At 43.8% G+C, this 49,073-nt stretch carries 40 protein-coding genes, 8 tRNA genes and 1 rRNA gene (1 of these 49 only partly in view); 10 read left to right on the plus strand and 39 right to left on the minus strand.

The window, feature by feature from the left end; genetic code table 11:
- On the plus strand, window positions 1-93 hold the final stretch of the coding sequence (locus AC0YOD_RS26540) for a site-specific integrase (protein ID WP_475802360.1). 948 nt of this gene lie to the left of the window's left edge; 93 of the gene's 1,041 nt are visible here — the last part of the coding sequence; its start codon lies beyond the left edge, outside the window; the stop codon is at window positions 91-93.
- A gap of 66 nt (window positions 94-159) precedes the next feature.
- Here the strand turns inward: AC0YOD_RS26540 and sufB are convergent, their stop codons facing one another.
- The 6 genes from sufB to AC0YOD_RS26570 all read right to left on the minus strand — a co-directional run bounded on the left by sufB (window position 160) and on the right by AC0YOD_RS26570 (window position 6,089).
- Window positions 160-1,557, minus strand: a complete 1,398-nt coding sequence (gene sufB / locus AC0YOD_RS26545; RefSeq protein ID WP_475802361.1) for a Fe-S cluster assembly protein SufB — start codon at window positions 1,555-1,557, stop codon at window positions 160-162.
- 24 nt (window positions 1,558-1,581) lie between these two features.
- Window positions 1,582-2,013 carry a Fe-S cluster assembly sulfur transfer protein SufU gene (sufU, locus tag AC0YOD_RS26550; RefSeq protein ID WP_475802362.1) on the minus strand — a complete coding sequence of 144 codons (432 nt, stop codon included), beginning with the start codon at window positions 2,011-2,013 and terminating at the stop codon, window positions 1,582-1,584.
- Entirely contained in the window at window positions 2,000-3,226 is a 1,227-nt protein-coding gene (locus tag AC0YOD_RS26555; protein WP_475802363.1) for a cysteine desulfurase, read from the minus strand. The genes sufU and AC0YOD_RS26555 overlap by 14 nt, the downstream gene beginning before the upstream one ends.
- Entirely contained in the window at window positions 3,223-4,530 is a 1,308-nt protein-coding gene (sufD, locus tag AC0YOD_RS26560; RefSeq protein ID WP_475802364.1) for a Fe-S cluster assembly protein SufD, read from the minus strand. The genes AC0YOD_RS26555 and sufD overlap by 4 nt, the downstream gene beginning before the upstream one ends.
- A gap of 21 nt (window positions 4,531-4,551) precedes the next feature.
- The gene (gene sufC / locus AC0YOD_RS26565) at window positions 4,552-5,331 is read right to left on the minus strand and encodes a Fe-S cluster assembly ATPase SufC (protein ID WP_475802365.1); all 780 of its coding nucleotides are present in this window, start codon (window positions 5,329-5,331) and stop codon (window positions 4,552-4,554) included.
- Between the two features lie 176 nt (window positions 5,332-5,507).
- Complete coding sequence (locus AC0YOD_RS26570) at window positions 5,508-6,089, minus strand: DUF1802 family protein (protein WP_475802366.1); 582 nt, start codon at window positions 6,087-6,089, stop codon at window positions 5,508-5,510.
- A gap of 151 nt (window positions 6,090-6,240) precedes the next feature.
- On the opposite strand from AC0YOD_RS26570, the gene mtnK reads away from it, so the two are divergent.
- Window positions 6,241-7,452, plus strand: coding sequence for an S-methyl-5-thioribose kinase (gene mtnK, locus AC0YOD_RS26575; RefSeq protein ID WP_475802367.1), 1,212 nt, complete (start codon window positions 6,241-6,243; stop codon window positions 7,450-7,452).
- Window positions 7,453-7,477: 25 nt separating this feature from the next.
- Window positions 7,478-8,536, plus strand: coding sequence for an S-methyl-5-thioribose-1-phosphate isomerase (gene mtnA / locus AC0YOD_RS26580; RefSeq protein ID WP_475802368.1), 1,059 nt, complete (start codon window positions 7,478-7,480; stop codon window positions 8,534-8,536).
- Window positions 8,537-8,676: 140 nt separating this feature from the next.
- Here the strand turns inward: mtnA and AC0YOD_RS26585 are convergent, their stop codons facing one another.
- Window positions 8,677-8,982, minus strand: coding sequence for a YunC family protein (locus AC0YOD_RS26585; protein ID WP_475802369.1), 306 nt, complete (start codon window positions 8,980-8,982; stop codon window positions 8,677-8,679).
- Window positions 8,983-9,144: 162 nt separating this feature from the next.
- Between AC0YOD_RS26585 and AC0YOD_RS26590 the strand changes: the two genes are divergently transcribed.
- Complete coding sequence (locus tag AC0YOD_RS26590; protein ID WP_475802370.1) at window positions 9,145-9,660, plus strand: hypothetical protein; 516 nt, start codon at window positions 9,145-9,147, stop codon at window positions 9,658-9,660.
- A gap of 62 nt (window positions 9,661-9,722) precedes the next feature.
- Here AC0YOD_RS26590 and AC0YOD_RS26595 read toward each other — a convergent pair whose 3' ends face one another.
- Both AC0YOD_RS26595 and AC0YOD_RS26600 read right to left on the minus strand, forming a co-directional pair.
- Complete coding sequence (locus tag AC0YOD_RS26595; protein WP_475802371.1) at window positions 9,723-11,621, minus strand: putative bifunctional diguanylate cyclase/phosphodiesterase; 1,899 nt, start codon at window positions 11,619-11,621, stop codon at window positions 9,723-9,725.
- Window positions 11,622-11,754: 133 nt separating this feature from the next.
- The gene (locus AC0YOD_RS26600; RefSeq protein WP_475802372.1) at window positions 11,755-12,135 is read right to left on the minus strand and encodes a DUF423 domain-containing protein; all 381 of its coding nucleotides are present in this window, start codon (window positions 12,133-12,135) and stop codon (window positions 11,755-11,757) included.
- Window positions 12,136-12,199: 64 nt separating this feature from the next.
- Between AC0YOD_RS26600 and AC0YOD_RS26605 the strand changes: the two genes are divergently transcribed.
- A complete protein-coding gene (locus tag AC0YOD_RS26605; RefSeq protein WP_475802373.1) occupies window positions 12,200-12,757 on the plus strand; it encodes a hypothetical protein in 558 nt (185 codons plus the stop codon).
- Window positions 12,758-12,873: 116 nt separating this feature from the next.
- On the opposite strand, the gene AC0YOD_RS26610 is transcribed toward AC0YOD_RS26605, so the two are convergent.
- Together AC0YOD_RS26610 and AC0YOD_RS26615 are read right to left on the minus strand one after the other, a co-directional pair.
- Window positions 12,874-15,966, minus strand: a complete 3,093-nt coding sequence (locus AC0YOD_RS26610; protein ID WP_475802374.1) for an AAA family ATPase — start codon at window positions 15,964-15,966, stop codon at window positions 12,874-12,876.
- Window positions 15,963-17,129, minus strand: a complete 1,167-nt coding sequence (locus tag AC0YOD_RS26615) for an exonuclease SbcCD subunit D (RefSeq protein ID WP_475802375.1) — start codon at window positions 17,127-17,129, stop codon at window positions 15,963-15,965. Before AC0YOD_RS26615 ends, AC0YOD_RS26610 begins: the two co-directional genes overlap by 4 nt.
- Before the next feature lie 219 nt (window positions 17,130-17,348).
- On the opposite strand from AC0YOD_RS26615, the gene AC0YOD_RS26620 reads away from it, so the two are divergent.
- Window positions 17,349-18,590: an MFS transporter gene (locus AC0YOD_RS26620; RefSeq protein WP_475802376.1), complete on the plus strand. Its 1,242-nt coding sequence runs from the start codon at window positions 17,349-17,351 to the stop codon at window positions 18,588-18,590.
- Between the two features lie 125 nt (window positions 18,591-18,715).
- On the opposite strand, the gene AC0YOD_RS26625 is transcribed toward AC0YOD_RS26620, so the two are convergent.
- From AC0YOD_RS26625 to AC0YOD_RS26650, 6 genes are read right to left on the minus strand one after another with little or no spacing between them, the layout of a single operon-like run.
- A complete protein-coding gene (locus AC0YOD_RS26625) occupies window positions 18,716-18,928 on the minus strand; it encodes a hypothetical protein (RefSeq protein ID WP_475802377.1) in 213 nt (70 codons plus the stop codon).
- Window positions 18,929-18,946: 18 nt separating this feature from the next.
- Window positions 18,947-20,374 (minus strand): dihydropyrimidinase, encoded by a 1,428-nt coding sequence (gene hydA / locus AC0YOD_RS26630; RefSeq protein ID WP_475802378.1) that lies wholly within the window; start codon window positions 20,372-20,374, stop codon window positions 18,947-18,949.
- Between the two features lies 1 nt (window position 20,375).
- A complete protein-coding gene (gene preA / locus AC0YOD_RS26635; protein ID WP_475802379.1) occupies window positions 20,376-21,680 on the minus strand; it encodes an NAD-dependent dihydropyrimidine dehydrogenase subunit PreA in 1,305 nt (434 codons plus the stop codon).
- Window positions 21,673-23,046: an NAD(P)-dependent oxidoreductase gene (locus tag AC0YOD_RS26640; protein ID WP_475802380.1), complete on the minus strand. Its 1,374-nt coding sequence runs from the start codon at window positions 23,044-23,046 to the stop codon at window positions 21,673-21,675. The genes preA and AC0YOD_RS26640 overlap by 8 nt, the downstream gene beginning before the upstream one ends.
- 52 nt (window positions 23,047-23,098) lie before the next feature.
- On the minus strand, window positions 23,099-24,361 hold the full coding sequence (locus AC0YOD_RS26645) for a M20 family metallo-hydrolase (RefSeq protein ID WP_475802381.1): 1,263 nt from the start codon (window positions 24,359-24,361) through the stop codon (window positions 23,099-23,101).
- 19 nt (window positions 24,362-24,380) lie between these two features.
- Window positions 24,381-25,721 carry an aminotransferase gene (locus AC0YOD_RS26650; protein ID WP_475802401.1) on the minus strand — a complete coding sequence of 447 codons (1,341 nt, stop codon included), beginning with the start codon at window positions 25,719-25,721 and terminating at the stop codon, window positions 24,381-24,383.
- 476 nt (window positions 25,722-26,197) lie between these two features.
- On the opposite strand from AC0YOD_RS26650, the gene yhbH reads away from it, so the two are divergent.
- On the plus strand, window positions 26,198-27,355 hold the full coding sequence (gene yhbH / locus AC0YOD_RS26655; protein ID WP_475802382.1) for a sporulation protein YhbH: 1,158 nt from the start codon (window positions 26,198-26,200) through the stop codon (window positions 27,353-27,355).
- Window positions 27,356-27,478: 123 nt separating this feature from the next.
- On the opposite strand, the gene AC0YOD_RS26660 is transcribed toward yhbH, so the two are convergent.
- The 7 genes from AC0YOD_RS26660 to AC0YOD_RS26690 all read right to left on the minus strand — a co-directional run bounded on the left by AC0YOD_RS26660 (window position 27,479) and on the right by AC0YOD_RS26690 (window position 37,330).
- A complete protein-coding gene (locus AC0YOD_RS26660; protein ID WP_475802383.1) occupies window positions 27,479-28,699 on the minus strand; it encodes an MFS transporter in 1,221 nt (406 codons plus the stop codon).
- A 164-nt stretch (window positions 28,700-28,863) separates the two neighbouring features.
- Window positions 28,864-29,730, minus strand: coding sequence for a carbohydrate ABC transporter permease (locus tag AC0YOD_RS26665; protein WP_475802384.1), 867 nt, complete (start codon window positions 29,728-29,730; stop codon window positions 28,864-28,866).
- A 12-nt stretch (window positions 29,731-29,742) separates the two neighbouring features.
- Window positions 29,743-30,660: a carbohydrate ABC transporter permease gene (locus AC0YOD_RS26670; RefSeq protein WP_475802385.1), complete on the minus strand. Its 918-nt coding sequence runs from the start codon at window positions 30,658-30,660 to the stop codon at window positions 29,743-29,745.
- Window positions 30,661-30,738: 78 nt separating this feature from the next.
- Window positions 30,739-32,118, minus strand: coding sequence for an extracellular solute-binding protein (locus AC0YOD_RS26675; protein ID WP_475802386.1), 1,380 nt, complete (start codon window positions 32,116-32,118; stop codon window positions 30,739-30,741).
- Between the two features lie 216 nt (window positions 32,119-32,334).
- A complete protein-coding gene (locus AC0YOD_RS26680; protein WP_475802387.1) occupies window positions 32,335-34,020 on the minus strand; it encodes a response regulator transcription factor in 1,686 nt (561 codons plus the stop codon).
- Window positions 34,021-34,080: 60 nt separating this feature from the next.
- Complete coding sequence (locus AC0YOD_RS26685; protein WP_475802388.1) at window positions 34,081-35,400, minus strand: ABC transporter substrate-binding protein; 1,320 nt, start codon at window positions 35,398-35,400, stop codon at window positions 34,081-34,083.
- A gap of 151 nt (window positions 35,401-35,551) precedes the next feature.
- Complete coding sequence (locus AC0YOD_RS26690) at window positions 35,552-37,330, minus strand: sensor histidine kinase (protein ID WP_475802389.1); 1,779 nt, start codon at window positions 37,328-37,330, stop codon at window positions 35,552-35,554.
- A 233-nt stretch (window positions 37,331-37,563) separates the two neighbouring features.
- On the opposite strand from AC0YOD_RS26690, the gene AC0YOD_RS26695 reads away from it, so the two are divergent.
- Together AC0YOD_RS26695 and AC0YOD_RS26700 are read left to right on the plus strand one after the other, a co-directional pair.
- Window positions 37,564-39,051 carry a DHA2 family efflux MFS transporter permease subunit gene (locus tag AC0YOD_RS26695; protein WP_475802390.1) on the plus strand — a complete coding sequence of 496 codons (1,488 nt, stop codon included), beginning with the start codon at window positions 37,564-37,566 and terminating at the stop codon, window positions 39,049-39,051.
- Between the two features lie 61 nt (window positions 39,052-39,112).
- Window positions 39,113-39,496 (plus strand): MarR family winged helix-turn-helix transcriptional regulator, encoded by a 384-nt coding sequence (locus AC0YOD_RS26700; protein ID WP_475802391.1) that lies wholly within the window; start codon window positions 39,113-39,115, stop codon window positions 39,494-39,496.
- A gap of 92 nt (window positions 39,497-39,588) precedes the next feature.
- Here the strand turns inward: AC0YOD_RS26700 and opp4C are convergent, their stop codons facing one another.
- The 5 genes from opp4C to AC0YOD_RS26725 form a co-directional block, all read right to left on the minus strand.
- Window positions 39,589-40,500, minus strand: a complete 912-nt coding sequence (opp4C, locus tag AC0YOD_RS26705) for an oligopeptide ABC transporter permease (protein ID WP_475802392.1) — start codon at window positions 40,498-40,500, stop codon at window positions 39,589-39,591.
- A gap of 4 nt (window positions 40,501-40,504) precedes the next feature.
- A complete protein-coding gene (locus tag AC0YOD_RS26710; RefSeq protein WP_475802393.1) occupies window positions 40,505-41,470 on the minus strand; it encodes an ABC transporter permease in 966 nt (321 codons plus the stop codon).
- A gap of 84 nt (window positions 41,471-41,554) precedes the next feature.
- Window positions 41,555-43,336, minus strand: a complete 1,782-nt coding sequence (locus AC0YOD_RS26715; RefSeq protein WP_475802394.1) for a peptide-binding protein — start codon at window positions 43,334-43,336, stop codon at window positions 41,555-41,557.
- A gap of 95 nt (window positions 43,337-43,431) precedes the next feature.
- Window positions 43,432-44,418, minus strand: coding sequence for an ABC transporter ATP-binding protein (locus tag AC0YOD_RS26720; protein ID WP_475802395.1), 987 nt, complete (start codon window positions 44,416-44,418; stop codon window positions 43,432-43,434).
- Complete coding sequence (locus AC0YOD_RS26725; RefSeq protein WP_475802396.1) at window positions 44,419-45,447, minus strand: ABC transporter ATP-binding protein; 1,029 nt, start codon at window positions 45,445-45,447, stop codon at window positions 44,419-44,421. It lies immediately after the preceding gene.
- 620 nt (window positions 45,448-46,067) lie between these two features.
- Here AC0YOD_RS26725 and AC0YOD_RS26730 point away from each other — a divergent pair.
- Complete coding sequence (locus tag AC0YOD_RS26730; RefSeq protein ID WP_475802397.1) at window positions 46,068-46,904, plus strand: patatin-like phospholipase family protein; 837 nt, start codon at window positions 46,068-46,070, stop codon at window positions 46,902-46,904.
- Between the two features lie 150 nt (window positions 46,905-47,054).
- Here AC0YOD_RS26730 and pdaA read toward each other — a convergent pair whose 3' ends face one another.
- From pdaA to AC0YOD_RS26780, 10 genes are all read right to left on the minus strand, one after another.
- Window positions 47,055-47,843 (minus strand): delta-lactam-biosynthetic de-N-acetylase, encoded by a 789-nt coding sequence (gene pdaA / locus AC0YOD_RS26735; protein ID WP_475802398.1) that lies wholly within the window; start codon window positions 47,841-47,843, stop codon window positions 47,055-47,057.
- A 196-nt stretch (window positions 47,844-48,039) separates the two neighbouring features.
- A tRNA-Pro gene (locus AC0YOD_RS26740) sits at window positions 48,040-48,116 on the minus strand.
- 8 nt (window positions 48,117-48,124) lie between these two features.
- Window positions 48,125-48,200: transfer RNA gene (locus tag AC0YOD_RS26745), tRNA-Thr, on the minus strand.
- Between the two features lie 73 nt (window positions 48,201-48,273).
- Window positions 48,274-48,349, minus strand: a tRNA-Thr gene (locus AC0YOD_RS26750).
- Window positions 48,350-48,379: 30 nt separating this feature from the next.
- A tRNA-Met gene (locus tag AC0YOD_RS26755) sits at window positions 48,380-48,456 on the minus strand.
- 14 nt (window positions 48,457-48,470) lie between these two features.
- A tRNA-Glu gene (locus AC0YOD_RS26760) sits at window positions 48,471-48,545 on the minus strand.
- Window positions 48,546-48,561: 16 nt separating this feature from the next.
- Window positions 48,562-48,649: transfer RNA gene (locus AC0YOD_RS26765), tRNA-Ser, on the minus strand.
- 6 nt (window positions 48,650-48,655) lie between these two features.
- A tRNA-Asn gene (locus tag AC0YOD_RS26770) sits at window positions 48,656-48,731 on the minus strand.
- A gap of 5 nt (window positions 48,732-48,736) precedes the next feature.
- A tRNA-Ile gene (locus tag AC0YOD_RS26775) sits at window positions 48,737-48,813 on the minus strand.
- 167 nt (window positions 48,814-48,980) lie between these two features.
- Window positions 48,981-49,073: ribosomal RNA gene (locus AC0YOD_RS26780) — 23S ribosomal RNA — on the minus strand; the annotation flags it as partial.

The following is a 49,073-nucleotide window of genomic DNA, read 5'->3' on the forward strand; positions in this document are numbered from 1 at the left end:
CTCTTGCGGCATGATGATATTCAGCAAACTGCCAACACTTATGGTCACTTATATACAGAAAGGAAACACGAAGTAATGAGCGTATTTGACTAAACGGTATCAAAAAGGTATCATACACTATTTTGAAACCGTTTAGCCCTTGCTACGCCTGCGTTTTTATTAACCGATGGAGCCTTCCATTTCGAACTTGATCAAACGGTTCATCTCTACCGCATATTCCATTGGCAGTTCTTTCGTGAACGGTTCGATAAAGCCCATTACGATCATTTGCGTTGCTTCTGCTTCGCTCATGCCGCGACTCATCAGGTAGAACAATTGATCTTCTGAAACCTTCGATACCGTTGCTTCATGCTCAAGCGTAATGTTATCATTCAAAATCTCATTGTAAGGAATCGTATCTGAAGTCGATTCATTATCGAGGATGAGCGTATCACATTTGATGTTCGCTTTTGCGCCATCGGAGTTGCGTCCGAATGAAGCAAGACCGCGGTACGTTACTTTACCGCCATGTTTACTGATTGATTTAGAAATGATTGTGGAGCTTGTATCTGGTGCAAGATGCGTCATTTTTGCGCCTGCATCTTGGTGCTGGCCTTTGCCTGCTACTGCAATAGACAATACCATACCTTTTGCTCCGCGACCGCGCAATACAACTGCTGGGTACTTCATCGTCAGCTTGGAGCCGATGTTTCCGTCAACCCATTCCATTGTTGCGTTCTCATCCGCAACAGCACGTTTCGTAACCAGGTTGTAAATATTCGGTGCCCAGTTTTGAATCGTCGTGTAACGAACACGAGCATTTTTCTTAACCAGTATTTCAACAACTGCGCTGTGAAGCGAGTTTGTGCTGTATACCGGTGCTGTACAGCCCTCAACATAGTGAACGGAGCTGTCTTCATCAGCGATGATAAGCGTACGTTCAAATTGACCCATGTTCTCCGAGTTGATACGGAAGTAAGCTTGTAGAGGAACCTCACATTTCACGCCTTTCGGCACGTAGATGAAGCTTCCTCCTGACCATACTGCACTGTTCAAAGCTGCAAATTTATTATCATTCGGAGGAATAATCGTACCAAAATATTCTTTCATCAGCTCAGGATACTCGCGAAGCGCCGTATCCGTATCCGTGAAGATAACGCCTTGCTTCTCAAGATCCTCTTGCATGCTGTGGTATACAACCTCGGACTCGTATTGAGCCGATACGCCGGCAAGAAACTTTTGCTCAGCCTCAGGAATACCTAGCTTGTCGAAAGTTTCCTTAATTTCAGAAGGAACCTCTTCCCATGTTTTACCTTGCTTCTCAGAAGCACGAACATAGTATTGGATGTCGTCAAAATCGAGTTCATCCATATTGCCGCCCCATTTTGGCATCGGCATTTTGAAAAATTGCTCAAGTGATTTCAAACGGAAATCAAGCATCCATTGCGGCTCGTTTTTAATTTCTGAAATCGTCCGCACAATTTCTTCTGTCAATCCTTTTCCGGATTGAAAAATTGCTTTATGCTCGTCGCGGAAACCATACTTATAATCTTCCATTTCCGGCATTGATTTAGCCATCGTCATTCACGCTCCTCTTTCCTCTTATTGTGGATCTTGTTGCTGCTGGATCCCTTTTCGAAGGGCATTCCAAGCAAGTGTAGCGCACTTGATTCGAGCGGGGAACTTGTTCACGCCTGAAAGTGCGTCCAATTCCTCATATTCATCAAATTCAACGGGTTCGCCCTTCATTAATGCAGAAAATTTCTCTGCCATAGAAAGCGCCTCATCGAATGTTTTCCCTTTGATTGCCTCTGTCATCATCGATGCAGAGCTCATGCTGATCGAGCAGCCTTCGCCGCTAAATTTCGCATCCGCTACCTTGTCTTCAACCATTTGCAGTTGAAGGGATATACGGTCGCCGCAGGTTGGATTATTAAGGTTGATCGTTACCGATTCCTCATCCATCGTTCCACGGTTTCGAGGGTTTTTATAATGATCCATTATGACTCTGCGATATAAATCATCCAATTGCATGACCGAAGAACTCCTTTGTTTGTAGTAAGGCATCGGCTAAGCGGTCAATGTCATCTTCTGTATTATATAGATAAAAGCTTGCTCTAGCCGTAGCCGATACTTCCAACCATCTCATAAGCGGTTGACAGCAGTGATGGCCCGCCCGAATAGCAACACCTTTGGAATCGAGTACAGTCGCGACATCATGCGGATGAACATCATCTAAGTTAAAGGTAATGAGCCCGACACGATTAGTCTTTGGTCCGTACAAAGTAATATCATCCATTGATGAAAGCTTCTCGTACGCATAGGCTGCCAAACGCTTCTCATGTTGATCGATTTCGTCCAGCCCGATTTCTTGCAAGAAATCGATTGCTGCCCCTAGTCCAACCGCACCCGCAATAATAGGAGTGCCTCCTTCAAAACGGTATGGAATTTCTTTCCATGTAGACTCATAAAGATCAACAAAATCAATCATTTCGCCGCCGTACTCAATTGGCTCCATCTTGTTCAATAATGCTTTTTTGCCATACAAAGCACCGATTCCGGTAGGTCCGCACATTTTATGCCCTGAAAAAGCGTAAAAATCAACATCAAGATCCTTCACATCGATTTTCATATGCGGTGTGCTTTGTGCACCATCAACAACCATAACCGCGCCGTTTCGGTGAGCAATCGCTGTAATTTCCTTGATTGGATTAATGAGGCCTAGCACATTGGATACATAGGTGACCGAAACGACCTTTGTATTCGGCGTGATCGTTTTCTCAACATCTTCAAGTGAAATCGTACCGTCTGGTTGCAATGGGATATATTTGAGCGTCGCACCCGTTGCCTTTGCAGCTTGCTGCCAAGGAATAAGATTACTGTGATGTTCCATCGGCGTAATGACGATTTCATCGCCTTCCTTGCAAACAGAGCGAGCATAGCTAGAAGCAACTAAATTCAACGCTGTTGTCGTACCCCGTGTAAAAATAATTTGTTCCGGTTCTCCCGCATTTAGAAAAGCCGCTACCTTCTCACGCGCTCCTTCATAGGCATCAGTCGCCCTGGAACCGAGTGTATGCACGCCGCGGTGAACGTTCGCGTTATCCAACTCATAGTACCGTTTAACCGCATCAATGACGGAGCGCGGCTTCTGTGAAGATGCCGCGCTATCCAGATAAACGAGCGGGTGCCCGTTTATTTCTTGATGCAATATCGGGAACTGTTCCCGAATCGCATTTATATTCATCCCTCAAGCTTCCTTTCGAGCAAACGCTGAAGCTGCCCGCGAACCGCTTCGACCGGAATCTCCGATACGACCGGAGCCAAGAAGCCATAGATAATCAAACGTTCAGCGTCTTGCTTAGATATACCGCGAGACATCAGGTAATAGACCTGTTCTGGGTTAACTTGCCCAACGCTTGCCGCGTGACCGGCTGTTACATCATCTTCATCAATTAGCAAAATCGGATTGGCATCGCCGCGCGCTTTCGGGCTCAGCATGAGCACCTTCTCGGTTTGAACACCGTTCGCTTTCGTCGCACCCTTCTCAATTTTTGTAATACCGTTAATAATCGCGGATGCTGAATCCTTCATAACGGCACGAGTTACCATGTTGCTGTCCGAGCTTTTGCCGAAGTGTACGGCTTGAGTAGTCAAGCTGTTTTGCTGCTTGTTCTTACCAACGCTGATCACTTTTGCATCGGAAGTAGATCCAGTGCCTTTAAGAATCGATTTCGTATCGGATAGTGTGTGACCGTCATTCAGGTCACCAATAATCCATTCCATTTGACCGTCATTTTCAATGACGGAGCGGCGAATCGACATATCCACACCCGATTCAGCCATATGGTGAATAGAGCTGAAACGAACGTGAGCACCTGCTTTTACGAATATTTCTACGATGGATGGATGTACGAAAGGAGCACTGTTCGCGCCCGGCTCTGATACAACACAATCTACGTAAGTTACACGGCTATTATTATCCGCAACGATAAGGATATGCGGAGCGAATGTTGCTTCTGCATTATCATTGTAGAAGATCGCTTGCAAAGGAAGCTCAACTTCAACATTTTTTGGAACATAGACGAAAACGCCGCCATTCCAAATCGCTGCATGAAGCGCTGTAAGCTTATCTTCGTCCTTCGCTACTGCTTTGAACAGATAGTTTTGAACGAGTTCGCCATGCTCTCTGCATGCTGTTTCTAGATCTGTGAAAATAACGCCTTTGCTTGCCATTTCGCTTGAGAACTGGTTCCAAATGGTACCCGAGTTACGTTGTACAAGCAAGCTTTCCGTTCCTTCTGTTACCAATTCGCGAACAACCTCAGGAAGCTCGCTAATAGCTCCAACTGCTATCGGCTGCTCAAAGCTGCCTACTGCATTCAAATTCCAACGTTCGATACGAACCTTCTCAGGCTTTGGCCAACCGAGTGTTCCAGCAAGCTCAGCAGCTTCACCACGTAGTTCAACGAGCCATGTTGGTTCGCCTTTACTACGGGCCAGAGCTTCAGCAGCTTGACGGTTAGTCGGAGTCGATAATTGTGTACTCATCCGTTATGCCCCCTTCTCTGCTTAAGCCTGGCCAACCGTTTCGTCTAGGATGCCAAGTTCTTCTTTAACCCAATCATAACCTTCGTTTTCCAAACGCTCTGCTAGTTCAGGACCGCCAGATTTTACGATGCGGCCTTGCATCATAACATGTACGAAATCTGGAGTAATATAGTTAAGCAAACGCTGATAGTGAGTAATAATAAGGAAACCGCGATCTTCCGAACGCATAGCGTTTACGCCTTGCGATACGATACGAAGCGCATCGATGTCTAGACCGGAATCGATTTCATCAAGAATGACGATTTTCGGATCAAGCAGCATCATTTGCAAAATTTCATTACGTTTTTTCTCGCCGCCTGAGAAACCTTCATTTAAATAACGGTGAGCGAACTCAGGATTCATTTCAAGCTCTTTCATTTTTGCTTCCATTTTGCGAATGAATTTAATTAGCGAAATTTCATTGCCTTCGCCAAGACGTGCATTCAATGCGCTGCGCAGGAAGTCAGAGTTCGTAACGCCTGGAATCTCACTTGGATATTGCATAGCTAGAAACAAGCCGGCAAGTGCACGCTCGTCTACACCAAGCTCAAGCAAATCTGCACCGTCCAATACAGCTGTTCCTTCTGTTACTTCATATTTAGGATGTCCCATCAATGCGGAAGCCAGCGTACTTTTGCCGGTACCGTTAGGACCCATAATTGCGTGAATTTCGCCGCCTTTAATATCTAGGTTGATACCTTTTAGTATTTCTTTTCCGTCGATAGCCGCTTTCAGGCCTTCGATGACAAAATGCGTTGCCATAATATACTGATCCCTCCAAGGTTGTTTTAATTCGCTTAGTCACAACTCTAATAAACATGGGTGTTTACTATGAAGTGATTATCAATGATTCTCAATAATCATTTTAATATAGTTTTAGTTATAAATCAATGTGAGTTGTACCTAGCAAGGTTTCAAAGTCACTTTTTTGTCACATTTTAAGCTAAAGCGTCCCTTATTTTTTGTACCTGCAATTGGAAAGAAACCTCTTCTATTACTGGGTTTATTGTTGAAGCATTATTTTCTATTTCCAATTTTACCCAAGATTTGCATCCGTTATAAGCATCAATCATTGGAATGACTAACGGCTCCTCTAAACGGTATACTCGAAGGATCAAAAGATGAAGCGGTTTAGTCTTCTTCCACCGCAATCTCTCCTCCGCAAATGTATCCGTCCAAATATGAAAATCTCGCAGTGAATCTAGCTTTGCTTGGTCTGTTATCTCTATGTCTTCAACAACCTCGGCATAAGCTTCAAGTTTAATCGTAGTCATTTCGGGAGACCAATCTGCCAGTGTATCGTCCAGCTTATCGGCAAATCCATCCTTTAATAGATGTTTTTTCTGATGCTCATAAGCAGGCATTAAATAAAATGATGGGCTAATCAGTTGAAAATCTCGGGTCTCTTCAACAATTCCGCCCTTGCGCATCACGATAATTTGCTCACCCTCTGCCAAGGCTTGTACGCTTACTGCCCATTCTTTTAAAGCTATACCTTGTCTTTCTTGCAGTGTATTCAAGATAGCTCCCCCATTCTTCTCTTATATTTAAAACATTATATCAAACGGGGTATTCCATGGCGAAAAAATATCTATTATACTGAGTGGAGACAATGTCGAGATGATTACTGGGCTTTCATGCCCGACTAAATAAATCCGGAGGTGGACAGCTTTGTCTTCATATCATCCATTAACTGAGCAAGAAGCTATTCAAATCGCACTTTCTCTCCAAGATTTCTTTCCGGCTGGGGCATCCCTGCAATCTCGTGAAATCGGTGATGGTAACTTAAATCTTGTGTTTCATATTACAGACTCTGCCAGCGGCAAAAGTCTTATCATGAAACAAGCTCTCCCCTATGCTAAAGTAGTAGGTGAGTCTTGGCCTCTTACGCTGGATAGAGCGCGTATTGAGAGCGAAAAACTCATTTTGGAGAGCGAGCTTGCTCCTGGACTCGTACCTCAAGTGTATCAATATGATTCCGAGCTTTATCTGACCGTTATGGAGGATTTGAGCGACCATATCATCATGCGACAAGGGCTGATTGAAGGCATACGCTATCCTAAATTTGCAGAGGACATTTCGACGTTCATGGCTCGCACTTTATTTTTCACATCCGACCTTGGCATGAACCAGCAAGATAAGAAAAATCGAGTTAAAGCATTTATCAATCCGGAGCTATGCAAAATAACAGAGGATCTTATCTTTGACGATCCTTACACAAACTCACCAAATAATAGCTTTGAACCGGCAATCAAGGACGCAGCTGCAGCTCTTTGGGAAGACAATGAACTTCACCTTGAGGTTGCTATTTTGAGAGATAAATTTTTGACAAATGCGCAAGCTCTTCTTCATGGTGATCTTCATACTGGCAGTGTATTTGCAACTCCTGAGTCCACGAAAGTAATAGATCCTGAGTTTGCCTATTATGGGCCTATTGGCTTCGACATCGGTGCTGTAATCGCTAACCTGCTTCTAAACTTTGCAGGACAAGAGCATTGGTCTCCTGAGGCCGATGCGCGTCGTGATTTCCGTCTTTACTTAACAGATACGATTCGCGATGTGTGGCAATTATTCGAGAAAAAATTCCTTGCCTTGTGGGACGAGCATGGCTTAGACCGTATTGCCTCCACTACACCAGGGTATAAGGACTACTACATGAACCGTTTATTGCAGGATGCTGTTGGTTTTGCAGGCTGCAAAATTGTTCGTCGCATTGTTGGCTTATCCCATGTCGCTGATATTGATCGGATTCCAGATGCAGCCGCACGTGAGAGAGCACAGCGTCTTGCGCTTGCCATCGGAACTAGTCTTATTCGCAACAACCGTACTGCACAATCTATCGAAGAAGTTATTGATACTGCTTTTGCCGCAGTAAGCAACTAATGAACAACAAGGAGGAAATGACATCATGACAACGACTTACACTGGATTGCAATCGCTCATTTGGAAGGAAGAGGCGCTGGATCTATTGGATCAACGTCTATTGCCAGAAGAAATTGTATACTTGCCGCTTACTACAGCAGAGGGTGTATGGGAGGCTATTCGTCATTTAAAGGTTCGCGGCGCTCCAGCAATCGGCATTTCGGCAGCTTACGGTGTCGTACTAGGCAGCCGTGATGAAGAGAGCTCCGAAGCATGGCTTGCACAAGTTAATAAACAAGCTGAATATCTCGCTACTTCCAGACCAACAGCTGTTAATTTATTTTGGGCACTGGATCGTATGAAAGCTGCAGCCGCAGCTTACACCGAGAAGGGCTTGTCTCTAGAAGAAAGCAAGGCTGCTTTGCTGGCTGAGGCAATTGCCATTCAAACGGAGGATGAAGAAACGAATCGCCAGATCGGTGAATATGCTCTCTCCTTATTTAAAGATGATATGGGTGTGCTTACACACTGCAACGCTGGGGGACTCGCTACCGCAAAATACGGTACAGCGCTTGCTCCCTTCTATCTTGCTCTGGAACGCGGTATCACGCTGCGCGTATTCGCTGACGAGACGCGTCCTGTACTGCAAGGCGCACGCCTTACTGCATTTGAACTCCAACAAGCAGGCGTCGATGTCACATTGATTTGTGATAATATGGCTGGGATGATTATGGCAAAAGGTTGGGTTGACGCCGTTATTGTCGGTACGGACCGCGTTGCTGCGAACGGAGATGTCGCTAACAAAATCGGAACTTACAGCGTCGCTGTTCTAGCTAAAGCGCATGGTATTCCTTTCTATGTGGCTAGTCCTTTGTCTACCATTGATTTGAATACACCAACTGGCAATGAAATTCCGATTGAAGAGCGTAACGCTGAAGAAATTACTGAGGGCTTCGGCAAACGCACAGCGCCGCAAGGCGTTAAAGTATTTAACCCAGCCTTTGATGTGACACCAAATGAATATGTAACAGCTATTATTACAGAAAAAGGAATCGTACAAGCGCCTTATGATGTCAATTTACGCAAGCTTTTCGAACAAGGCTAACTAGTAGCTCATAAAAACAAGAAGCCCAAATCGTCAAGCGCATTCCATGCAGCATGACGATTTGGGCTTTTTATACACAGAAAACTGCTTTTATCCAACACATAACAACGCCTTTCCTTTTCAACCAATGGTTATGGATATTAAAGCATTAGCCGAAGTGCTTCTGAGCCCTTCATGCCTGCAACAATACCCATTGCCTCTGCTGTAAATGTAACAGACTCAAGAGGTGCTTCCATAAGCTCCTCTAAGGTTTTAACGCCAACGGCACGGCCAGCAATAATTTCTCTGTCCTTAAGCCTTTCATTAAGAAGCGAGACATCCAAAGCGCCGCACATGATATATCCTTTATCAGTCATTATTGCAAGTAAAGTTGTTTTGGGCAGCTTCGCTTCAACGCCTAGAACGGTTTCTCCATTCTCAAGCGTAAAAGGAACCATTCGCATCATATAGGATCCACCCCCTTCGCTCCATTTAATAAGGGAAACTCACTGCAACCTTAGTATATGCAGCTTTCGTTTGTCAGTGTTGGTTAAATGTGCATAGAAAGTACTATTTGATTTAGTCATTTAGTGATATATTAGAACTAACTCATACCCTACGGAGGTCCTATGAATAAACAACCCTCATCCCCATCAACATCTAATGACCAGTCATCCTTTTTATTTAATATTGAGGTGCTTGTTGAAGGTAAGCAAAATGCAGAAGCATTAGAACAGCTCATTCATACGTTGAACCAATCCGGTTTTCTTGATTATCGTATTCTATCCGGCATACAGCTTGGCAATTTGATCGATGAGCGCAAAGCAGCGAGTACTGCTTCAGCTGACATCCCCCTTCAAACGAGCAAACCGATAATAATAGAAAAACAAAAAAAAGAAGAACCAACTACAAAAATGACCGCCGCACCCATTGAAACATTAAGCGGCTTTGATAAAATAAGAGCATTAATGAAAAGCAATGCACTCATTCGATTAATCGTAAACAAAGGACTTGGCATTAAACTAAGCATCCCTTGCCGCATTATAAATATGGACGAGGCTGGAGATCTTATTTCGGTCTATCATGTTGACGAGAAGCAAGTATATACCTTCCGATTGAATGAGATCGAAGATTTTTCTAGCTAGCATATAAATAAAAAATACCCGTCAATGGCTGTAATTTCAACCATTGACGGGTATTTTTTTGATTAGCCTGCCATGAGCATTTGCGTAATATTTTCACTCGTTACTGGCGGGCTCCAGAGGTATCCTTGCATTTCATCACATTTATGTTCTCTTAAAAACAGCATTTGCTCTTCATTTTCAACGCCTTCTGCGATAACCTGAATATTTAAATTATGCGCCATCGCAATGATGGCTGCAACGATTTCCGCATCATTAGGATCCTGTTGAATATCGCGTACGAATGACCGGTCGATCTTCAAGCGGTCAATCGGAAAGCTTTTCAAATAATGAAAGGAGCTATATCCCGTACCAAAGTCATCAATGCTAATATTGACACCTAATTCAGTTAGATCCAGTAAGCATCTTGATACATGCGATACATCCATAGTCATGGACTCCGTTATTTCCAGATCAAGATATTTGGCATCGAGACCCGTTTTCTCTAAAACATCCGAAACTTTTGTAGCAAGATCATGTTGAACAAACTGTCTAATCGATAAATTAACGGATACCGGAATGGGCGGCAAACCCGCTTCCTGCCATTCTTTATTTTGTCGGCAAGCTTCTTCGAGCACCCAATCGCCAATTTGTACGATCATCCCGCTCTCTTCTGCTAACGGAATAAAGCTTGCAGGCGGAATCATTCCTTTTTTCGGGTGGTTCCATCTTACCAGCGCCTCAACACCAACCATGGTTCCAGAGATCAAATCATATTGGGGTTGATAATGTAAAATAAATTCCTGACGCTGTATTGCACGATACATTTCATGCTGAAGCGTTAACCGTTCAAATGAAGAATTGCTCCAGCTGTCGGAGTAAAGCAGGCAATCATTTTTCCCGCTCTCCTTCACCTTTACTAAAGCCATATCCGCTTTCTTGATAAGCGTATAGCTGTCATCTTCCCCGTCACGATTCGTAACTAACCCGATGCTGGCTGTAATATGTAACGGAAACCCTTTGAGCTCATAGGGTTCTTCGATAGATTTCAGAAGCTGCCGAGACACTTGGAGCAGTTGCTTTTCCGATTGCACATTGCAAAATAATAAAGCAAACTCATCGCCTTCCATACGCGCAGCAAAATCATTTTCAGATAGATCTCTGTTTAGTCTCTCCGCAACCTGCATCAACAACATGTCGCCAAATTCACGTCCGAAGGACGCATTAACTAGTTTAAAGCGATCCAGATCCAAGTAACATATACCGACTACCCGCTCCTCCTCTTTGGCCGTGAGAAGGGCTTCACTAAGCTTCATTTGAAAAAAAGTTCGATTCGGCAGGCCAGTCATGTCATCGTAATAGGCCATATAACGAATTCGCTCAACATTACGCTTCCGATCACTTAGATCGTGGATGATCATGACGATACCAATGACCTCTTCCTCTTGAAGCATCGGTGCACAAACAACCTGCAGCTCCAGTGGAAACCCCGAACGGTGCGTTATATTAATATTCGTTTGATTAGCTTCTCCTAGCAGAGCTTTCTCGAACGTCTCTTGCAGCAGTTGCCTGCTGCTATGTTCCACTAAACGAGAAATCGGCTCACCCAGCAGCTCCGCACGCTGATAGCCTAATGTCTGCCCTGAAGCTTCATTCATTTCAACCAAATTACCGCTTCTACTCAATATCGCTAGTGGAACAGCTTCTGATCGAAGCAATGTTTCCACGATTGCTGTATGGTAATGATTTAAGCCTAACCCTTGTAAACGTCTTATATAAATGATGATTCCAGTAACGAGTAAGGTAAATGCAATGGAAAGTCCGATCCATTTGTACATGTAATTGGTTATAACTAGAAAAGATATAATAATCCATACCGACGCAAGAGCTGCCAGCAGCCAACTCACTTTCGAAGATCCATAGAAGGGCTTCATGTACCGCTGCCACTTATGTTTATCAGGCAAACCATCCGTCCGTTTCAGCACGCACCAACGTCCTTCCTCTAATCCGAGTCAAGTGTTCGCTTTATTATAAACGATGGAAGTACCTTCGGTATAGAAATATTTACTAAGGAACTAGTTTTAATTGTCAATTATCCATGAAGAATGTCATTATTGGTTATTTTTTCGCTTTTTTTAGTGCTGCAGTTGTAACATAGACCCAGCCTGCGATAAGGGCTACTCCGCCAAAAGGTGTAATAATACCTAGTTTACTTATTCCGGTTGTAGATAATACATATAGACTTCCGCTGAATATTACAGTTCCTGCCAGGATAAGACGAGCACCAATTAAAGCTAGCTTACTGTCATTCAATTGTTTTGCGAGCAAAGCAACAAGCATAAGGCCAAGAGCGCTATACATATGATAGCGAACTCCCGTTTCGAATACCTGCAGATAATGTTCACTTAGTGATTTCTCTAGTCCATGTGCTCCGAATGCCCCTAATGCGATAGATAAAGCAGCATTGATGGCACCGATAGCAAAGTATTTTGGAAACATATGGTTTTCAATCCCTTCAGGTTTGTGTATAATTTTAGCGTAACTAGCAAAGGAGATGATATGTGTGAATAATGATAACAATAATCCGAATGATCCCCATATTACCGGGCCCATTAGCCTAGGCAAGGATGGTACTAGTGACTCTAATTCTCCCTATCAGCCATTCACTACCCAGCCAGCCTTCTCAAGTCCGCCTTCCGAGCAGCAAGGACCGAAGAAACATTCCAAGCTTGGTGTCACTTCATTCATTCTCGCGCTTGTATCTGTCGTATTATTTATTATGATGATCGTATTTGGATCTGTATTCGTTAAGCAAATTGCAAACAGCGATATCGTTTTGGCAGATCCTGCTGATACAGCAGCATTTGAAGCTTCACTGCAAGCCGCAATCGAAGACCTTGGTCAAGAATTCATTGTTCCTATTATGCTTGCCGTTGTCAGCCTCTTCGCAGCTATCGGTATTTCTTTTGTGGGACTGATACTTGGCGTTATTGGCGCATTTTCCAAAGTTCGTAAAAGAGTTTTCAGCGTCGTCGGCATTATTTTAAATGGAATAATCGTACTTGGTACGATAGGTGTTGGATTATTGGGATTAGTTATGGCTGTAGCTGGCCAAGCGTAATCAACGTTCATTGATCATTTTTTTCTCCACGGAAACAATCCTATACATAAAGCATCATAAAGTCTGCTTTAGCCTCAATTGAGTGCTGGAAGCAGACTTTTTTTATGCTAAGCCCCTTATTTGACCGTAATTGCCGTGCGGCTAAAGCCTTCCTTCGTCTTACTTACCTCTAGACAAGCTGGGAATGCATCCTTCAGCTCTTGTACGTGAGAAATAACGCCAATCATTCTTCCGGCTTTCTGCAAATCAACAAGAGCAGTTATCGCCTTCTGCAATGATTCTTCATCCAGTGAGCCAAAGCCCTCATCAATAAACATCATTTCAATGGTCACTCCGCCCTGATGCGACTGAATAACGTCGGTCATCCCAAGAGCGAGGCAAAGCGATGCATTAAACTTCTCACCGCCGGATAATGTTTTCACATCGCGATTTTGACCTGTATAGGCATCATAGACATCAAGGCCAAGTCCGCTTTGCTTCCCGCGATTTTCAAGGCGATCACTACGCTGCAAGGAAAATTGTCCATTGGATAAATCACGAAGCCGAACATTGGCTGCATAAAGAATCTGCTCTAAGAACTCGATTAAAATATAACGCTCGAACGAGATTTTTAATGCATTATCACCCTTCAGCATGCTGTATACGTCCATTACTTCCTCAAGCTTAGCTTCAAGCAGCTTTGTTTCTTCATGGGCTTGTCCTATAGAAAGAGCTAAGCGTCTCGCTTCTTGTCCGGTTGAAATAGCCGTCTGAGCGGAAGCAATCATTTGCTCCATCGCTTGCTTCAAAACAGCAAGTCCATCCTGAAGCTGCACAATATCTACTTTCGGCTTCCCAACTAGATCGAGCTGAAGCTCAGATAGCTGCTGATTGAGCAAAGCAACCGCTGAACGATAGGCCTCAATTTCTCCTCTTAACGCTTCTCTTGCTTTCTCGGATAATACCGCTTTACCGTATTGCTCCAAATTCGCAAATCCAGCTTTTTGCAGCTCATCAGATCGACGTTGTTCAGCAATCAGTCGGTTATGCTCCGTTTCCTCAAGCTGCTGCTTGGATTGCTCCCCATAAGCTTTCTGTTCCGCCAGCTTAGCTGTTATTTGCTGGAGACCTTCCTGCGCTTTCTGCCAAGCTAAGGTGAGCGCCTTTACAATTTCCTGCTGCTGACTTAGCTTAGCGCCAAGCTTCTCTGGTGTCCGAAGCTCTTCCGGGATGCGATCAAGCTCCTTCTGCAGTGCAGAAAACTGCGACGTTCTTAAAATAATCCGCTGCTGCTGCCCTGCCTGAAGCTGCTCCTTCTCCGTTTGCAGCTTTTCGAGCTTCTGCTCCTGTGCCTCAAGCTGCCCTTTTAACTCAGGAAGCTGCTTGAATTTCAGCAAAAGCTTGTCTGTATCTTCCTTAAGCTCGCGCCAGTGCTGCAGCAGCTGAGTTCTTTGTTCCTCCAGCCTTTCAGCCTTTAGACCGTATTCCTCCAGTTCTCTAGCGCCATCATCACGTGTAGCTTGCGCCGCACTTGCCTGCGCTCTCGCTGCAAACAGCTCTCGTTCCGCTTCACTCAGCTGCAGCTTCGCTGCTTGCAAGGCTTCCCGGGAAGGAACCTCATCTGCGGTATCCGCCTTCTCTGGATGAGTCTCGCTTCCGCATACGGGGCAAGGTTTGCCGTCATGTAAATGCGCAGCAAGCAACGCTGCTTGCCCTTCAATCCAAGCTCTCTCAAGCTTATCATGCCCCCCCTTAGCTTTAGCGAACGATTCCGTTAATTCTATTGCTAGCTGAGCTATGCGCGCCATTTCTCTCTCGACATCAACGAGTCGCTTAAGCTGCTTTCCTTGCTGCTCAACAGCTCGCAGCTTCTCAAGCTTTTCCGCTAGCGGAGAGGTTTCCAGCTCTAACTCTTTTATTAATCCACGTGCTGCTCCCCTGGAATCGCGAAGCTGGTTAAGCGATGCATCTAACGTTTTCAGCTTTGCTTCACATGCTTTTTCCTCCAATAACAGCTTATCAATCGCACCCTGCTGCGCATCCAGCGTCCCAACGATAGGAGCCAGCTCCATCAGCCTGTTAAGCTCGCGTTCCCCAATTCGGCGTTCCTCCTCTCGGCCCGCCTCCAAGGCATGCCGCTCAACCGAAAGCACGTGCAGGCGTTGAGCGGCTTCCAACTCATTTTGCCTCACAATAAACTGACTCCGCTTAGCAGCCGCTTCAGCGATCATTCGCTCAGCCTGTTCCATATAAGGAGCAAGGTGGGCAGCCTTCTCCGCAAGTGCTAACCCCTGTTCCTTCCCTGCAAACTCCGCTTTCTGAACATCAAGCAGCTCTAGCTGAGTACGTTTCCTATCATGCTCCGCATGTTTGCTATTTAATGCTATAGCTGCGCGCAGCTCCTCTTCACCCTGATTAATTCGAACCGTGAGCTGCTCCTTCTGTGCCTCCGCCTGCTCTACCAGCCCTCGGTAGTATTGATGCTCAAGCTCAAGCGCCTCCGTAACCTGCGCAGCGCTAAACACATCCTGGCTAAACGTACGTGAAAGCTCACTATCCGCGCGTTCCGGCAATGCCCCTTGCGCCTGCTTCATATAAGCCTGAACAGTCGCCTTCGAGGTCTTCAGTCCGTCTTGCAGCTCACGATTTTTTTGTTGAAAGCGATTCTCCAATCGTTCATACAGCTCCGTTCGGAAAATACGCCGTAATATTTCTTCCTTATTGTCGGTATCAGACGTTAAAAGCTTACGAAACTCTCCCTGTGGCAGCATGACGATCTGACTGAATTGCTCCTTGGTGAGACCAATAATTTGTTCCAGCTTGGCATTTACGTCGGAGAGAATAAATCGATCCACTGCCGGAACAGCTTCGCCGCTCGTCGTTTCGTATAATTCCGCTTTGCCGCCGGTCTCGCTTTTGTTGTTCCCTTTGCGATGAGGCATTTGCCGCATGATCATATAGCTTCTGCGTCCTACTGCAAAGTCGAAGGTAACGGATGTATGTGTATCTTCATCTGCAAAGTGACTTCGCAGCATACGTGGATCAGATCGATCTTCACCGCTTGCCGTGCCATAGAATGCAAAGCATATCGCATCAAAAATCGATGTTTTCCCAGCGCCGGTATTGCCTGAAATGACGAACAAACGACGATGCTCCAATAGCCTAAAATCGATGAGTTCAGTATCTCGGTATGGCCCAAAAGCCGTCATCGTTAGCTTAATCGGTCTCATACAGCCCCTCCTTCCTCGCGCAGAATCTCCGCATATGTCCCTGCAAACAAATCCCTTTTGGCTTGGGAGAGCGGCTGCCCTTTGACTTCCTGATAGAAAGAAACAAACAGCTCAATGGGATCGGCCTCTCGTCTCCCTGTGCTGTTAGTTGCCCCGTCCCCATCCATTATACCGCTGGATATCGTCGTTCTGCGCTCTACATGAAGCGCATTCGGATATACCGATCGCACCTTTTCCATAGGAAAGAGCACTGGATTATCATTAAGCAAGGTGACAAATACATAATCCTCATTGATCGGGTGTCGTTCTATTTCTTCTATAGATGCACTCACGCGCCTCATATTGCGAAGTGGTGTCAACTCACGCTTCTCAACCGAAACCTCGCCTGCCTCATTTAGCTCAATAACTAAATAGCCTTTTGCATGAGATTCTTCTGATATGGAGTATTTTAGCGGTGAGCCAGCATATCTTATGGTGTTGTTCCGAACAAAATGAGCCTGATGCAAATGCCCAAGCGCTGTATAATGAAATTTCTCAAAATAAGCCCCGCTGACATGCTCAGCTCCGCCAACAGATAGGGGGCGTTCGGAATCACTGGTGTTGCGCTCAGGCTCCCCAGTAGCCGTTACGAAAGCATGCCCAACAAACACATGCCTCGCGGCAGAATCCATACTCTCCGTTATTCTGCTTGTAATGACCCTCATGGCGTCATCATGGGTACGGATTGATTCATCGCCAAGCTGATGACGAACGAGTGCAGGATCAGCGTACGGCACGAGGTGGAAATGCACCTCGCCATACTCATCACGCAGCACGACAGGCTTAATACCATCCTTCAATCCGCCGACGAGATATAGTCCGCGGCTTTCCATCATTTTTGTTCCGAAATTAATGCGATCCGGACTGTCATGGTTACCCGAAATAGCAATGACTGGCGTATTGCAATCGATGACGATGCGAGCCAGCATTTCATCCAATAACTCAACGGCTTCGGTCGGGGGTACTGCACGATCATAGAGATCGCCGGCTATAATAACGGCATCCGGTCTCTCCAATTCTATTGCTTGCAGAAGCTGCTCCAGCACATAGCGCTGGTCTTCTGTCATATAAACGCCTTGAACAAGCTTGCCAAGATGCCAGTCCGCAGTATGAAATAACTTCATTGATTCCTAACATCCTTTCTTTGTACATGATCCATCACTATTATTCTATCATCTATAATACCACTCGTTAGGGCCTGCCGCATCATGCGAGATTTGCCGTATATAACCTATTCTTGCGCATTTTATGAATAAAAGTTAAAGTTAAGGACGATTCAAATCACTATAAAAACCGCATATTACTATTTTTAGCACGATTATCATTTTGGAGGTCAACTAGTCATGTCTCGTCTAACCAACCATTTATCCAAAAACTACATTTTACTGCTTATCGTCGTTTTTGGCGGCTTTCTCATATTTGGATTTTCAGAAAATATAAAAGGACCCGCTCTCCCAAGGATGCAAGGAGATTTAAAGCTCGATGAGCTTCAAGTCGGCATACTGCTTTCCTTCAACTCTCTCGGCTATCTGATTGCTTGCAGCTTTACCGGATGGCTTGCACGCAGAACAGGAATGAAGCTGACGATATCGCTAGCATTCGGGTCTATGGCCATTTCGGGTGTATGCATTTATTTTGCTGCCAATTACACATCACTGTCCGCAGCTTACTTCCTGTTATATATCGGAAATGGGATACTGGAAATTGGTCTCGCCATTCTAGCAGCACGTATTTTCGTCAAAAACACAGGCATGATGATGAATTTATCCCACTTTTTCTATGGACTCAGCTCCATGTTTGCGCCTATTATTGCCGCTTGGCTCATGGGCGTGGATCTATTCGGCTCTGCACTAGGCTGGCGCGGCATGTATATGCTCATTCTCGCCCTTTCTATCTTGCCAATGCTGCCGGGATTATTGGCTCGCTTTTCAAATGATGATGCTATTGAAGAAAATCCAGTCTCGTTAAAACAATTTGCCAAAGATCCTATCGCATGGTTAATCGTATTGGTGCTATCTTTTGGTGTCATATCTGAGCTTGCTGTCGGCGGCTGGCTTGTTAACTTCCTAGAGAAGGCATATGGTTGGAGCGGCGATTCATCAGCTAAGATGCTGTCCGCCTTTTTCTTCTGCTTTATGATTGCTCGTCTCCTGCTGGGACCATTAACCGATAAGTTCGGATATACTTTATCACTCATTGTTTTATCCGCATTTTCCGGTATCTGCTCCATAGCAGCAATAATCATTGGTGAATCTGGTGCCTTTCTGTTTGCATTGGCAGGAGTCGGTATCGCTCCCATCTATCCAACTGTCATGGCGCTGCTTGCAAAACGATACGCTAACCATGTCGATACAGCCATTACGTTTACCGTTACTTTGATGGGCGTCGCCAGCGTAATCGGCAACCTTGCGATTGGCGCCATTACAGAATGGACGAAGCAGCTGTTTGCGAATGATCTTGAAGGGGCCGATCTCATAGCAGGCTTGCAAGGCGGCTATCTATTCATTGGAGCTTGTGCGATGCTATGCTCCATTACCGCAATTCTCCTCTATCGCATGCTTAAGCAGCGAAATGCTATTTTATAAAATAATTCATAGAATCTCCTCTTTAACGGATATAGCCCGCCGCATTGAAAAATGCCCCCGCTTATGCTGATACTTAGCATTCGCAGGGGCATTTTTTAAATTAATCGCTTCCTTATATCAATCGTCTAAAGAGTTTGAGACTGCTTAATTAATACATTCACATAATATTTTCTCGCGTCTGCAGTCTCCACTAGCATTTCTGCTGTGTCTCCACCCGGATGCTTAAGCTCGAGTAAATCACCGCTCAAGCCTTCACGCACACCAGTAATCACATATTGTTGCTCTATATAGGCATCTATTCTACTTTTTTCTTTTGCAAATTGTTCGAATGCCGACATTCAACCGCCTCCTTGGTGTTAGTGCTGCACCTTTTCCTTAGGAGGAGCTTCTTCTTCGCTTGAAGCCCTGTAAGGTGCACGCTTCACATACTGTCCTGCACCGAGAGTACCAACGAATTGCTGATCCTTAATGACAAATTCACCGCGCGAGAGCACGCTAACCGGAACACCGGTCACCGCCATCCCCTCAAAAGGATTGTAGTCAACATTCATATGATGTGATTCTACCGAGAGCTTGCGCTTTGCTGAAGGATCGAAAATAACGATATCCGCATCACTGCCGACTGCAATGGTTCCCTTCTGCGGGAAGAGACCAAACAGCTTTGCACTGCGAGTCGCTACCATATCAACGAATTGATTAAGCGTTATACGTCCTTTGGTTACGCCTTCCGAATAAAGCAATGAGAATCGATCTTCGATGACAGGACCGCCATTTGGAATTTTGCTAAAATCGCCAAGTCCCAGATCCTTTTGACCCTCAAAATTAAAAGAACATTGATCGGACCCAATGGTTTGCAATTGACCGCTCTTCAGCGCATTCCACAGCACTTCCTGATGGAATGCCTCTCTTAGAGGCGGCGACCATACATATTTGGCCCCTTCGAAATCAGGCTTCTCCAAATAAGACTGATCAAGCACCAAATATTGCGGACAAGTCTCGCCCCATATATCTGCCCCTTCATTTCGAGCTTTCGCAATTTGCTCTACAGCCTCCGAACAGGTCACATGGACGACGTAAAGCCTAGCTCCGGCAAGGGCTGCCAGCTTCGCTGCGCGCCCAGTCGCTTCTCCTTCCAATAGGGAAGGCCGCGTAAGCGCATGGTAAATCGGATCTGTATTTCCTTCTTCTAACGCTTGCTTGATTAGAAAATCAATAACATCGCCATTTTCCGCATGAACCATGACCATCGCGCCCAGCTCCTTAGCGGCGAGCAAGGTGCGGAATAACGTACCATCATCCGCTTGGAAAACATGTTTGTAGGCCATGAATACCTTTAACGATGTAATTCCTTCATCCTTTACGATCGATGGGAGCTCAGCCAGTACCTCATCATTAATCTCGCTTATCATGAGGTGGAAGCCATAATCAATGACTGCTTTTCCATTGGCTTTGTTATGCCAAGCAGCGATGGAGTCGCTCAGCGCCTTACCCTTTGTCGTTAGACAGAAATCGATAATTGTCGTTGTCCCGCCAAAAGCAGCTGCTGTCGTCCCCGTTGCAAAATCATCCGCTGTTACCGTTCCGCCAAACGGCATGTCAAGATGGGTATGGGGATCAATGCCTCCGGGAAACACATATTTTCCTGACGCATCGATGATGATATCCGCTTCCTCATCCAGCTGAACACCAATTTGAGCGATCATTCCATCCTTAATGAGAAGATCAGCACCATACGTATCAGCCGCCGTTACAATTGTGCCGTTTCTAATAAGCGTGACAGTCATCCTACACCGCCTCCTTCTTATCGGTATCATCAGAACTCTTACTGCTGCCAATCGCCCCAATAGCAGCTTGTCTTTGATTCCAGCTCAGAGGGAGCTCCGATGTCGGTACCTCTACCATCGTAATAGCGCCCTCTACCGGACAGACGATAGCGCAAAGATTGCAGCCTACACAGTCCTCTTCACGTACCTTTAAATAAGCGGTACCCTGATCATCAATATGTCTTTCAATGCATTGATGGGAGGTGTCCTCGCAGGCAATGTGGCATTTGTTGCATACGATGCAGGTCTCTTGCTCAATCTTTGCGACAACTGCATAATTGAGATCCAGGTCTCCCCAATCGGAGTAACGCTCAACCGATTTGCCGATGAGTTCTTTAACGGATAGCAAGCCTTTATCATCCAAATAATTGTTCAAGCCGTCTATCATATCCTCCACGATACTAAAGCCATGATGCATCGCAGCCGTACATATCTGTACCCCTGTGGAGCCCATAAGCAGGAACTCTACCGCATCCCGCCAGTTTGATACACCGCCGATACCAGAAATCGGCACGCCAACCTCAGCATTACGCGCACATTCTGCAACCATATTAAGCGCAATCGGCTTAACAGCGGGACCGCAATAACCGCCATGCGCTCCTTTGCCTCCAACATGTGGAATCGTATTCCACGTATCAATATCAACACCCGCAAGCGAATTGATCGTATTAATAAGCGATATAGCATCCGCACCGCCTCTCACCGCTGCTTTGGCTGTAGCGGTAATATCCGTGATATTGGGTGTCAGCTTCACAATGACAGGCGTCATAGCAGCTTCCTTGACCCACATCGTTTGCATTTCGACCAAATCCGGCTGCTGACCTGAAGCTGCGCCCATTCCTCGTTCAGCCATGCCATGCGGACAGCCAAAGTTCAACTCCAGCCCATCCACGCCAACAGCCTCTACCTTCTTCACGATCTCATGCCACTTCTCTCGGTTTGGCTCAACCATTAAGGAGACGACAACAGCATGCCCCGGAAATCGTTTTTTCGTCTCATATATTTCCTTCAAATTGACCTCTAACGGCCGATCCGTAATGAGCTCAATATTATTAAAGCCTGCAACGCGCTGACCATTGAAATGAACCGCTGCGAAACGAGATGAGGTATTAATGATAGGATCTCCAAGCGTTTTCCATACTGCCCCGCCCCAGCCAGCTTCGAAAGCACGCTGCACCTGATAGCCGGTATTCGTCGGCGGCGCTGATGCCAGCCAAAATGGATTAGGTGATGCTATGCCTGCCAAATTAATACTTAAATCAGCCATAACGTTCCCTCCTCGCACTAACGGTTTTATAAATCGAGTATGCAACGAGCTTGCCCTGCTGGGCTGCGGATACAACCATCGCTTCTCCTTGCCCTTCGCCAAATACAACATCGCCTGCACCAAACACACGTGGATTGGAGGTTTGGTACGTTTCAGCGTCCACCATAACAATACCGCGCTTATTCGCTAAGCTGAGTCCATTAATAATGGTCAGATGACGCATTTGTCCAATTGCTTTGATTACAGCATCTACCTCCAGCAGAAAGGCTGAGCCTTCAATGGGAACTGGTTTCCTTCTGCCGTCTTCACCCCTTTCTTCAAGGCTCATTCTCATGCATTCCATTGCACTCACATTGCCGTTCGCATCGCCAATTATTCGGAGTGGTGCAGTCAGCCACTGAAACTCTACGCCATCTCCCTTAGCAAACTGATATTCAAAATCATAAGCAGTCATTTCCTCCTGTGTGCGGCGATAGACCATCTTCACATTAGCCGCGCCTAGTCTCACAGAACAGGTTGCAGCATCAACCGCTGTATTTCCTGCACCGATTACCGCAACACGCTTACCGATAAAATCAGTCGTAATCGTGCTCTTGGTCGCTTCGACAAAATCAATCGCATCGTATACACCCTCTAATTGCTCGCCTTCAATGCCGAGCATCGGCACCTTAGACATGCCGATTGCGAGTACGATAAAATCATAGCCCTCAAGCAATTCATTCACGCCAATATCCTCGCCAACCTTACAGTTGGTCACTATATTAACACCAAGCTCCCTCACCTGCTCGACTTCCCACAGTGATATGTCTTGCGGCAGGCGGAAGGAAACGATACCGTATGTATCTAATCCGCCGGCTTGCTCCTTAGCTTCGAATATCGTCACGGCAAAGCCGAATCTTGCAAGCTCACGCGCAGCTGACAGCCCTGCCGGACCTCCCCCGATAATCGCAACCGACTTACCGTTGCTTTGCCCCGCTGTAAATAAGTTTTGCTCGTTCTTAATCGCCCAATCAGTCGCGTAACGCTGTAATTGTCCAATCATAATCGGCTTGGACGAATGATTCAGCACGCAAGCTCCCTCACACAGCTCTTCTGTCGGGCAAACTCTCGCACAGGTTGCTCCGACCGGATTGGCATCCATAATAGCGCGCGCCGATCCTTTCATATTGCCGGAGGCAATCTTTTTAATGAAGGAAGGGATGTTAATGCCTGTCGGGCACGCCTTAATACAAGGAGCATCATAGCAATATAAACAGCGATTCGATTCCTCTACAGCTTCCTTCGGTCTCATTCCCGCCTTCACCTCGGCAAAATTTCGCCTCAGCGCATCAATGGGAATAAAGGCCGCTTTGACTATATCGCTCATGCCAATCCCCTCCTCAAGGTTTGTTTTTCGCGATCAACCGTTCTCGTAAAACCTACTCATCCTTCTTCCCGCCGATCATCCTAGCTGCCCGGTAGAGCAGTTCCGCTCCAAGCGCAATATCTTCTTTTTCCGCAAACTCCTTCGGATTATGACTAATACCTTCCTTGCACCGGACAAAAATCATTGCATAATCACAGGTATATGACATCGTTAACGAATCATGAAAGGGACCGCTCATAAGCTCCGGCGGCACAAGACCCAGCTCTGAAGCTTCTTCTCGCAAAATAGCTTTTAGCCAATCCGCACAATATCGGGGTTCACTCCTCGTATCCTCACGAATGCTGTACGTTAAGCCATGCTCTAAGCAAACATGATCAATAAGCGCGAGAAGCTTTGTCTCCAAGCTATTTCTGCGCTCCAAATCAATATCCCGAAAATCAACCGTGAAGCTCACCTTCTCCGGAATGATATTTCGTGAATCCGGAAATACCGACAGAGAACCAACCGTTCCAACCGTGGATGCACCTTGCACACTGTTTGCCAATTCATTCAGTCCAACAATGACTTTGGCGCAGCCGACAAGCGCATCCTGCCTCATCGGCATGGGAACGGAGCCCGCATGTCCAGCAAAGCCGGTCATTTCGACTGTCCACCACACCGGGCCGGATATGCCGCTCACAATACCGATCGGTTCCCCCTTCATTTCTAGAACAGGACCTTGTTCAATATGCAGCTCCAGGAAAGCGCCAATTCTCCCTCTCTGATAGCTATAATGATGTAACTCCTCAGGATCACAACCAAATGAAAGCAGCGCTTCCCTTCGAGTTATGCCGTTCTTATCCGTCCGATCCAGTTCGCCCTCCTCAAGCATTCCCGTCATCCCTCTAACGCCGAATAGCCCCTTATTAAAGCGACAGCCCTCCTCATCGCAGAAAGCAACAACCTCAATATTCATTTCCGGTTGGAAGCCTGCTTCAACCATCGTTTCAACTGCCTCTATGGCACCCAAAACACCAATCACACCGTCATAGCGACCGCCATAAGGCTGTGAATCTACATGAGAGCCAAGCATCAGCACTGGAGCTTCAGCATTTCGCCCCTTCCATACACCAATTAAATTTCCAAAAGGATCTATACTAGCTTTCATTCCCGCTTCTTCCATCCAGCTTTTCACAAGCTCTACACCTTCTCGATCCTCCTTCGATAAAGCTAGTCGACATACACCGGTTTCACCGATTTTTCCAATTTGCGCAAGCTCTTCTATTCTTCCATGGAGCCTCTTTGAATTAATGCTTGTTTCTGTTTTATGCTTCATCGGTTTCTCTTCTCCTTCCTCATTCTGCAAAGACTTCCAGCAGCGTATCGGCGATAAACGTTATCTCATCATCCGTTGTCGAAAGAGGAGGACTAAGCGTCAAAATATTCATAAATCCCGGTACCGTATCGCCGTTTTTGCTAATAAGCAGACCTCTTTTCTTGCAGGCTGCAATAACAGCTGTCACTCTCGCAGCTGTCGCAGGCTCCTTCGTACCTCTATCCTCAACAAGCTCAATACCGATAGCAGAACCAAATATTCTAATCTCGCCAACATTTGGATGCTCCTTGAGTGTCTTTATTCCTCTAAGCAATTCCTTTCCTATAAAAGCAGAGCGGCTTACTAAATTTTCTCGCTCCAATATTTCAATATTTTTTAACGCTATTGCACAAGACACGGGGTTGCCTCCGAATGTATTCACATGTCGGAAATGCGCGTCCGAGCCGCTTTCTTTAAAGCTTTCATACATTTCAGCTGAGACCGCTGTCGCTGATAAGGGTGAATAGGCGCTTGTAAGTCCCTTAGCCATCGTGACGATATCTGGCCGGACACCAAAGTTGATATGTCCAAATTTCTCACCGGAGCGGCCAAATCCACAAATGACCTCATCCACAATAAGCAGCACATCATACTTATCACAAATCGCTCTCAACCTTTTCAAATAGTCATCAGGCGGCACAATCATCCCCCCGCCCGTAATAACGGGCTCCACGATGATGCCGGCTACAGAATCTGGTCCTTCCCAAATGATCGCATCCTCGTAGGCTTGTGCGCACTGTGTCTTGCATGCGCCTTTTGTTTGACCAAATGGACAGCGGTAGCAATAAGGTGGAGGCACATGGGTGAATCCAACTCCGAGCGGCTCGTATTTCGCTTTGCGCTGTGCCTGCCCCGTGGCGCTAAGCGCTCCCATTGAATTGCCATGATAAGCGCGATGACGTGAAATAAACTTATGCTTAGTCGGCTTTCCTCGCTGATGATAATATTGACGCCCTATTTTGAAGGCTACTTCATTGGCATCCGATCCCGAGTTAGAGAAAAAAATGCGATACTCGCCTTCAAGCCATTCATTCAGCTTGGCAGCAAGCTTGATAGCAGGCACATGCGATTGGATAAGAGGTGAATAAGCAATTGTTTTCATTTGTTCGGCAGCCGCTTCAGCAATTTCCGCGCGCCCATGACCAACATTAACGCACCATAAGCCTGACATGCCGTCCAAATAACGGTTGCCGTCCATATCGGTTATCCAGCTGCCTTCTCCTGATACGACAACCATCGGATTATCATTATGTGGAGAAATATGATGCCATAGATATTTACGATCCTGTTCCAGCAGTGATTCCTTCTCTTCCGTACTCATCCCTGCCTCGTTCTTACTCATAATGCTCTCCTCCTTCGCGGCCGCCGCTCTTATAGTAGAAGAGATCGCAGATGGGACCCTCCGCGATCCTTATAGACTAGCGTATGCAGCTACTTCGCAGCATCTTCCAAAATTGTTTTATCGATAGCTGTTGCAAGATAAATGAAACCATCACTTTCTTCTCATATATCGTTTATGTTAGGTATAGGATACATTATTTCAAATATATGTAATATTATATAACATATTTTTTGAATTACATGATCCGAAATACTTAAAAAACCCCCATCTATTTAACATAATGTCTAATAGACCGGTACAAGATGTCAGATAGATTGATAGAAATGGACTCATATTCGTTCACATAACCGCTCCGTTCTTGAATATATTGAGTAACAGACAAGAAATAAGCGAAGAGGAATTTTACCGTTACCTCCATGAAGTTGGAGCAACATATTGAGATGAGGTGAGGAAGCATGGATTCACAGCCGCTGTTTGTTGTATCAAGGGAAAATTGGTCACTCCACCGCAAAGGCTATGAGGATCAAGCGCGGCATCAGGAGAAGGTACAGGAAGCCATTAAACAGAACCTGCCTGATTTGGTTTCTGACGAGAGCATCATCTTGTCTGACGGCAAGCGTACAATTAAGGTTCCCATCAAAAGTCTTGACGAAACTCACTTTATATACAACTACAACAAGAAGCAGCATGTCGGACAAGGAGACGGTGATTCGCAGGTTGGCGATGTACTGGGGGTAGATCCGCAAGCAGCTAAAGGACCCGGCAAAGGTCAAGATGCTGGTGATCAGCCAGGCGAAGATGTTATCGATACAGAGATCAGCATCGATCAGCTTGAAGATATGCTGTTTGAGGAGCTTGAACTGCCAAACCTGGAGCAAAAGCAAAAGGATCAGCTGCAATCAACTGAAATTGTATTTCAAGATATACGAAAAAAAGGCATCATGTCTAATATTGATAAGAAACGTACACTAATCGAAAATCTCAGACGCAACGCAAATGCAGGGAAATCTGGAATCGGCGGCATATCTCCCGATGATCTTCGTTACAAGACGTGGAATGAAATTATTAAACCGCAATCCAATGCCGTCATTCTCGCGCTCATGGATACGTCTGGCAGCATGGGCTCATTCGAAAAATATTGCGCACGCAGCTTCTTCTTCTGGATGACCCGCTTCCTGCGCCGAAAATATGAGCATGTTGAAATTGTATTTATCGCTCATCATACGGAAGCCAAGGAAGTAACGGAGGAAGAGTTCTTCAATCGCGGAGAAAGCGGCGGTACCATTTGCTCTTCCGCCTATCAGAAGGCGATAGATATTATAGACAGCCGCTACCCAACATCGAACTGGAACATCTATCCCTTCCACTTCTCTGATGGCGACAACCTGACCTCTGACAACGAGAGATGCGTGAAGCTCATTAATCAATTAATGGAACGGAGCAATATATTCGGCTACGGCGAGGTTAATCAGTACAACCGCAGCAGTACGCTCATGTCAGCATACAAGCATATCAACCATAAGAAGTTCATGTACTCCATCATTAAGGAGAAAGGCGAAGTGTATAAGGCGCTCAAAACCTTTTTCTCCAAAAAGACGGTCGGCTCTTCCTAATCTTTCATGACTATAACCGCTCCAATAAAAATAAGACTCGAGAGCTGACTATTCGTTCATAAAGTCAGCTCTCGAGTCTTTGTCTTCATCCATTCCCAATACAGACTCCAAGGGTCTGTACGCTTACAGATCCGGATCAATTCCCTTTGTTTCTTTCCCAATAAAAAGTATAGTTAGCGCTCCAATAACAATCGCAATAAAGAAGATTAGAAATACGGTTGTTAAAGAGGCTCCCTTCGCCACAAGCGCCCCTACCGTAAATGGTCCAATAATACCGCCTACGCGGCCAAAAGAAGCGGCAAAACCTGAACCGGTAGCACGAATAGCAGTTGGGTATAGCTCTGGCGTATAAGCGTACATCGCTCCCCAAGCACCTAGATTGAAAAAGGACAAGCTCATGCCGGCAGCTATGAGCATGCCTGCGGAATCCGCATAACTAAACCATATTGCGCTTACGGCGGTAAGCAGCAAATAGGTGACTAATACAAATTTACGTCCGAATTTTTCTATGAAATAAGCCGCAGTAAAGTATCCAGGCAGCTGAGCTAGCGTAATAATGAGCACATACTGAAAGCTTTTGACGAGATCAAAGCCTTTCATCACCATAACGGTTGGAAGCCATAGGAACATCCCATAATAGGAAAAGACGACAGTAAACCACAACACCCAGAGTGCTATCGTGGATTTTCGATATTTCTTCGACCAGATGGATGCCAGTCTTTCCTTTAATGAAGTTTTCACGTTTTGCTGTGCTTTAAACCGAGGTGAATCCTCTATCGATCTTCTTAAATAAACCGCATAAAATACGGGCAGCGCACCAATGACAAATGCCATTCTCCAGCCATACGCAGGAATAACGAAGTAAGCAATCAAAGCTGCCAAAATCCAACCGCCTGCCCAAAAGCTTTCCAGAAGAACAATGGCGCGGCCTCTCTCCTTCGCGGGAACGGATTCCGAGACAAGAGTAGAAGCGACAGGAAGCTCTCCGCCTAAACCAAAGCCTGTTATAAAACGCAGAATACATAAAACAGTAAAACTAGCTGCAAGCGCGGATAATCCGCTTGCAATCGAGAAAATAAGAAGTGTCCACAGCAAGATGGATTTGCGTCCGTACCGATCTGCTAGAGAGCCTGCTACTGCTGCGCCAGCAGCCATGCCAATAGAATTAACAGCTGTCAGTATGCCGATCTGCTGGGCCCCCAGCCCCCATTCCACACTTAATGCCGCCACGATAAAGGAAAGTATCCCTACATCCATTGCGTCAAATAACCAACTAAGACCTGCACTAAACAATAATTTGCGTTGCTTCTTGTCTCGAAGCAATGTTGTGTGAGTCGAACTCAAGTGAAGAACCCCTTTTCCACTAATCAAGTGTTATCTGTCTTTATTCATTATATGACATAATTAGCATTCCTTAAAAAGGGAAATTTCTTGTGCCCGTGTCCAAAGAAAAAAACCGACAGCTTTTGCTATCGGTTTTCGCATTTTTTTGCATATAGGAGGAACCATCAGCCCTTCAAAGCGCCAGCGGTTAACCCGCCCGTTATTTGCCTTTGATAGATGACATACAACAAAATAACAGGAACCATGGAAATCGCTAATCCCGCAAATAGGGGTCCCCATTCCGTCCTATACTGCATTTCTGCCTGCATAATGGCAATGCCGACAGGGACGGTGTATTTCTCTGGATCATTGATCAGAACAGTAGCCATAATATATTCATTCCAGACCGTTAATGCGTTCATAATACCTACCGTTACAAGCCCCGGCTTCGACAACGGAAGCATTATCCGGAAAAAAACCGCATAATCGGAGCATCCGTCTATTATCGCAGCTTCCTCTAACTCCCTCGGCAGCGTCTTATAAAAGCCCACCAGAAAAAAGATTGCGAACGGCAGGATGCCGATCGTGCCGACAGAATAGACCAGCATCAGTCCCCATAACGAATTAGACAAATGCAGATCGCTCAGAAGAAAAAATAATGGAATTAATCCTAGTGTTGTCGGGATCATCATAGAGGAAACGTATATAAAAAACAGAAATCCTCTGCCTTTAAAAACAAAACGGGCCAATATATATGCGGTTGTCGCTGCCATAACCAAAGACAAAATCATACTGCCTACCGTGACGAAAATGGAATTAAAAAAATAATCGCCAAAATGCGCTCGACTCCATACATTTCCATAATTATTAAAATGAAAAACAGTAGGCCAATCCCATGGCTTCCCCTGCATAACCTGTCCATTATCTTTTAAGGAGGTTAGGAACGTCCAAATGACCGGATAAAGGACAATCAATGTCCATAGCAAGAGAATGAAACGAACGATAGATTTCGATAGGAACAGCATGGGCTTTTTCGTTGTAAGAATATTCATTGCTCCACCTCCTTACATTTCGATTGTCTCCCTACGAAGAATACGCTGCAGCAGCAAGGTTGTGATTAAAGACAATATTAAAATCAGAACGCCAATTGTAGCCCCGTAGCTAAGATGGAATTGCTTGAAGCCCATTTGGTATAAATAATAGCCAAGAACCTGAGTGCCATTGTCTGGGCCGCCGTCGGTCATCAGCTTCACGATAATGAATGAGCCATTTAGGGTCGTAATGACGATATGAATAATAGATGTCTTAAATTGCTCCCATATTAACGGAAGTGTAATCTTCGTAAATTGCTTCCATTCTCCTGCACCATCAATACTCGCCGCCTCGTACAAGGAGCTTGAAATGCCTAATATAGATGCGATTATGAGTAGCATATAGAATCCGATACCTGCCCACACGCTTGGGGGAAGCAGAGACCAAATGGCCAGATCCGGCGATCCTAACCAGTTCGTATCTACAGGCTTTGAAGTGAATAAAGATAGGAATGCATTCAGAAAGCCTAGAGTCGGGTTATAAATGAAGCTCCACAATACGCCGATAACGACAACCGAGATGATATTGGGGAAAAAGAATACTACACGATAAAACCCATATTCCTTCAGTTTCAATCTCGTTAAAGAAACCGCAAAAAAAGTGGCAAGGGACATGATCAGAATAACTTTCCAAAAGATAAGGAAGTAATCATTTTTGATTGCGACAGGAATAATAGAATCCGCAAATAGCTCCTTATAATTATCTACACCGATAAAATTCATCGTTTCCGATCCGCCGGACCAATCAAAGAAGCTTAAATATAAGCCTCGGAGCAGAGGATAAATTGTAAATAATGAAAAAAGAGCTAGTGTAGGTAATAGAAAGCTGGCAATAAACAGCTTCCTGCTCCATGGACGGGATGACTTTACTTTTTTTGTATGAGGAATCATCATTTAATGCCTCCCTTATAATTTAAAAGAACAATCAGAGGAGCAAAGTCCTCTGATTGTTGGGATAAAGAGAGGTCATTATTTACGAACTTTAGCAGCGGCCTTCTCCATCCGATCCATCCATTCTTCAGGTGTAATGGTCTTTTGCAGTAGAGCGATTGTAGCATCATTTTCAGCCTGCTCTAGGTCTGAATTCAATTTGAATACCGGTGCTACGATCGTATCGCTTCCATTGAAATACTTCATTGCCGTTTTCACCACATTGCTTGCGCTTGTTGACTCTAGGTCAGCCTTAACGTTCATCAATGCGCCAGTAAGCTCAGCCCAGCGAATAGCTGCTTTTTTCGTAAAGATAAACTCAACGAATGCTTTTGCGGCATCAGGATTTTTCGCTTTTTTCGCAATGGCGATATTGCTTGTGTACGGAATGGCTACATACTTACCGCCAGCTTTTTGCATAACGGAAGGAATGAATCCAAATGTAAAGCCAGCCGGAACATCCTTGCTCATTTCATTTTCCAACCATAAGCCGTTTGGAATCATAGCATCCTTATGCTGCAAGAACAGCATTTGCGAATCTGTGTGGTTCATACCATATGATGCATTATCGAAATAACCTTTATCTCTCATATCAACAAGCTTCTTCAACGTATTGGAGACAGCATCGTTATTAAAGGACCCTTCTTTTGCTGCTTCTTGATCCTTCAAAATTTGCGGATTGTCGCCATTTTCAGAAACGAATCCTGAGTTCAGAAGGCCGCCAACAACATAGTAAGGATATTTACCTGTGTGAATGTAAGGATTAATGCCAGCTGCTTTAATTTTTTCACTTGTAGCTAAGAAGCTATCCCAGTCAGTCGGTACATCCCAGCCCTTTTCCTTGAAGAGCGCATCATCATAGAATGTGCCCCATGAACCGAATACCAATGGAATCGTAAAGTTTTTGCCATTGTAGTCTTGTGGAGGCGCGATCAATGGATCGATCAGGTTTTCTCCATCTACGTTTTTCGCAGTTTTCACCCATTCCGTAATGTCCATCAACTGATCATCCTGAACCATTTGCGTTTCATTGGATCCTGCTCCATCGATGTATACAACATCGGGCGGGTTACCTTGAATCCAACGCGGCTTCATTTGTTCATTGATTTGGGAGCCTGCGGATTCTTTAATTTTCACATCTGGATATTTTGCCTTAAACTCGCCGATAACCTCTTTCCACCAAGCATCACCGTAACCGCCCACGAAATATTGGATTTCTAGATCACCGGTAATCTTTGGTTCTTCTGCTGGCTTCTGAGTCTCTTCAGCCTTCGCTGTCTCTTCTGCCTTAGTCGTCTCTGCCGGCTTCGCAGTAGGCGTTGGGCTGTTTTCGTTATTCCCTCCACATGCTGACAGTGAGAGCAGGATGAGAAGAAGCACCATACCCCAAGTTGCTTTTTTTCTAATATTTTTCCCCATTTGCAATAACTCCTCCTTAAAATGTCGTTCATTTCTTTCCTTAAGAACTTTTTCTCGGGAGCTCTAGCAGCACATCATCTATTGCTTTTTTATTATATAAGTAATGAAATCGAGACCAAATGATATCTTTTGTTGTGATGTTGATCTTTTTTGTACTTATTTTTCCTTTTAATAAAAAAAATAGGAGACGCGTTATGCATCTCCTACCTTGCTTTTTCAATAATGGTTATTACGGAAGTTAAAAGAAGGTGCGACAACTCGTTTCTCGCTTTCTTTCCGATAAGCTAATGGACTTACTCCCGTTACTTTCTTAAAAATTCGACTGAAATGCTCCGGGTTAACATATCCCACAAGCTCCGCTACCTCGTAAATTTTCATTCCATTCTCCAAGCTTTCCTTTGCTTTATCAATTCTTAGGTTCGTTAAGTAGGGAATGAAATTGACGCCTGTTTCTTTAGCAAATTGTTTACTTAAATAGCTCTCGCTCACTCCGACCATTTCACTTATGCTCGACAAATGGATTTCTTCATTGAAATGTTTCTCCAGAATTGCCTTTGCTTTAGCAACAATGGGGCTGAGCCACCCTGACGCACTTTTTGATTTAGGATGCAAAGCCTCATGAAGCGCTTGTAGAAAAAGTTCCATCCACTCGACCGTCTCAGTCCATGTTTCGAGCTGACGCACATACTGAGCTGGATTAGGGAAGTTATCGAGTAATTTCCCCCATGACATACCATTCTGATAGATTAGCGAACCTGCTTCCCAAACCATATCACTAAGTATGGATTGTATGAGAGGAGGGGATGAGGGAAACCGTTCAATAAGCTGTTGAAAGCAAGGCTGTAAACACTGCTTCCATCTCTTATTGTCACTGTCATTTAAGGCATGCAGCAGCTCTAGCTTCAACGGATTCCAAATTTCATCCCAGTCCTCTTTATGCAATACAATTGGCTTCTCAGATTCAGGATAAAACAACTGATTATATCCATGGTAGTAGCAAAAGATAGATAATCTTTCAGCTTGTCTAAACAAGGTATTCCACTCCGCAATGCCATTCGCAACATCACTGACACCAATGGATAAATGAAGATTTAAAAATTGCTGAAGTCTGATTTTCACATCCGTTAGCATCGTATGCGTTAATCTGCGAATCGCCATGATGCTGCATTGCTCAGGAAAAGTGAAAAACAGTGTATAATGACGCTCATCATGACGAGAAACGCGGCATATCCCATTATTTCTATCCGTATTGGTTACCGTCCGGATGGTCTGCAAAATAATACGATGAATATGTTCAAATGAAATGGCCTTCGAAAGTCTAATTAGCGCCACCTCTTGATTTTTCTCTCCCAAATGTTTCTTAACGGTAAGCAGGCCCTGGAGCAATTCTTCATTTTGTTCATATGAGGATAAATCCTGTCCATCCGACACGGCTAGCCGGTGCAGCATGGAACTAACAATGACCTCATCCTCGTCAGCGGGCTCTTCCGCGTCAGCCGATTTTTGTCTTCTATTCAGTTCATCAATCGTCTTCTTCAGAACCGGTGCGATATATGTTTCATCTAATTGTGCCTTTAGCATATAATCGAATGCGCCTAGAACAAATGAGTCTCTAACATAAGGATAATTCCCGTAAGCACTAAGCATAATGATGAGCGGAATTCGGGGCAAAGAGGCGTTTCGAAGCGCAGACAATAGCTCAACGCCATTCATTCTAGGCATCTGAATATCGACAAATAGGATATCAATATCCGCTCTTTCTAATAAAAGAGATAGCGCCTCTTCTCCATCACCCGCTTCCCCCGCTATTTCTATTTCTGTAGTAGCTAATGATATATATTCCCGTAGTGCTAATCTAGCTAAAGGTTCGTCATCAATAATGAAGGCTTTAAATGTCGTCATTATGCTTCCCCCAATCTGTAAGCAAATAAGTGGAATACAATAGAGTCCGTTTGCTACTTGCTACTTAACCGCTTGCATCGCTTTAGTCCAATTGTCATTGAGCTTCTGCACAATATCAGTAACCCTTGCACCCGCAAAAATCTCTTGTCCTATTTTCTTCTCGTCATGTTGGGCATTATTCTTCATCTTCACGTATTTCTCATCTATTTCATCATACATAAAAGGATGAAAGGGATGAGCATTATTGGCTTTATAAAAAAACGGCAGAAAGGAAATGACATCGGTTATGGTTGATGAGTTCTGTGAATTATTTATGTAAGCTTGATAAACATCCTTGCTAAACATCCATTCCATAAATGCGATAGCTTCTTTCGTATTTGGAGAGTTTTTGCTGATAGCCATATACTGATCTGGCATCGTAATCGCTCGCAATACTTCATTCTCTGTTGTTCTCCATGGGAGAGCAAAAGCATCTAAATCCTCATCGCTGCCCACCTTTGACATATGGTCTGAATAATACCACTGTCCAAGCGCAATCATCGCTGCTTCGTTGGACTGAAATTTTTGTTTGGCTTGATCAAAGCCAATTTCGAGCGCATCAGGACCAGCATACTCATTATCTGCGATTGCTTTGAGCATTTTGGCTGCTTGCTCAAAAGGTGAACCCGCTCCAAAAGGCTTTTCAGTTTTAGTAAGATCCGTTAAGTAATGGTTATTTTCCGCTATTATTGGAGGTCCAAATTCCATGAAGGGATAAAACGTCCAGTCTTCCTTGCCGCCAACCGCAATCGGAATATATTTACCATGCTTTTTAATCTTCTCGAGCACATTCATAAATTGTCCTCTCGTTCGCGGTACCTCGACGCCTACCTCTTGAAATATACTGGGATGATAAAAAACATATTCAGAGAAAGATACAAGCGGCAATCCAAGAACATGACCATCCAGCTTGGCAGGATATTTATTTCTACTCGTTGCATTCAAATCATCCAGCGATAAAAGTGAAGCATTATAGATTGGTAAATGAGCGGGCTTAAGATAAAATAAATCCGGCAAATCATTTGCCGCGAGCCTTACTTTCAAATACTGTCCATTGTTTTCAGGAATCGTCTCTACCTCTACGACAACATTCGGTCTAATCTCAGAATACTGTTTCACCTTTTCGGTCCAAAATTCAATATCCGTTTTGGATTCCCACATCCCGAACTTCAATCTAATCGGCTGATCATTATTTTCGGGATACTCTAAGCGAGCGGATGTGTTTTTTTCCAAAGAATTGGTTTTAAATGCTTCAACACCCGTATTGCTGCATCCTGTCTGCATGACTAACAATAAAAGGATGATTGCTGCTGCAATTTTTTTGCTTTTCAAATCTCTCATTTGTACGGCTCCCTACATCATGTTTGATAAAGAGATTAGCATTCGCGCATACATCCAAGTCATTTCATCATACCTAGCATGCACCCAAAACAATATGACCTTTTTTGTTCAAGCATGATGTTTTTATAAGCAAGTTTCATGTGGAATATCGTTAAGCACTGTTATTTTTGACCATGGTGTTCACCAGTTCTTCATCCGGCTCGGTAAGAATCGGTAATGTAATTCGCACTTTCGTTCCGTGAAGCAGCGCTTCTTCGTATTGAAGTCCATATTGCTTGCCAAAATGCAGTTGGATTCGTCTATGCACATTTTTATTTCCCATCCCGCTAAACGTATGCTTAGGTGTCCCTTCATCCATTTGATCGATTGTCTCATGCTCAATTCCCACACCATTATCCGCAATAGTAATGATCAAATCCCCACCGTTTTTTTTGATCGTGACGATGATTTTCCCCGGATAATCGATATCCTTCAATCCATGAATGATGCTGTTTTCCAGAATAGGCTGCAGAAGCAGCTTCAACAAATAAAGACCGGATGCATCTTGATCGATCTCCCACTCTGTCTGGATGGGTCTACCGAAACGAATCTCCATAATATATAGGTAATGCTTTAAATGATCCACTTCTTCCGCTATGGTCGTTAACAGACCCCCGCGATTAAAGGAAGATGCTAATAGACGCGTAAGCGCATGTGTCATGTTACGTATATTATCCGCCTTACTGATCAAAGCCATAAACTTAATCGCATTTAACGTATTGATGAGAAAATGAGGGTTAATCTGCGCTTGAAGCGCGGCAAACTCTGCTTTACGCTTCTCTACCTCCTGCCTCTCATGCTGATCCATTAGTTCACGAACCTGCTGGGTCATCTGATTAAAGGAATGGCCGAGCTTCACCATTTCAACACTGCCAGTAGCGGTATACTTTGCACCTAAGTCTCCACCAGTAACCCGAACCATTTGTCGCAGCAATTCACTAATCGGCCTCGTTACATTAGAAACAAAATAGAAAGATATAAGCACGAATGCAAAAATGATCAGAATGGCAAGAAACCATACAACAGAATTAACATTCCGATAGTTTGCCAACAAATCCGTATAGGGAATAATTTGTACGATCAACCACTCTGTATGATCGACTCTGGCATAAGTAATCAGTTTTTTTTGATCATTCCTATTGTCTACAAAAGAACCTTTATCCTTATGCTCTTGATCAGTTAACCAATTAACAGGTATTAAGCTGCCTCTATCTATAATCGTGTTGGATGCGATTATTTCCCCTTTATTACTGACAATGTGCAGAACGGACTCTGAATTGTCGCGAGATTGCAAAATGCGATCGAATGCCCCGCTTTCAAACGTAAACAAAATCATTTCGAATTTTGACATTGGATTAAGATCACTTGGCGAGAGTGCGGCTGCCATCATGTACGGATTGTAGTTGCCATAAAGCGAATTGGGCATCATCCCCAAAAAGTGAACGATATCTGGTGAATTTATCGAATCACGGTACCATTTCTGTTTTCGAACCACCGTTTCGTCCATCATCATATTTTTCAAGTAGGAGTAAGATTTATTGTTTTCGAAAAAAAAATTGACCGACAACACGCGGCCAGAGACGGAAGCCGTATATTTCTCGATAAGAACCTTTAGCTTGTTGCTGGCTAATTGTTTTTCTATGCCCGTCTTGGTTTGAATATCATATGTCGTCGCAAGTACCTCTTGATCAACCCCTATAGAAGCAAATAGGCCATTCATGCGATTGATTTCTTGACTAACGGAATAGGAAACAGCTTGGGCGGTTTGTAATGAGCGGCTCGTATTCTGCTCAATGATATCTCGCTTATAAATATTTAAGATTACAAAACTTATTAATACGATGGGAACAATGACGACTAAAACGAAAAATAGTCTCAATATAGTAGACATCCGCAATTTTTTTTGCATTTTCCGACCCCTCGTTTAGAAAAAAATACGATATGCCCCTAAAAAAAGTAAGCTGTAGACATATTCTATGGAAATAATAAAACACCTTGTCTATTAAGAAAATAATTAAAGAAATCTTTACTCTTGACAAAAAAACTAATTAACGTTAAATTGTTTAACACTAAACAATTTGAATGCGGTCTGTTTAATTGGGAACAAAAAACGAGGAGGACTTGATGAACGTGGCAATGAATAAGCAACAAAGTGTTAGAACCGGCCCCATCTTAACTGTACTTTTAATAGGAGCTATTGCTGCTATTTTGAATCAAACCGTCCTCAATGTAGCATTACCAACCCTATCCAAAGAATTTGATGTACCTACTTCCACCGCTCAATGGCTAATTACGCTCTACATGCTAATCAACGGTATCTTCATACCGATTACTGCATTTCTCATGGTCCGCTTCTCTACACGTCAGCTCTTCTTTGCAGCGATGATTATCTTCTCACTCGGAACACTATTATGTGGTGCAGCACCTAGCTTCTCCTTATTATTAATTGGACGAGCTGTACAGGCTATTGGCGCAGGTATCGTCATGCCGTTGTTAATCAGTGTCGTCTTTCGTCTCTTTCCAATAGAGAAACGAGGCGCTGCAATGGGGATTGTTGGTGTAGCCATTATGTTTGCACCTGCGGTTGGCCCCACTGTTTCAGGACTATTAGTTACACAATTATCTTGGCGCTACATTTTTTATATGATTCTGCCATTTTCAATGGTAGCTTTAGTAGCATCTTTCTTTTTACTAAAGAATGTCTCTGAGCCTCAAAAGGTTAAACTAGATGTGATAGGTGTTATATCCTCTTCACTTGGATTCGGTGGCATCCTATATGGCTTTAGCATAGCAGGTCAACAAGGCTGGGGAAGTGCTCCCGTCTTGGGATCAATAGCAGTAGGCATTATTTCGCTTGTATGGTTTGTTGTTCGTCAACTGACAACAAATAATCCTCTTATAGACTTAAAAATATTCAAATCTATAGAATACACAATGTCGATTGTGATAAGCTTCTTTGTAAATGGTGTCGTATATGCGATGATGATCTTATTGCCTATTTATCTGCAAAACACCCAAGGTATGACTGCGCTGGAGTCTGGACTTTTCCTCTTACCAGGCAGTATCGTAATGGCGATCATGTCACCGATTGCCGGAAAACTATTTGATCGATATGGAATGAAGTGGATTGGCCTTTTAGGAAGCATCATTCTTTTGGCTACAACAGCGGTCTATACCCAATTAACATTTTCTACAGGAATTATATTCATGATGATCATTTATATGGTACGATCATTTGGTGTAACTTTTCTAACGATGCCATTAATGACAACGGGATTAAATGCTTTGCCTCCCAAATTGCATGGACATGGTACAGCGATGCAAAATACGCTTCAAGCTATCGCTGGAGCAATAGGTACAGCCATTATGACAACCATATTAACTACGCAAACAGACCTTTTTGTCACGGATGAGGTAGCAAAATTAAGTCCAGCATCACCAACCTCGAAACAGTTAACAGACATTGCATCAAACGGATTGTTGCATGGAGTAAATAGTGCATTTATTGTCGCAACTGTTTTCGCTGCGGTTGGAGTTGTTAGTATGGTTTTGTTAGTAATTGCAATTAATAAGAAGAAGGCAGCTTTAAAAACAGCCACATCCCATCTCTAAATAGCCAGGAGGGATAGATATCAGCGACAAAGAAATCGATTTGTTTGAATTTGTACACACCATGGAAGTATTTAACGGAAATATGATGAAACGATGGAATAGAGCTTTTAGCATTAATTTAGGTGTATCCTCCATCCTCGTTCTATCACAATTACGTAAATTCGGTCCGCTCAGAGGGGTAGAACTATCTAAGAAGCTTGAGCTCACACCCGGAGCGATTACAAATATTACAAACAAGCTATTCGAGAAAAACCTAATAACAAGAACAATAGACCCCAATAGCCGTCGTTCCATTTATTATGCCATTGAACCAGAAGGGCTGGAGATTTTGCAAGAGGCTAAAGAAAAAGGCGATAAAATACAGATTGAAATCCTACAGGTTTTAACGAATGAAGAACAGAGACAGCTGCTTTCCTTGTATCAGAAAATAAATGATTCCTATTAGCAGCATACTCTGCCAAACCTCTCATAATAAAAGAGCTTTCACGCCCAAACTTCAGAAGGCGTGAAAGCTTTTTTTTGATTACTTAACCGATATTATCGCTTCCCCTTTGGATCAAAAGCATCCCTTAACCCATCACCAATGAAGTTTATGGCTAGCACCGTTAACAATATCGCCGCTCCAGGCGGAATCCATGCTTCAGGAAATTTGGTCAATACCCTTATCTGCCTAGCCTCATCAATCATATTCCCCCATGTCGGGGTTGGCTCTGGAATGCCGAATCCAATAAAGCTAAGCGCGGACTCTACTACAATCATAGTAGCCATAGTCAAAGTCGCATTTACAATTATGGGTCCGATTGCATTTGGCAGAAAGTGCTTTGTAATTATTCTGAAGTCTGAGCATCCAATAGAACGGGCGCCCAATATAAATTCTTTTTCACGTATAGATAGAAATGCTCCACGTAAGATCCTCGTTATATTCGGCCAAGTCGTAAAGGCAATAATGACAACGAATAAGCCAATCGTTACCTTTTGCAAAATAGCCATTATCGTTAAAACAAGCAACAGAAAAGGAATCGTTAACATTAAATCGGTTGCCCTCATAATGACTGCATCTACTTTTCCGCCATAATAGCCTGCTAAAGAGCCGAGAAAAACACCAACTACCAATGTACAGATCATGGCGGTAAATCCAACTGTCAAAGATATTCGGGTCCCGTAGATGAGTCTAGAAAAATTATCGCGCCCTGAAGCATCTGTACCCAGATAATGTTCGCTATTGGGTTTACTGTACACATCCGATAAATTCGATGCTTCAGGATTATGAGTTGCGATTAATGGTGCAAAAAAAGCAATCAAAATTAAGATAACCATAATAATAATGCCGGCAATTGCTAGTTTATTACGTAAAAAACGGCGCATCGCCAATTGAAAAGGACTAAGGCTTATTTCCGGTTGAGGTCTAGTTCCTTCTACATTTACGCTTACGTCTAATTTCACCCTCATCACCTCAATCGTAACGAATACGCGGGTCAGCAACCGCATAGAAAATATCGGCTAATAAATTCCCGACTAGAATAGTTACTGCTAATATTAAATTAATGGCCATCATGATTGGATAGTCCCGATTCAAAATGGATGTTAGAAATAACGTTCCAATCCCTGGATACACATAGATGGCTTCCGTAATGACGGCACCGCCTAGCAGCGTTCCGAATTCAAAACCTAATAGAGTAATGATCGGAATAAGCGCATTGCGCAAAGTATGTTTATAGAGGACGGAGTTATTGCTAAGCCCTTTGGCCCTAGCCGTTCGAATAAAATCGCTACCCATCACATCCAACATTTCCGTTCTCATATAACGCAAATAAATAGCAGTCCCTGAAAGCCCTAACGTAAAACCAGGCAAAATTAAATGCTTTATTTTGTCAAAAAACAACTCGAACCCTGTAAGCCCGATTGTAGTGACCGTTCCTTGGGATGGCAACCATCCTAACTGGAAAGCAAATACGTAAATACCAATTAATCCCGCAAAAAAGCTTGGTGTCGCAAGGGCTAGAAAAGAGAATGTTGTCGTCGTGTAATCTAGCAGAGAATAAGGCTTCCTAGCAGAATAAATGCCTAACGGAATCGAGATAACAATTGTAATAAACAATGCGAACATGGATAAATATACGGTATTCATAATTCTTGCACTAATGAGGTCAGCTACAGATTTACCTGTGTACGTCATCGACATGCCTAGATTACCTGTCGCCACATTACCTAACCATTTTCCATATTGCACATAAATAGGATCATTCAGCCCTAAAGCTTCACGACGTTCTTCATATACTTCTTTTGGGACATGCGGGTCCATCATCTTCCCGGTTAACGGATCACCAGGAGCTAAATAAGCCAAGGCATAAACAATAATCGTAACCAAAAAGAGCATCGGTATAAATTGTAAGACCCTTCTCGCGATGTATTTAGACATGGTTGTCCTCCTCCGACTGAAAACAAAGAGGGGATTTGGATCATTCCGCATCCCCTCTGCTATTCCCTCAAAACAAATCGTCCATTATTGCTTAACCCACCATAGGTGTACATCATTCATAATGGTATGAGGTCTAACAGTAATTCCTTGAATTCTGCTGTTCCATGCATGAATATCATAGTTGGTATACAGAATAACGGCCGGTTGTTCCTCAGAGTAAAGCTTAGCCCAATCGGAATAAATTTTCTTTCTATAGTCAATATCAAATGCATCTGGTGCTTTCATCGCTTTTTGAATTAATTCATCGCTTTCTTTACTATTCCAACGAATATAGTTATAAGGTGCGGTTGAAAGTGATATACCTGCAGGATCCGGGTCACCAGAGCTTAAAGACCAGCCTGCCAAATACATATCCCAATCCGTATTGTTTTGCTCAATAAGCGCGAAGTGAGATGATGCATCACGCGGATTTCTAACATTTACCTTCACACCAACATCTTTGAGATTCTCAGCAATGATTGGTGCTGTTTTCTCACGAACTTTATTGCCGCTCGGGTAATCCAAATTCAAGGACCACTCTTTTCCTTTCGGATCTTCACGGAAACCATCGCCATTTGTATCCTTATAGCCAGCCTCATCGAGTAAAGCTTTCGCTTTATCCGCGCTAAATTCATAATGTATCGTTGCATTAGCATCATAAGCCCAAGACGCTTCAGGGAACGGTGCATCGATTACTGTTCCTTTACCAAATAGCAGCCCATCAACGAAGCCTTGACGATTAATTGCGTAAGCAATAGCTTGACGCACTCTTTTATCGGCTACCTTCTCATTAGGTGTCCAAGTAGAAGGATCATTCCATTTCGTTTCATCTGTTGAATTATTCAGTTTAAAACCAAGATATTGATAAGCTAGCGCCTGCTGTTCAAGCACCTCTACATTCGGCAGCGCAGCAATATCATCTGCATCTGATGCAGGAATTCCATCTGGACGAGTAACTAAATCCAGTTCATTGTTTTGAAGCATACCAGCCATAATAGCCTGATCTATTACACGGTAGATAATGCGATCCAAGTAAGGTGCGCCTTGCCAGTAATCATCAAAGCGCTCAAGAACATATTGCTCGCCTTCTTGATACTTCGTAAGCTTGAAAGGACCTGTTCCAATAATCTCTCCCGCTTTAAAAGAAGCGCCGTATGTAGGCATATCCTTAACCTTCACGTCTTTGAAAATATGTTCAGGGATAATTGGGAATGAAGTGTTGCTGAGCGCAGTAACGTTGGGCTCTTTAAAATAAAACGTTACCGTGTTGTCATCCACTTTCACTACGCCCGGGAATTCAGTCGACTTCCCTGCAACATAATCTTCATAGCCGACCAGCTTATCTACATACTCTACGCGTACACCGCCAGCAGCTGTATAGTCCGGATCTGCAATTGATTTATAGGTAAATACAACATCGTCTGCGGTAAGTATTTCTCCGTCTTGCCATTTAATGCCTTGATTCAAGGTATATGTAAGCTCAGTGAAATCATCATTGAATTTCCACTCTTTCGCTAGAGCAGGAATGAACTCCAGCTTTTCATCTTGATTAACTAGTCCTTCAAAAACAAGATCTAGAATATTTCCATCGTATGCAGAATCATAAAAGATAGGATTAAATTGATTGTCAGGTGCCGAGAACATGGCAGCCGTAATTTCGCCGCCTTTTTTCGGATCATCTGGTGACGGTTTTGCCTCGTCCGTAGGTTTATTCGTCGCAGCCGTATTGCTGGCTTTGGGAGTATTATTTCCATCATTTTTGGTACATGCGGTTACGACGAAGATGAGTGCTAAAGCCAATATAAGCATAAACTTTGTTTTCTTCATTCTCTCTCAACCTCCTATTGTTTGTTATAACAAAAAGATATACCGTGCACTTACTGGCTCACCTCCTTGAAATAGTGCTCTCCTATTCAAAATCCTTATTTAGGATCATCATAGAGATGACAGGCTACAAAGTGGCCGAATTGAACCTCCATCAGCTCTGGACGATCCCGTTTACAACGATCATGCACCTGTGGGCATCTCGTATGAAAAGTGCATCCTGAAGGCGGATTGGATGGGCTAGGCATCTCTCCCTCCAGCTTGATTTTCGTTTTTCGCTTACTGACATCGGTAACCGGAACCGCTGACAATAGTGCTTTTGTATAGGGATGCAACGGCTCTTCGTAAAGATCATCCTTATTAGCAAGCTCAACTAATCTGCCTAAATACATGACGCCAACCCGGTCGCTAATATGCTTAACGACACCTAGATCATGGGCAATAAACAAATAAGTTAATTTAAATTCATCCTGCAGATCATCCATAAGATTAAGAACCTGAGATTGTACAGACACGTCCAACGCCGATACCGGTTCATCACCAATGACAAATTTAGGATTAATGGCAAGCGCCCTTGCAATGCCAATCCTTTGTCTCTGACCTCCAGAAAATTCATGCGGATATTTGCTAGCAGCTTCTGGCGGCAGGCCAACCTTTCTTAGTAGCTCTAGTACTTTCTCCTTCCTATCCGCTTTCACTTCGGTCTTCTGCACCAGCATAGGCTCAGCGATTAGATCACCCACACTCATCCTTGGGTTTAACGAGGAATAAGGATCTTGGAATACCATCTGCATATCCCCGCGATACTTGCGCATGGCTCGTTGACTTATCGTTGAAATATCCGATTCCTGAAAAATGATTTTCCCATCTGTTGGATCTAATAATCTAATTAGCAAACGACCTAATGTCGATTTGCCTGAACCAGATTCTCCAACGATTCCTAGTGTTTCACCCTTATAAATATCAAAGGAGACACCATCTACCGCCTTAACATAGCCAATCGTTCTCTTTAAAACGCCGCCTTTTACGGGGAAATACTTTTTCAGATCTCTAACCTCAATGAGCTTCTCTCTCGTGCTGGACATCTAGGCTTCCTCCTGCTCTCCAAAAAGGTGGCAACGCACTTTATGATTCGGTTCAATCTCTATAAGCTTTGGATTAACAAGCTTGCACTTCTCCATAGCTTTCGGGCAGCGCGGTTCGAATCGACAGCCTTCTGGGAAGCGATAAGCGGGAGGTACCGTACCTGGAATGGAATTAAGCCTCTCAACCGATTTCTCCATGCTCGGTATACTCTCTAGTAGTCCATTTGTATAGGGATGCTTTGGTGCAGTGAATAAATCATTCACATAGGCTTCTTCTACGATTTGACCGCAGTACATAACCATAACCCGATCAGCTACTTCAGCTACTACACCCAAATCATGCGTAATTAAGAGAATGGATGATTGAAACTCTTTCTTAAGCGCCAGCAGCAAATCTAGTATTTGTGCTTGAATCGTTACATCAAGAGCAGTTGTAGGCTCATCTGCGATTAGCAAATCTGGATTGCATGCAACCGCAATCGCAATCATAACCCGTTGTCTCATCCCTCCGGACAGCTGATGCGGGTATTCATGCACCATTTCATCAGCCCTGGCGAAGCCAACCAGCTTTAATAGCTCCACTGCCTTTTTGTAAGCATCCTTCTTCTTCATTTTTTTATGTCTCATTAGCGATTCTGCAACTTGATATCCTACCGTAAACACTGGATTTAATGATGTCATTGGTTCCTGAAAAATCATGCCGATATCATTGCCCCGAATCCGCATCATTTCTCGTTCACTTATCTGCAATAAGTCTTTTCCTCCAAAATGAATGGAGCCAGCTTCTATTTTACCGGGAGGCTGCGGAATCAAACCCATTATAGACAACGAGGTAATACTTTTACCGCTTCCCGATTCACCCACGAGAGCCAGAGTCTCTCCCTTTACTATCGTAAAATCAACATCATCTACTGCCTTTGATATTTTCCCTTCTACATGAAAATAAGTTTTCAGCCCTTTTACCTCTAGCAAAAGTTCTTGATCCTTTACTGCGAGCTTTCTTTTCTCCTGTACATTCAAAGTTGACATTTCTATATGCACCACCCTAGTTCCAATAATTAAAAGGTTTTAACTTTGATACTATTATTCTAAAATATCAAAATAATTAGAATTTTCAGACATATAAACGTATAGTTTTTTTATGAAGTAAATAAAAAGTTTATTTATTCTGCAAAAGAAAATTAATTAATTTGAGAGATGAGAATACACTAGATCACTAAATTGAAGGATAAAATAAATTAATACGTTTAAACTATTGAGGGGGCATCTTGGTGGGAGTAGATTGTTTTTGTTGCTCTATTTATTGTTCATATAACTTTAAACAAAATACCTATAAAAGGGATAATATAGGGTATTATCAAATATGTCAATTAATTGTTCGGATTTTTAGCAAAAAAATCATTTTGGTGTTATGTTTATTAACATTAAAATGCCGAAATATTTAACACTTCGATGCATAAAAGCGATAAAATATCAAGTAAGCGTTTGCATTTATGCTGAATTTAAATGTTAATGTTATTAAATCTATTTTTCATTCAAAATTTCTTACTTCAGCCTAACGTAGAAATCGCTCTACATTGATTTTGACCAATCCAGATAGAAGAGCTAAAATAATGTAGTAAGCCTAAGTAATTGAGAGGTGAAATGCTGTGCCAAGCTTAATTTTAGAGGGGGGAACCCTTCGTCCAATATTCAGTGCAGGTGTAATGGATGCTCTACTGGAAATGGATATCATGTTTCCCTATTGTATCGGTGTATCAGCAGGAATAAGTAATGGTTTATCCTATATCTCGCAACAAAAGCGAAGAAATTTGGAAATATTGGAAAAGTATCGCCATGATAATCGCTATATTGGGTATCGTAATTTCCTGCGTTGCGGCAGTCTATTTGGATTGGATTTTGTTTTTGAGAAAATCCCGAATGAACTGATTCCCTTTGATGTAGACGCTTTTCAACGTTATAGCGGACAGCTTCTCGTTGGCGTAACGAATGCTCATACCGGATTAACCGAATATATGAACGGCATGCAGGTTGATCAGAAATGGACCATGCTTCGCGCTACCTGTGCCATTCCCTTGTACTTCCCTTCCATTGAAATAAACGGATATCACTATTATGATGGAGGGCTGTCTGATCCTATTCCTATTCGCAAAGCAATAGCTGATGGGAATGAGCAGCATCTGATCATTCTGACTCAGCCTGAAGGTTATGTGAAGAAGTACAGCAAGCAGAATGCAGTCATTGGTAAGCTATTTAAAAAGAAATTCCCTCATCTCGAGGAAGTGCTGCTAACTCGACATGAAAAATACAATGAAACCGTTCAGTTTTGTGAACAGCTGGAGAAGGAAGGACAGGCAGTCATTATCCGACCTCAGAGGGCGCTGAACAGCTTTGAGAAGGATATCAATAAGCTCACAGATACCTATCAGCACGGCTATGAGTTAGCTTTGGACAACAAAGAGCTCATTCATAAGCTGTTTCTATAGAATCAATAATCTTATACATCTGCGACTTCGAAGCCGGTTAGGCTGTTTCTTTAAATGTCTTTCATGTGTCCCAACAAAAACAAAAGAACACGTCTAATAGACGTGTTCTTTTGTTCTTGTAACAGTTAAATAGGAAGCTCAGAATGTATGCTACTGGGTCTCTTTACTGCCCATAAGCTCATCTAAGCTTTTAAATTCATATCCTTGTCTTCGCGCCTCATCAACAATGCTGCCTAAAGCCTCCGTATTATCCTTTGACACGGAATGAAGCAAAATGATTGCTCCTGGGTGAAGCTGCTTTATAACTTCGCTGTAAGCGAACTGTGAGCCTCTCTGAGCATTTACATCCCAATCTTTATAAGCCACAGACCAAAAAACATTCGTATAGCCATATTGTTTGCTCGCTGCAAGTACTCTCTCGTTAAAAATGCCCCTCGGTGCGCGCAGGTAGTTCATTTCCTTCTGTCCAGTGAGCAGCGTTACTTGATCCTTCACCTTATCCAGCTCCAGCTTAATCTGCCCCTCTGAGAGCTGAGACATATCAGGATGACTCCAAGAATGGTTACCGACAATATGTCCCTCTGCGACCATTCGTTTCATAAGCTCTGGCTGGTCCTTTACATAATGGCCAGTTACAAAAAATGTAGCAGGTACATTTTTCTCTTTTAACGTATCCAAAATTTTCGACGTAAACCCATTTTCATAGCCATTATCGAATGTCAAAAAGAGATCCTTCTTGCTTGTATCTCCTAGGAACAGCGCTCCGTGCTTCGTGATAATATCTTTAAAGCCTTCCTCGTCTATAGATGGCAATCGACCGTTTACACTCTTTTTAAATCCAAAATGAAAAGGCCCTGGTTGTGCCCATGCCGAGGATGGCACAAGTACAGTGCACCAAATTACAATTAGCAATGTCATTAACGATATCTTACTCTTCAAAAACAATACCCTCCCTTTTCCTTCCTCAATAAAGCATGATGAGCTTGGCTAGTTCCCCTATATTGCCCCAATATGGGCATTCATACTCATTATTGGCTGGGAAGAAAGAAGGGTGGAAACACAAAGAAACGGCTAATTCATTGCTCTGAAGAGCTCTGAATTAGCCGTTTATGTTTCGTTCATTATGTTAGAAAAATGGTCGGGACGACACGATTTGAACATGCGACCCCCTGGTCCCAAACCAGGTGCTCTACCAAGCTGAGCTACGTCCCGAGAAAAGATGGTGCCGTCGAGAGGACTTGAACCCCCAACCTACTGATTACAAGTCAGTTGCTCTACCAGTTGAGCTACAACGGCACATCGATTATGATCACCATGCCATGGTGATTTTTGATGAACTCCTTAAATCTGAGCTGCATCTTGAGAAAAATGGTGCCGTCGAGAGGACTTGAACCCCCAACCTACTGATTACAAGTCAGTTGCTCTACCAGTTGAGCTACAACGGCATATGGATGATTATTGTCTTAAAAGACAATTGGTTGCGGGGGCAGGATTTGAACCTGCGGCCTTCGGGTTATGAGCCCGACGAGCTACCGGGCTGCTCCACCCCGCGTCGTGAAAAAAATATGGTGACCCGTAGGGGAATCGAACCCCTGTTACCTCCGTGAAAGGGAGGTGTCTTAACCGCTTGACCAACGGGCCTTGATAAATAAGAGAACGGAGAGAGAGGGATTCGAACCCTCGCACCGCTTGCGCAGTCTAACCCCTTAGCAGAGGGTCCCCTTGAGCCACTTGGGTATCTCCCCAAAACTTGGCTCCCCGAACAGGACTCGAACCTGTGACAACTCGATTAACAGTCGAGTGCTCTACCAACTGAGCTATCAGGGAAAATTTGGTGGGCCTTAGTGGACTCGAACCACCGACCTCACCCTTATCAGGGGTGCGCTCTAACCAGCTGAGCTAAAGGCCCTAAGCATAAACATAATCTTCTATGTAAGAGTATCTGTTTAAGCATGTTAGGTGTAACTTCACACCTTCAAAGCAAGTTGCACTCTGAAAACTGGATATGAAAGATAGAGGCTGCTGAAGCCTTAAAGCTATTGTCTGCTGGATGTATGTGTCACAGCAAACCATTTTTAGGATAAGCCCTCGACCGATTAGTATTCGTCAGCTCCACACATTGCTGTGCTTCCACCCCGAACCTATCAACCTCGTCGTCTTCAAGGGGTC

The sequence above is a fragment of the Paenibacillus sp. J31P13 genome, from assembly GCF_056269295.1.

What these genes read in the sequence shown, in the direction of transcription:
- sufB (WP_475802361.1), bottom strand. Translation starts at nt 1,557, where the DNA reads ATGGCTAAATCAATGCCGGAAATGGAAGATTATAAGTATGGTTTCCGC.
- sufU (WP_475802362.1), bottom strand. Translation starts at nt 2,013, where the DNA reads ATGCAATTGGATGATTTATATCGCAGAGTCATAATGGATCATTATAAA.
- AC0YOD_RS26555 (WP_475802363.1), bottom strand. Translation starts at nt 3,226, where the DNA reads ATGAATATAAATGCGATTCGGGAACAGTTCCCGATATTGCATCAAGAA.
- sufD (WP_475802364.1), bottom strand. Translation starts at nt 4,530, where the DNA reads ATGAGTACACAATTATCGACTCCGACTAACCGTCAAGCTGCTGAAGCT.
- sufC (WP_475802365.1), bottom strand. Translation starts at nt 5,331, where the DNA reads ATGGCAACGCATTTTGTCATCGAAGGCCTGAAAGCGGCTATCGACGGA.
- mtnA (WP_475802368.1), top strand. Translation starts at nt 7,478, where the DNA reads ATGACAACGACTTACACTGGATTGCAATCGCTCATTTGGAAGGAAGAG.
- AC0YOD_RS26585 (WP_475802369.1), bottom strand. Translation starts at nt 8,982, where the DNA reads ATGATGCGAATGGTTCCTTTTACGCTTGAGAATGGAGAAACCGTTCTA.
- AC0YOD_RS26590 (WP_475802370.1), top strand. Translation starts at nt 9,145, where the DNA reads ATGAATAAACAACCCTCATCCCCATCAACATCTAATGACCAGTCATCC.
- AC0YOD_RS26600 (WP_475802372.1), bottom strand. Translation starts at nt 12,135, where the DNA reads ATGTTTCCAAAATACTTTGCTATCGGTGCCATCAATGCTGCTTTATCT.
- AC0YOD_RS26610 (WP_475802374.1), bottom strand. Translation starts at nt 15,966, where the DNA reads ATGAGACCGATTAAGCTAACGATGACGGCTTTTGGGCCATACCGAGAT.
- AC0YOD_RS26615 (WP_475802375.1), bottom strand. Translation starts at nt 17,129, where the DNA reads ATGAAGTTATTTCATACTGCGGACTGGCATCTTGGCAAGCTTGTTCAA.
- AC0YOD_RS26620 (WP_475802376.1), top strand. Translation starts at nt 17,349, where the DNA reads ATGTCTCGTCTAACCAACCATTTATCCAAAAACTACATTTTACTGCTT.
- AC0YOD_RS26625 (WP_475802377.1), bottom strand. Translation starts at nt 18,928, where the DNA reads ATGTCGGCATTCGAACAATTTGCAAAAGAAAAAAGTAGAATAGATGCC.
- hydA (WP_475802378.1), bottom strand. Translation starts at nt 20,374, where the DNA reads ATGACTGTCACGCTTATTAGAAACGGCACAATTGTAACGGCGGCTGAT.
- preA (WP_475802379.1), bottom strand. Translation starts at nt 21,680, where the DNA reads ATGGCTGATTTAAGTATTAATTTGGCAGGCATAGCATCACCTAATCCA.
- AC0YOD_RS26640 (WP_475802380.1), bottom strand. Translation starts at nt 23,046, where the DNA reads ATGAGCGATATAGTCAAAGCGGCCTTTATTCCCATTGATGCGCTGAGG.
- AC0YOD_RS26645 (WP_475802381.1), bottom strand. Translation starts at nt 24,361, where the DNA reads ATGAAGCATAAAACAGAAACAAGCATTAATTCAAAGAGGCTCCATGGA.
- AC0YOD_RS26650 (WP_475802401.1), bottom strand. Translation starts at nt 25,721, where the DNA reads ATGAGTACGGAAGAGAAGGAATCACTGCTGGAACAGGATCGTAAATAT.
- yhbH (WP_475802382.1), top strand. Translation starts at nt 26,198, where the DNA reads ATGGATTCACAGCCGCTGTTTGTTGTATCAAGGGAAAATTGGTCACTC.
- AC0YOD_RS26665 (WP_475802384.1), bottom strand. Translation starts at nt 29,730, where the DNA reads ATGAATATTCTTACAACGAAAAAGCCCATGCTGTTCCTATCGAAATCT.
- AC0YOD_RS26670 (WP_475802385.1), bottom strand. Translation starts at nt 30,660, where the DNA reads ATGATTCCTCATACAAAAAAAGTAAAGTCATCCCGTCCATGGAGCAGG.
- AC0YOD_RS26675 (WP_475802386.1), bottom strand. Translation starts at nt 32,118, where the DNA reads ATGGGGAAAAATATTAGAAAAAAAGCAACTTGGGGTATGGTGCTTCTT.
- AC0YOD_RS26680 (WP_475802387.1), bottom strand. Translation starts at nt 34,020, where the DNA reads ATGACGACATTTAAAGCCTTCATTATTGATGACGAACCTTTAGCTAGA.
- AC0YOD_RS26685 (WP_475802388.1), bottom strand. Translation starts at nt 35,400, where the DNA reads ATGAGAGATTTGAAAAGCAAAAAAATTGCAGCAGCAATCATCCTTTTA.
- AC0YOD_RS26690 (WP_475802389.1), bottom strand. Translation starts at nt 37,330, where the DNA reads ATGTCTACTATATTGAGACTATTTTTCGTTTTAGTCGTCATTGTTCCC.
- AC0YOD_RS26695 (WP_475802390.1), top strand. Translation starts at nt 37,564, where the DNA reads ATGAACGTGGCAATGAATAAGCAACAAAGTGTTAGAACCGGCCCCATC.
- AC0YOD_RS26700 (WP_475802391.1), top strand. Translation starts at nt 39,113, where the DNA reads ATGGAAGTATTTAACGGAAATATGATGAAACGATGGAATAGAGCTTTT.
- opp4C (WP_475802392.1), bottom strand. Translation starts at nt 40,500, where the DNA reads ATGAGGGTGAAATTAGACGTAAGCGTAAATGTAGAAGGAACTAGACCT.
- AC0YOD_RS26710 (WP_475802393.1), bottom strand. Translation starts at nt 41,470, where the DNA reads ATGTCTAAATACATCGCGAGAAGGGTCTTACAATTTATACCGATGCTC.
- AC0YOD_RS26715 (WP_475802394.1), bottom strand. Translation starts at nt 43,336, where the DNA reads ATGAAGAAAACAAAGTTTATGCTTATATTGGCTTTAGCACTCATCTTC.
- AC0YOD_RS26720 (WP_475802395.1), bottom strand. Translation starts at nt 44,418, where the DNA reads ATGTCCAGCACGAGAGAGAAGCTCATTGAGGTTAGAGATCTGAAAAAG.
- AC0YOD_RS26725 (WP_475802396.1), bottom strand. Translation starts at nt 45,447, where the DNA reads ATGTCAACTTTGAATGTACAGGAGAAAAGAAAGCTCGCAGTAAAGGAT.